Consider the following 56,379-nt stretch of genomic DNA (forward strand, 5'->3'; position numbering starts at 1 on the left):
GCGTCGAGTTCGCCGTTGCGCAGTTTGTCGCGCAGCACGTGGGTGAAATTTTCTTCGATGTACAACGGCATCTGCGGGGCGACCCGGTGCAGTTGCGGAATCAGGTGCGGGAACAGGTACGGCCCGACGGTGTAGATCGCGCCGACTTTCAGCGGGGCGGTCAGCTGGTTCTTGCCGGCCTGGGCCAGTTCACGGATGCCTTGGGCCTGCTCCAGGACTTTCTGCGCCTGGGCGACGATGCCTTCGCCGACCGGGGTCAGGCGCACGGCGCTTTTGCTGCGCTCGAAAATCAGCACACCGAGTTCGTCTTCAAGTTTTTTCACGCCCACCGACAGGGTCGGCTGGCTGACGTGGCAACGCTCGGCGGCGTGGCCGAAGTGCTGCTCTTGGGCGAGGGTAACGATGTAGCGTAATTCTGTGAGAGTCATAGCAAGCGTCCATGAAGTTGCGGGCCAAGCATAACGGCTGCAATCGATAGACGCACGTTATCAGACTGAGTGAGGAATGCGACACCGGGCAATGTGAGTTTGGCGTTGCCAGATATGCAAAAGGCACCTTTCGGTGCCTTCTCGATCCCACTGTCGATACATAACCCCTGTGGGAGCGGGCTTGCTCGCGAATGCGGTGTGTCAGAACCATTGATGTCGACTGACACGACGCTTTCGCGAGCAAGCCCGCTCCCACATTGGATCAGCGGCGTCTCTCGAGGGAGTAAACAAACGGCGCGACAATTTCGATCGAGCCGTTGGTCAACATGTCCGCCGGTGGCTTGGGCAGCGGTTGGGCGCGGCGGATCATTTCCAGGGTGGCCCGGTCCAGATCAGCATTGCCGGAGCGGCCCACCAGTTCGAACGACAGCACATTACCTTCGGCATCCACCACGAAACGCAGACGGTTCAGGCCTTCCTTGCCCCGTGCCTGTGCGCTTTGCGGGTACTTTTTGTACTTGGCCAAGTGCGCGAGCAGGGTGCCTTGCCAACTGGCCTTGGCGGCCAATTGTGCGGGCGACGGGCCCGGTGCCGGCTGGGCGGATTTCTCCGTCGGTGCCTGGGTCGGTTGCGTGTCGGCCGGTTTTTCCTCGGAAGGTTTTTCCTTCACGGGTTCCGGTTTTTTCTCGACCGGTTTGGGTGGCTGCGGTTTCGGCTTTGGCTTGGGTTTCGGCTTCGGTACGGCAATCTCGGCCTTGGGTGCTTCAGCCAGTTTCGGAATCGGCAGCTCTTCAACCGGAGCCGGTGGCTGCGGCGGTGTGACGACTTTCGGCGGAGCAGGCGGTGGCGGGGCCGGAACCGGTGCCAGCTCGACCACCATTGCCTGCGGCGGCAGTTCGATGGGCGGGCGGGCGGTCCAGTTCAGCGCCAGCGCGATGGCCAGCGCGTGAACGCCCAGCACCACGGCCAGGCTACCGCTGTAACGCGTCAGCTTATGGCGCGTCGTGATCATTTCTTGGCTGCGCTCTCGAGGCCCACCAGACCGACCTTCAGGTAACCGGCCGAGCGCAACTTATCCATCACGCTCATCAGGTCGCCGTAGTCCACGCCCTTGTCGGCCTGGAAGAAGATGGTGGTGTCTTTCTTGCCCTGGGTCTTGGCGTCGAGGACGGCACCAAGGGTTTCGGCGCTGACTTCGTCGTCACCAATGTACAGACGCTGATCAGCTTTTACGCTGAGGAACACCGGTTTCTCCGGGCGCGGCGCCGGTTTGGCGGTCGAGGCCGGCAGGTCGACTTTGATGTCCACGGTGGCCAGCGGCGCGGCCACCATGAAGATGATCAGCAGCACCAGCATCACGTCGATGAACGGCGTGACGTTGATTTCGTGGTTCTCGGCCAGATCGTCGTCTGCGCCTTCTTTCAAATGCAGGCCCATGGCCGATTACCCCACTTTCACCATGTGCGGTTGCGAGCTGCTGCGCTCAGGCTGGTGGTCGAGGTCACGGCTGACCAGCAGCAGAACCTGCGCCGAAGCGTCGGACACCTGCGCCTTGTAGCCGGCGATGGAGCGGGCGAACACGTTGTAGATCACCACCGCAGGAATCGCAGCAACCAGACCCAGCGCGGTGGCCAGCAGCGCTTCGGCAATGCCCGGCGCCACGACGGCGAGGTTGGTGGTCTGGGTCTTGGCGATGCCGATGAAGCTGTTCATGATGCCCCACACGGTACCGAACAGGCCGACGAACGGCGCGGTGGAACCGATGGTGGCGAGGACGCCGGTGCCGCTGCTCATGTTACGGCCACAGGCAGCGACCAGACGCTCAAGACGGAAGCTGACGCGCTCCTTGATGCCCTCTTTCTCGCGGCTGTTGACCGACAGGCGCATCTCTTCGAGCGCGTCGTGCACCAGCAGGTTGGCCAGGGTGCCTTCCTTCGCTGCAGTGGCGCTGGCTTCCTTGAGGGTGGCGGCTTTTTTCAGGGCGGCGATTTCACCTCGCAGACGACGCTTGGCGCCCATCAGCTCGAAGCCTTTGGCGATCCAGATGGTCCAGGTGATGATGGAAGCAATGGCCAGACCGATCATCACGATTTTCACGATGATGTCGGCGTTCTGGTACATGCCCCATGGCGACAGGTCGTGCGCCATGCCCAGGGTGTTGTCAGGTTCGAGCACTTCAGGCGCGTCTGCTGCGCTGGCGTCTACAGCCTGTACCGGGTCGGTGGCGGCTGGCGCGGCGGCAGCAGGGGCGTGCTGTTCGGTGGCAGCCGGAGCGGCTGGCGCTTGTGCGTCAGCGAAAGCAGCGGTCGGTGCCAGCATCAGGCTGAGCAGCAGGGCCGCCACCGCGCTGAAGGCGCGAGGTCGTTTGGTTGGCGAAGCGGGGATTTGATTACGTGTCATGCTGGCCGGACCTGAGGTAGAAAAACGGTGATGCTCTTCCAGGCCTCGTGAGGCCGAGAACAAAAGTGGGGTGCATTATTGCAAGTAATTCTTGTTAACAAAAGTAATAGAGTTTCTTTTTTTCCTTCATTGCTAGCCGTTCGTCCTTTGCGAGGGCTAGTCTGTTCCTTTCGTTTGGGAGTTTTTTGATGTCTGCGCCTTCTGTTTTGATTGCCGGTTGTGGTGACGTCGGCAGTCGTCTGGCTACGCAATTGTTGGCCGCCGGCTGGGAGGTGCATGGTCTGCGCCGTGATGTTTCGCGTTTGCCGGACGGCGTCATCGGCGTGGCCGGTGACTTGTTCAAGGAAGATTGCCCAGAGACCTGGCCGGTCGGGGCGGTGGATTACCTGGTGTATTGCGCAGCGGCAACCGATCACGATGAGGCCGGTTATCGTGCGGCTTACGTGCAGGGTTTGCAGAACGTGCTGAGCTGGCTGGACGACTATGGGCAGACCCCTGAGCGGCTGCTGTTCGTTTCCAGCAGCAGTGTGTACGGGCAGCAGGAAGGGGAGTGGGTCGACGAGAACTCAGAGACTGTCGCCAGCGGATACTCCGGGCGACTGATGCTTGAGGCCGAGCAAGTGGCGCTGAACAGCGGCATCCCGGCGAGCATCGTGCGCCTGACCGGTATTTACGGCCCGGGTCGTGAGTGGCTGCTGACCCAGGTGCGTCGCGGATATCGGGTGGCGGTCGAGCCGCCGCTGTACGGCAATCGCATTCACGCCGATGACGCGGCAGGTCTGATGGCGTTTCTGCTGCAGGTGGCTCATCAGGGCAAGTCATTGCAGGATATCTATATCGGTGTGGACGATGCGCCCGCACCCTTGGCCGAAGTGGTTGCCTGGCTGCGCGAATATCTGGGGGTTACCGAGTGGGCGGAAGACGCCAGCGTACGCCGCACCGGCAGCAAGCGCTGCAGCAATGCCCGGGCGAAGGCGCTGGGCTGGACGCCGATGTATCCGAGTTACCGCGAAGGCTATGCGGCGATTCTTGAAGGCAAATGCTGACCTTCTAACGCCACAAACCACTGTGGGAGCGGGCTTGCTCGCGAAGAGGGTGTGTCAGGCAACATTGATGTCGACTGACACACCCCCTTCGCGAGCAAGCCCGCTCCCACAGGGTTACGTGTTGCTCTCAGGCGCGGTTACTGCTTCTCAAGCAACCACTTGCGTTCACCCGGGGTGAACTGCGGCATTTCATCCGCCAGTGCGCTGTTCACTGCCTGGAAAATCTCCAGCGCCTTGCCCTTGCGGGCAAAGATCCAGTTGTTGCCTTGGCCGTTGAGTTGCAGCCACATGCTGTCGTGGTCGCTGTTCATCGAGGCACAGTCGCCTGCCAGGCACAGGGCATAGCGGTCGGCGCCGGGCAGACCGGACACCTGGCCGTCGGCCTGGAACTGCACGGTGCCGCCTTCGCCGTCGCCGCTGGCAATCTTCCAGCTGCCGCCCAGGTAGGCCGAATACAGTGCGCGCTCGAAGCTGGCGCCGATTGGCGCACCTTCCGGCACGGGGATTTGTGCGCGGTCGAACAACTGGTCGGGTTCGTTCTCGGTGGCGGCTTGTTTCATCCGGCCGCCGTCACGTTTCAGCTCACTGCCGGAGCTGCCATAGAAGTCGACTTTCCAGGCGCCGGACTGTTCGCCCTGCAGCCGTCCTTCGACGTTCTCGAAGCCGTTGGTGTAGCGGGCCTGACCGGCCTTGGTGTTGACGTCCCACTCCAGGTTCGGGCCATAGGCCTGAAGCGCTTCGCGCAGGGGGCCGCCCTTGGCAGCAGCATCGATCGCCACCTGGTTGATCCAGGTGCCGCTGATGTCACGGTCGGCGGGGTCGCTGGCACAGCCGCCGAGGAAAATGGCGAGCAGCGAGAGAGCAAGCGCTTTGCGCATGGTGGAATCCTTTCAAAACCTTTTCTTTACCGCAGAGCAGTCGGCGCAGCATTTGAAGGCTGCGCCGTGTGCATTACTCGATGACCAGGATGGCATCCATTTCGACTTGCGAACCCTTCGGCAGGGCAGCAACGCCGATGGCGGCGCGGGCCGGATACGGCTGGTCGAAGTACTTGCCCATGATCTCGTTGACCTTGGCGAAGTGGCTCAGGTCGGTGAGGAAGATGTTCAGCTTGACGATGTCCTTGAACGAACCACCAGCGGCTTCAGCCACAGCTTTGAGGTTCTCGAACACCTGGACGGTCTGGGCTTCGAAGCCTTCAACCAGTTCCATGGTTTTTGGGTCCAGAGGAATCTGGCCCGACATGTAGACAGTGTTGCCGGCCTTGATCGCCTGGGAGTAGGTACCGATGGCGGCTGGGGCCTTGTCGCTGGTGATAACAGTCTTGGTCATGTATGACTCCTTGTTAGGTGTGAGTTAGGCACGCATGCGGGTGATGCGGATGACCCCGGTCAGGGCGCGCAGTTTCTTGATCACGCGGGCCAGGTGCACACGGTCGTGGACGCTGACCACCAGCTGGACGACGCTGATGCGGCCATCGCGCTCGTCCATGCTGATTTTCTCGATATTGCCGTCGGCCGCGTTGACGCTGCTGGCCAGCAGGGCGATCAGGCCGCGTTGGTGTTCCAGTTCGACGCGCAGCTCGACGTTGAATTCGCCGGTTACATCCTTGGCCCACGAGAGCTGGATGCATTTTTCCGGGTTGTGCCGGATTTCGCTGATGTTGCGGCAGTTGTCCAAGTGCACGACCATGCCTTTGCCCGCCGACAGATGGCCGACAATCGGGTCACCCGGGATCGGCGTGCAGCACTTGGCGTAACTGAGCACCAGACCTTCGGTGCCGCGAATCGCCAGCGGACCTTCCGGACTTGGCAACTGTTCACCTTCGCCGAGCAGACGGCGCGCCACGACATAGGCCATGCGATTGCCGAGGCCGATGTCTTCGAGCAAATCTTCGATCAGTTCGAGGCGGTACTCGGTAAGCATGGCCGTGACGCGCTCGGCCGGGATCTTCTCCAGCGAGCTGTCGAAACCGTTGAGCACCTTGTTCAGCAGGCGTTCGCCGAGGCTGATGGACTCGGAGCGGCGTTGCAGTTTCAGCGCGTGGCGGATGTGCGTGCGTGCCTTGCCGGTGACCACGAAGTTGAGCCACGCCGGATTCGGCCGCGCGCCTGGCGCGCTGACGATCTCGACCGTGGAGCCGCTTTGCAGCGGTTCGGACAGCGGTGCGAGACGGCGGTTGATCCGGCAGGCGATGCAGCTGTTGCCGACGTCGGTGTGCACCGCATAGGCAAAGTCGACCGCCGTGGAGCCTTTGGGCAGCTCCATGATCCGGCCTTTGGGCGTGAACACGTAGACCTCGTCCGGGAACAGGTCGATCTTCACGCTCTCGATGAATTCCAGCGAGTTGCCGGCACGTTGCTGCATTTCCAGCACACCTTTGACCCACTGACGGGCGCGGGCGTGAGTGCCTTTCGGTTGCTCGTCACCGCTGGATTTGTACAGCCAATGGGCGGCGATGCCGTTATTGGCCATCTCTTCCATTTCGCGGGTGCGGATCTGGATCTCGATCGGTACGCCGTGCATGCCGAACAGTGTGGTGTGCAGCGACTGATAGCCGTTGGCCTTGGGGATCGCGATGTAATCCTTGAAGCGCCCCGGCAACGGTTTGTACAAATTATGCACAGCACCCAGCACGCGGTAGCAGGTATCGACCTTGTCGACGATGATCCGGAACGCATAGACGTCCATGATCTCGTTGAAGGCCCGACGCTTGCCGCGCATTTTCTTGTAGATGCCGTAGAGGTGTTTCTGGCGCCCGCTGACTTCGCCCTGAATGCCGTCGATCGCGAGGCAGTGGCCGAGGGACTCTTCGATCTTGTTGACGATTTCCTTGCGGTTGCCCCGGGCGCGCTTGACCGCCTGGTAGATCCGCGCGGAACGCATCGGGTGCATCGCCTTGAAGCCGAGGTCTTCAAATTCGATACGAATCGCGTGCATGCCCAGCCGGTTGGCGATGGGCGCGTAGATTTCGAGGGTTTCCTTGGCGATCCGGCGGCGTTTTTCCCCGGACAGCACTTCCAGCGTGCGCATGTTGTGCAGGCGATCGGCGAGTTTGACCAGGATCACGCGAATGTCGCGCGCCATGGCCATGGCCATTTTCTGGAAGTTTTCGGCCTGGGCTTCGGCCTTGGTCTCGAAGTTCATCTGGGTCAGTTTGCTGACCCCGTCGACCAGTTCGGCCACGGTTTCACCGAACTGCGCTTGCAGCGCCTCTTTGGCGATACCGGTGTCTTCGATCACGTCATGCAGCATCGCGGCCATCAGGCTCTGATGGTCCATGTGCATGTCGGCAAGAATATTCGCCACCGCAAGAGGATGCGTGACGTACGCCTCGCCGCTGCGACGGCGCTGACCGTCATGGGCTTGTTCGGCGTAGAAATACGCTCGGCGGACCAGGTTGACCTGGTCGTTGCCGAGGTAGGTCGATAAGCGATCGGCGAGGGCGTCTATGCTCGGCATGATGACTCCTGCCGTAGGCTGTGTTCCCGCGCCGTGCTACGTCGACCAGGCATAGGCTTAGACGGCCTCGTTGGACTCGTCCTCGAACGCAGCGAAGACCGGGTCTTCATGGACAATTTCCTGCTCGGCGATGAACTCGTAGCTCATCAGGCCTTCAGCGATTTCACGCAGGGCGACAACGGTAGGCTTGTCGTTTTCCCACTGGACCAGTGGCTCTTTGCCGCCGGTGGCCAGTTGACGGGCACGCTTGGTAGAGAGCATGACCAGCTCAAAGCGGTTTTCCACGTGTTCTAGGCAGTCTTCAACGGTTACGCGGGCCATGGTATTCCTCGGAGCGAATGCAATATGCGCGCTGCCCGGTTGGGCGAGCGGACTGAGCAGTTTAAAAAATCACCAGCGATTAGGGAAGCGCTGATTTTTTGACCAGACCCTTCAACGCGCTGCAAGCGCCAATGTAAAGCGCTTGCAGCGGTTTTGGGAAGTGCTGATTAACCCAGCAGTTCGGCCAGCAATTTGCCAAAACGTACCTGCTGGCGTTTCTGTTGCAGCTGGTTGGCGCGGAAAATCGCCTTCAGATCGTCCAGTGCATGGGCGAAATCGTCGTTGATGATCAGGTAGTCGTACTCGACATAGTGGCTCATCTCGCTGACCGCTTCGCGCATCCGGCCGTCGATGATCTCGTCGCTGTCCTGACCGCGGTTGGTCAGGCGCTGGTGCAGGGCCTGAAGCGACGGCGGCAGGATGAAAATCGAGCGTGCCTGCGGCATCAGCTTGCGCACTTGTTCGGCGCCTTGCCAGTCGATTTCCAGAATCAGGTCGTGACCTTCGTCGAGCGTCTGCTGCAAGCGGCTTTGCGAGGTGCCGTAGAAGTTGCCGAAGACTTCGGCGCGTTCGAGGAAGTCGCCGTGCTCGCCCATCTTCACGAACTCTTCGCGGGTCACGAAGTGATAGTTCACGCCGTCCACTTCACCCGGACGCATGGCACGGGTGGTGTGGGAGATCGAGACGCGGATCTCCGGATTGGCATCGGTCAAAGCCTTGACCAGGCTGCTCTTGCCCGCACCCGATGGGGCGGAAATGATGTACAGGGTGCCGGTGCTGTGGGTCATGTCTGTTGCCTTACTCAATATTCTGCACTTGTTCGCGCATCTGCTCGATCAACACCTTGAGGTTGACGGCGGCCTGGGTGCTGCGCGGGTCGAAGGCCTTGGAGCCCAGTGTGTTGGCTTCGCGGTTGAGTTCCTGCATCAGGAAGTCCAGGCGCCGGCCGGCGGCACCGCCGGACTTGAGCACCCGGCGAACTTCGATGATGTGCGTGCTCAGGCGATCCAGTTCTTCGGCCACATCGCTCTTTTGCGCGAGGATGACCATTTCCTGTTCCAGACGCTGCGGATCCAGTTCGGCCTTCATGTCGGTGAAGCGGTCGAGGACTTTCTGGCGCTGGGTCGCGAGCATGTGCGGCACCAGTTCGCGCAAGGTCACGACGTCCTCTTCAATTGAAGTCAGGCGCTCGTTGATCAGGCGTGCCAGCTCCGCGCCTTCGCGCTCGCGGCCGGCCTTGAGTTCTTTCAGGCCTTGATTGAACAGGGCCAGCGCCTCGGCGTTCAGGGTTTGCGGATCGGTCGCGTCGGCCACCAGCACGCCAGGCCAGGCCAGCACTTCCAGCGGGTTCAGCGCCGCCGGGTTCTTGATCAGGCCGGCAACGGTTTCGGCGGCGGCGACCAGTTGCGCGGCGCGCTCGCGGTCGACCTGCAACGGTTTGCCGGTGCTTTCTTCGGTGAAGCGCAGGGTGCATTCCAGTTTGCCCCGCGACAGGCCCTGACGCAGGGCTTCACGTACCGCGCCTTCAAGGTCGCGGAACGACTCCGGCAGGCGCAGATGCGGTTCGAGATAGCGGCTGTTGACCGAGCGCAGCTCCCAGCTCAGGGTGCCCTGGACGCCGGCTTTTTCGACGCGGGCGAAGGCGGTCATGCTGTGCACCATGGCGGTGACCTCGCAATGCAGATCGGCGCAGAAGGGATGTTCCGCAGGCTCGATATCAATGAATTTAAGCCGACTGGCAGCAAAGGCGCAGGATTGTAGCGCAGTGCGGCGGATGCGCCCAAACACACGGTGTGACAAAGGGCTGCAGGCCGTCGGTTATGCGCGTTTCAGGCCTCTGGGTCGACGGTCGGAATTTTTAACCCGTGCCCAGGCGCGGTGCAGCGCTCTATAATGCTCGGCAGTTTTCCGTCCCCAGTACAGGTATTCCCTATGAAACGTCCAAGTGGTCGCGCTGCCGATCAGCTTCGCTCGATCCGCATTACCCGCAACTACACCAAACACGCCGAGGGATCCGTACTGGTCGAATTCGGTGATACCAAGGTCATCTGCACCGTCAGCGTCGAAAACGGCGTGCCGCGCTTCCTCAAAGGGCAAGGCCAGGGCTGGTTGACCGCCGAGTACGGCATGCTGCCGCGCGCCACTGGCGAGCGTAATCAGCGTGAAGCGAGCCGTGGCAAGCAGGGCGGCCGCACTCTGGAAATCCAGCGTCTGATCGGTCGTTCCCTGCGCGCTGCGCTGGACATGTCCAAGCTGGGCGACGTCACCCTGTACGTCGACTGCGACGTGATCCAGGCTGACGGCGGCACCCGCACCGCGTCCATCACCGGCGCGATGGTGGCACTGGTCGATGCGTTGAAAGTGATCAAGAAGCGCGGCGGCCTGAAAGGCGGCGACCCGCTCAAGCAAATGATCGGCGCCGTGTCGGTCGGTATGTATCAGGGCGAGCCGGTGCTGGATCTGGACTATCTTGAAGATTCCGCCGCCGAGACCGACCTCAACGTGGTGATGACCAGCACTGGTGGCTTCATCGAAGTCCAGGGCACCGCCGAAGGCGCGCCGTTCCAGCCGGAAGAGCTGAACGCCATGCTGGAACTGGCCAAGAAAGGCATGAACGAAATCTTCGAACTGCAAAAGGCTGCCCTGGCCGACTGAGCAGGTTCGTAACCCGCAAGGAGGACGCGATGAGTGATGAGCAAGAGTTGCTGCCCAAGCCGAGCCAGGAGGTTCGCCAATGGGCGATGTTTTGTCACTTGTCCGCCTTGCTGGGGATCTGGATTCCGTTCGGCAACCTGATCGGGCCGCTGATCCTGTGGCAGATGAAGCGCGAAACCGATCCGTTCATCGACGCTCAGGGCAAGGAAGCGCTGAATTTTCAGATCACCGTGGCGATTGCTGCCGCGATCTGCCTGCTGCTGATGGTGTTGATCATCGGCTTCTTCTTGCTGGGCCTGCTGGCCATTGGCGCGTTGGTGCTGACGATCATTGCCGGGGTGAAGGCGAACGAAGGCTTTCCCTACCGTTATCCATTCACCTGGCGACTGATCAAATAGCGATCAGTACAAAGCTTGCGTAACTCGCAAAGTTTTAATGTAAATGCCCTGACTTGTCAGGGCATTTTTGTTTTTGCAACTCGAATAATTACTCTTGCGTGTAGGAGTAGTTCTTTCTGCGACAAGCGGTAGTCGATTTTTTTACATATTTAACTCTTACACTTTTAGTCACAACTGCAATGCTTCAGCGCGATCTCAGTACTTGGCAATAGGACTTGGCGATTGTTAAGGTTACTCCGCGTAACGTTACTTCAGAAATATTTCGATATATTCAAGCCATCGAAGGTCCTTGAATTCCAAATCAATCAGTGTTGAGACAGTCAGCCGATTCAATAGGCGTGCGCGGGTAAAAAGTGCGCCTGATGAATATATAGCCAAGAATAATCCCAATGATCCAGCTCGATTTTTATGGAACGCTCGTGGCCGCCTCTCTAGTGCTTTTACTGGGGCGGGGACTTATTGCACGAGTCGATTTTCTGCGTAATTACAATATCCCTGAACCCGTCGCCGGTGGACTGGTGGTTGCGCTGGTTTTATTGATGTTGCGAACTTTTGATATAGAAATCAGATTCGATACTTCACTACAGACCCCGTTGATGTTGGCGTTCTTTGCCACAATCGGTTTGAGCGCAGACTTTGCCAGCCTGAAAAAGGGTGGTCGCGTAGTCGGCATATTTCTACTGGCGGTTACCGGGCTTTTGCTGGTTCAGAACGCGTTGGGCATCGGCCTTGCCACAACGCTGGGTCTTGATCCGTTGATGGGGCTCCTGACGGGTTCAATCACGCTTGCGGGCGGTCACGGTACGGGGGCGGCGTGGGGCACGGTATTCAGTGAAAAGTACGGCCTCGCTTCGGCCTCCGAGCTTGCAATCGCCTCGGCAACCTTCGGTCTGGTCCTGGGCGGTTTGATTGGTGGGCCGGTGGCTCGCCTGCTCATCAAGCGTGTTGAGGTGCCCGGTTGCCAGCCTCAACAAACGCCACGGATGCCAAAGGGTTTTGAGCAGCCGAACAAAGAGCGTTCGATTACGCCCTTTTCTTTTATCGAGACACTGGCATTGATTGCGGTCAGTTTATTGGCTGGCAATCTGCTGAATGGCTTTCTGCACGGAACCCCATTCGAGTTGCCGACGTTTGTCTGCGTTTTGTTCGTGGGAGTGGTGCTACGTAATGGGCTGTCGGCGCTGGGCCTGTATCAGGTATTCGAGCGTGAAGTGTCGGTGCTGGGTAATGTCAGCCTGTCGCTGTTTCTGGCAATTGCCTTGATGTCTCTCAAGCTCTGGGATCTGGCAGCGTTGGCACTGCCGATATTCATCATCCTGGCTGCGCAAACGTTGGTCATGGCGCTGTTTGCGATTTTCGTGACATTCAGAGTGATGGGCAGTAACTACGACGCGGCGGTTCTGGCGGCGGGGCATTGCGGTTTTGGCCTGGGCGCAACGCCAACGGCCATTGCCAACATGCAGGCGGTGACGCAGCGTTTCGGGCCTTCGCAGATTGCGTTTCTGGTGGTGCCGATGGTCGGTGCATTCTTCATCGACATCATCAACGTGATCGTCATCAAGCTTTACCTGGCCTTACCGTTTTTTGTCGCCGTCTGAGGTCTGGACTGCTTCAGGCGCAGCATAAAAAATGCCCGTATCTCGCGATACGGGCATTTTTTAACGACGGATCGACGCTTAGATGGTCAGCGTCCAGTCGTAGTCGACGATCAGCGGCGCGTGCTGCGAGAACCGTGGCTGACGCGGCAAGCGTGCGCTGCGTACGAAGCGGCGCAGGCCCGGGGTCAGCAGCTGGTAGTCGAAGCGCCAGCCCAGATTCAGCATCTCGGCCTGTTCGTTGTCCGGCCACCAGCTGTACTGGTCGCCTTCGCGGCTGACTTCGCGCAGGGCATCGACGTAGCCCATGTTGCCGACAATCTCGTCCATCCAGGCGCGTTCTGGCGCCAGGAAGCCCGGGGATTGCTGGCTGTCGCGCCAGTTCTTGATGTCGAGCTTCTGCTGCGCCACGTACAGCGAGCCACAATAAATGTACTCGCGACGTTTACGCCGCTGCTTGTCCAGGTACTTGCCGAAGTCGTCCATGAGCTTGAACTTCTGGTTCAAGTCCTCATCGCCGTTCATCCCCGAAGGAAGCAGCAAGGTGGCAATACTGACTTTGTCGAAATCTGCTTGCAGGTAGCGCCCGTAGCGGTCGGCCGTCTCGAAACCGAGACCGCTGATGACAGCCTTCGGTTGCAACCGCGAATACAAAGCCACGCCGCCTTGGGCAGGGACTTCAGCATCGCAGGCATAAAGGAAGTAGCCATCCAGTTGGAAGGCTGGGTCATCCAGTTCAAAGGCGGAGGCACGGGTGTCCTGCAGGCAGATGACGTCGGCATTCTGTGCCTGCAGCCAACTGAGCAAACCACGCTCGACTGCAGCCTGAATACCATTGACGTTCACACTGATGATCCGCATAAATGGCCCCAAAAATCGCGTGCGTGTATGATACACGGCGTCAAGCTAATTAGCTAAATCCGTGGTATTTGGGGTTTTTTTCATGCAAGCGTATCAGCGCGATTTCATTCGTTTTGCCATCGATCGCGGCGTTTTGCGCTTCGGTGAGTTCACCCTGAAGTCCGGGCGCACCAGTCCCTACTTCTTCAATGCCGGCCTGTTCAACTCGGGTTCGGCCCTGGCGCAGCTGGGGCGTTTCTACGCTGCAGCCATCGCCGAAAGCGGCATTCCTTTCGACGTATTGTTTGGCCCGGCCTACAAAGGCATCCCGCTGGCAGCCACCACCGCTGTCGCGCTGGCCGAACACCACAACCGTGACCTGCCATGGTGCTTCAACCGCAAGGAAGCCAAGGCCCACGGCGAAGGCGGCAGCCTGGTCGGCGCCCCGCTGACCGGTGATGTGCTGATCATCGACGACGTGATCACCGCCGGCACCGCGATCCGCGAAGTGATGCAGATCATTGCTTCCCAGGACGGCGCCAAAGCGGCCGGCGTGCTGATCGCCCTGAACCGTCAGGAGCGAGGCAACGGTGAATTGTCGGCGATCCAGGAAGTCGAGCGTGACTTCGGTATTCCGGTGATCAGCATCGTTTCGCTGAACCAGGTGCTGGAATTCCTCGCCGACGACCCGCAGCTCAAGCAGCATCTGCCCGCCGTGGAAGCGTACCGCGCCCAGTTCGGCGTCTGAACTGTGGAATGAGCTTTTGTGGCGAGGGAGCTTGCTCCCGCTGGGCTGCGTAGCAGACCCGAAAAGCTTGTGAGCGCTGCGCACTCAAGCGGGAGCAAGCTCCCTCGCCACAATAGATGGAAGGCCGCAGGCAAAAAAAGACCCCGCTCAGCCAGGCTGAGCGGGGTCTTTTTGTTTGCGCGACGCCTTACGGACGCTTGCGATTGCTGATCAGCGTGCCCACACCGGTATCGGTGAAGATTTCCAGCAGGATCGCGTTCGGTACGCGACCGTCGATGATCAGCGAGCTGCCAACGCCACCCTGAACCGCTTCCAGTGCGCAACGGATCTTCGGCAGCATGCCGCCGTAGATGGTGCCGTCGGCGATCAGGTCGTCGACCTGCTGGGTGCTCAGGCCGGTCAACACGGTGCCCGACTTGTCCATCAGGCCGGCGATGTTGGTCAGCAGCATCAGCTTCTCGGCTTTCAGCGCCTCGGCGACTTTACCGGCCACCAGGTCGGCGTTGATGTTGTACGACTCACCGTTCTCACCGACGCCGATCGGCGCGATCACCGGGATGAAGTTGCCTTTGACCAGCAGGTTCAGCAGCTCGGTGTTGATCCCGACCACTTCACCGACCTGACCGATGTCGATGATTTCCGGCTGGGTCATCTCCGGGGTCTGGCGGGTGACGGTCAGTTTCTTCGCACGAATCAGCCCGGCGTCTTTACCGGTCAGGCCGATGGCACTGCCGCCGTGACGGTTGATCAGGTTGACGATGCTTTTGTTGACCTGACCGCCGAGGACCATTTCCACCACGTCCATGGTCGCGGCGTCGGTGACGCGCATGCCATCGACGAAGTGGCTTTCGATCGACAGACGCTTGAGCAGATCACCGATCTGCGGGCCGCCGCCGTGAACCACGACCGGGTTGATGCCCACGGCTTTCATCAAGACGATGTCGCGGGCGAAGCCGGTTTTCAGCTCCTCGCTTTCCATCGCGTTGCCGCCGTATTTGATCACCAGGGTCTTGCCGACATAACGTCGGATGTAAGGCAACGCTTCGGACAGAACCTGGGCGGTGTGGGCGGCGGCTTCGCGTTCGAGGGTCATTCAGGGCTCCGGGTGAATCAGAACGGTAGTTGGAGATCAGGTGCAACGCGTTTCAATTGGGCGTGGAACACATCCTTGATGCGCTGCAATTCAGCCTCGTCATCGGCCTCGAAGCGCAGCACCAGCACCGGTGTGGTGTTGGAGGCGCGCACCAGGCCCCAGCCTTTGGCGTAATCGACCCGCACGCCGTCGATGGTGGTCAGGTCAGCGCCTGGGCCCCACTGTGCGTCGTGCAGTGCATCAATGATGCTGAATTTGCTCTCCTCGGTCACATGGATATTGATTTCCGGCGTAGAAATATCGTTCGGGAAGGTCGCAAACAGTTCTTCCGCGGTGGATTTTTCCTTGCTGAGGATCTCCAGCAGCCGTGCGGCGCTGTAGATGCCGTCGTCGAAACCGAACCAGCGCTCCTTGAAGAAGATGTGGCCGCTCATCTCACCGGCCAATAGAGCACCGGATTGTTTCATTTTCTTTTTGATCAACGAGTGACCGGTCTTCCACATTAGCGGGCGACCGCCGTATTCCTTGATCAGCGGCACCAGGCGGCGGGTGCATTTGACGTCGAAGATGATTTCCGCGTCCGGGTTGCGCGCCACCACGTCGCGGGCGAACAGCATCAGCAGGCGATCCGGGTAGACGATGCTGCCGGTATTGGTCACCACGCCGACGCGGTCGCCGTCACCGTCGAAGGCCAGACCGAGGTCGGCGTTGGTTTCCTTGACCTTGGCGATCAGGTCGACGAGGTTCTCAGGCTTGCCCGGATCCGGGTGGTGGTTGGGGAAGTTGCCGTCGACTTCGCAGAATAGCGGGATGACTTCGCAATTCAGCGCTTCGATCAGTTGCGGGGCGATCACGCCGGCCGCGCCGTTGCCGCAGTCGACCACGACTTTCATGCGTCGGGCCAGTTTGACGTCCCGGACGATTTCGGTGGTGTAGCGGTCAAGGATTTCGACCTGGGTCACGCTGCCCTGGCCGCTGCTCAGATCGTTGGTCTTGATGCGCTCGTGCAGCACCTGGATCTGCTCGTTGGCGAGGGTGTCGCCGGCGATCACGATCTTGAAGCCGTTGTAGTTCGACGGGTTGTGGCTGCCGGTGAGCATCACCCCGGATTTACCCGCGAGTACGTTGGCCGCGTAGTACAGCGCCGGGGTCGGGACCAGGCCGACATCGCTGACATGGCAGCCGCTTTCGGCGATGCCGCGGATCAGCTCGGCAACCAGCTCCGGGCCGGACAGGCGACCGTCACGGCCGACAGAAACGTTCGGCTCGCCCTGCGCCAGGCTCTGCGAGCCGATGGCGCGGCCGATCCAGTAAGCGGTTTCGGCATTGAGGAATTCCGGCACGGTGCCGCGAATGTCATAGGCGCGGAAGATGCTGTCGGGAAGCTTCGGGGCGATCTTGGCGGGGGTGCTCATCTGCACAAATGCTCCATCTCGAAAGTGGCGGGACACACCGACGATTCACTCGGCGGCAGGCTCAAACTGAAGGGTATGACGGCGTTTTCCACAGAGAGTTCGTGGTGTGAAAGGGCCATGACGCCTTGTCTGGCGTGGCCTGCGGCCGGCAAAACCTTGATTTTCGGTGCTAAAACCTGCAGCGGATGTAGCGCATTTTTTGTGGCGAGGGAGCTTGCTCCCGCTGGGCTGCGAAGCAGCCCTAAAGATCTTGTGGGCGCTGCGCACCCAAGCGGGAGCAAGCTCCCTCGCCACAGTAACGGGTTATCGGTTATTTAGTGCCGGTATGGCCAAAACCGCCCGCGCCGCGTTCGGTTTCGACGAACTCTTCAACCATTTCGAAGTGCGCCTGCACCACGGGTACCAGCACCAGCTGCGCCAGACGTTCGCCGACAGTCATGGTGAAGTCGCTCTGGCCACGGTTCCAGCAGGACACCATCAGCGGGCCCTGATAATCCGAGTCGATCAGGCCGACGAGGTTGCCCAGCACGATGCCGTGCTTATGGCCCATGCCCGAGCGCGGCAGGATCAGTGCGGCGAGGTTCGGGTCGCCGATGTAGACCGACAGACCGGTAGGAATCAGCACGGTTTCACCCGGCTTGATCACGATGTCCTGTTCCAGCATGGCGCGCAGGTCGAGGCCGGCGGAGCCCGGGGTGGCGTATTGCGGCAGCGGGAATTCGGTACCGATGCGTGGGTCGAGGATCTTGGCTTGCAAAGCGTGCATGTAAATTAAACCTGGTTCAGACGTTCGGCGATAAAAGTGACCAGTTGGCGAGCGATCTTGCTCTTGCTGGTCTGGGCGAAAACAGTGGCATGAAGCTCACGGTCGATCACGCTGCAGGCGTTTTCTTCGCTGTTGAATCCGATGCTCGGGTTGGCGACGTCGTTGGCGACGATCAAATCGAGATTCTTGTCTTTCAGCTTGCGTGCAGCGTAGTCGAGCAGGTGTTCGGTCTCGGCGGCGAAGCCGACACTGAACGGACGGTCGGGACGGGTCGCGATGGTGGCCAGGATGTCCGGGTTACGCACCATTTGCAGGACGAAGCCGTCGCCGCTTGTAGGGTCTTTCTTGAGTTTTTGCGGGGCAACGACTTCCGGACGGTAGTCCGCCACCGCAGCCGAGGCGATGAACACATCACACGGGATGGCCGATTCGCACGCGGCGAGCATGTCGCGGGCGCTGACCACGTCGATGCGCGTGACGCGATCCGGCGTAGGCAGGTGTACCGGGCCGCTGATCAGGGTCACGCGGGCGCCGGCTTCCACCGCGGCTTCGGCCAGAGCGAAGCCCATTTTCCCGGAGCTGTGGTTGGTGATGTAGCGCACCGGGTCGATGTTTTCCTGAGTCGGGCCGGCGGTGATCACCACGTGCTTGCCGGTCAGTGACTGACGCTGGAAACAATCCGCCGCGCACTGCGCCAGATCGGTGGCCTCCATCATCCGGCCCATGCCGACGTCGCCGCAGGCCTGGCTGCCGGAGGCCGGGCCGAAGGTCTTCAGGCCACGGCTTTCAAGGAGTTGCAGGTTGGCCTGGGTCGCCGGGTCGCGCCACATCGCCTGGTTCATGGCTGGCGCGACGGCCACTACGGCATCGGTAGCAAGAACCAAAGTGGTCAGCAAATCGTTGGCGATGCCTTGGGCCAGACGCGCAATCAGATCGGCGGTGGCCGGGGCGATCAACACCAGATCGGCCCACTTGGCCAGCTCGATGTGGCCCATCGCCGCTTCGGCGGCCGGGTCGAGCAAGTCGAGGTGAACCGGGTGCCCGGACAGGGCCTGCATGGTCAGCGGGGTGATGAACTCGGCGCCGCCATGGGTCATGACCACGCGCACTTCGGCGCCCTGGTCGATCAGGCGACGAACCAGATCGGCGCTCTTGTAGGCCGCAATGCCGCCGCCGACGCCCAGAACGATGCGTTTCCGATACAGCCGCTGCATAGGTCTGCCTTTCATTTCGTGGGTGACATACGTGGCGAAACCCCCTCCCCAGGGTGAATTCGCCCGCAAAAAAGATGGGCTACGATATCACAGCGACCGCTACGGAACAGCGGCGCCCACAGACAAGGAAGGTGTATGAGTATTCGCGATTGGCCAGCGGCGGAGCGGCCGCGGGAGAAGCTACTTGAACAGGGCGCGGGAAGCCTTTCCGATGCCGAATTACTGGCGATTTTTCTTCGTACCGGGGTCACGGGAAAAAGCGCGGTGGATCTGGCGCGACACCTGTTGACTCAATTCGGCAGCCTGCGCGCATTGCTGGAGGCCGATCTTGCGGCGTTCAGCGTGCAGTTGGGATTGGGGCCTGCGAAGTTCGCACAGTTGCAGGCGGTGCTGGAAATGGGGCGGCGGCATCTGGCCGAGCGCATGCGTAAAAAACCGGCGCTGGAGAATCCGCAGGCAGTTCGGGATTACTTGAAGTCCATGCTGCGCCATGAGCCGCACGAGGTGTTCGGTTGCCTGTTTCTCGATTCCAAGCATCAAGTGCTGACGTTCGAGGCGCTGTTTCGCGGCTCGATCGACAACACCAGTGTGCATCCCCGGGAAGTGGTGAAACGCTCATTGGCCAACAACGCGGCGGCGGTGATTCTTTGCCACAACCACCCGTCGGGGAACAGCGATCCGAGCCAGGCGGATCGGCAACTGACCAAGCGCTTGCAGAAGGCTTTGGATCTGATTGATGTGCGGGTGCTCGATCACTTTATCGTTGGCGACGGCGAGCCGTTGTCGATGGCGGAGTGTGGCTGGATGTAGCTTTCAACAACAAACGCCAACCCCTGTGGGAGCGGGCTTGCTCGCGAAGGCGATGTTTCAGTCAATAAAAGTTTGGCTGATCCGACGCCTTCGCGAGCAAGCCCGCTCCCACAGGGGAATTGTGTTGTGGCGGGTTATTTCAGGGTGACCTTCGAATAGTCCTGCCGCCCGAACGGGCTGACGGAATAACCCTGCACATCCTTGCGCGTCAGCGCATAGGCAGTCGGGTGCGCCAGCGGCAACCACAGCGCCTGCTGCTGAATCTGCGCCTGGGCCTGTTCATACAGCTTGGTGCGCACGCCTTGCTCGCTGGTGGTTTTACCGGCGCTGATCAGCTTGTCCAGATCGGCATTGCAGTAGCGGGCGAAGTTGGTGCCGGACTTGACCGCCGCGCAGGAAAACTGCGGCGTGAGGAAGTTGTCCGGGTCGCCGTTGTCGCCGGCCCAGCCCATGAACAGCAGGTCATGTTCGCCAGCCTTGGCGCGGCGGATCAATTCGCCCCACTCGATCACGCGGATTTCCGCCTGAATGCCGATTTCCGCCAGATCCGATTGCAGCAACTGCGCCCCCAGACTCGGATTGGGGTTGAGCAGGCTGCCGGACGGACGGGTCCAGATGGTGGTCTGGAAGCCGTCCTTGAGTCCGGCCTTGGCCAGCAACGCCTTGGCTTTGGCCACGTCGTGCGGATAGCCCGGCAGGTTCTTCGCGTAGCTCCAGGTGTTCGGCGGGTAAGGGCCGTTGGCGGGTTCGGCGGTGTCTTCGAACACGGCTTTGACGTAGTTGGCCTTGTCGAAGGCGAGGTTGATCGCCTGGCGCACCTCCGGCTTGTCCAGCGGTGGGTGCTGGCTGTTGATGCCGACGAAAGCCGTCATGAACGCGTCAGTCTTTTCCACTTTCAGGGTCGGCTCTTCCTGCGCCGCTTTCACGTCCAGCGGTTTTGGCGACAGGGCGATCTGACACTCGTTGCGCCGCAGCTTTTGCAGGCGCACGTTGGCGTCAGGGGTGATGGCGAAGATCAGCGGATCGACCGCCGGCTTGCCGCCGAAGTAGTCCGGGTTGGCCTTGTAGCGCACCGAAGCGTCTTTCTGGAAGCGCGTGAACACAAACGGGCCGGTGCCGATCGGCTGGCTGTTGAGCTTGTCGGTCGCGTCGGCCTTGAGCAGCTTGTCCGCATATTCGGCGGAATAGATCGAGGCGAAACCCATGCTCAGGGTCGCGAGGAACGTCGAATCCGGGTGGTCGAGGGTAAAGCGCACGGTCAGCGGATCGAGTGCGTCGATTTTCTTGATCAGCGCCGGCAACTGCATGGATTGGGCGTGCGGGAAACCGCTTTGCGCCACTTTGTGCCATGGGTTGGCCGGGTCGAGCATGCGGTCGAAGCTGAATTTGACGTCTTCGGCGCTCAGCGTACGGCTCGGCTTGAAATAGTCGGTGCTGTGAAATTTCACCTGCGGGTGCAGCTTGAACACATAAGTCAGGCCGTCGGTGCTGACTTCCCAACTGTCGGCCAGGCTCGGCACGACTTTGCCGCTGGCGGTGTCGAAGTCGACCAGGCGGTTCATCAGCACGTCGGCCGAGGCATTGGTGGTGGTCAGCGAGTTGTATTGCACCACGTCGAACCCTTCAGGGCTGGCCTCGGTGCAGACGCTCAGGGCGGCGGCCTGGGCCAGAGGGCTCAGCAGAAGCGGGGCGAGCAACAGGGGTAGGGCAGCGAGGCGCATGGTCGGCTTCCTTTACAGATCGAAGGCCATCTGCAGGTGCAGTCTGGAAAAGGGTTACCCTAGAGGGCTGGATTGCAAATGACTATCCCCTTTTGTATTTTTCGGGGCCGGGCACTGGCGTTTTTCAGACCGCGGTGCGCCCAGAAAAGTCGGAAACCTCTGTCAGAGCGGTTTTCTGCGACGAGTGGTCAAAACTCGCGCCAGCCTTTATCCAAAGCGTCCGCAGCCGGAAAATGCGCTTTTTTAGCGGTTGATTGCACATCGATTGTTGTTGCACCCCGGTCTTTCTGGTATAAAGCAGCGCTCTTTTCTAGGGGCCCGGTTCCTTCACTGTAGGTGTAGCCGGTAAGACCTCTAAAGAAACGCGGCGCCTGGCGCCAAATGACTGAGAGATTAAGCGGCCAACCCATGCCGGGTTGGGCATGTGGTTTTAGAGGGCTGAGGCATGTCGAGAGTATGTCAAGTTACCGGTAAGGGTCCGGTAACCGGGAATAACATTTCCCACGCAAACAACAAAACCCGTCGTCGTTTCCTGCCGAACCTGCAGCATCACCGCTTCTGGGTTGAAGAAGAGAAACGTTTTGTGCGTCTGCGCGTATCTGCCAAAGGCATGCGCATCATCGACAAGCGTGGCATCAGTGTCGTGCTCGCCGAACTTCGCCGCGATGGCAAGATTTAAGGGAGCTAATCATGCGTGAATTGATTCGTTTGATCTCGAGCGCCGGTACTGGTCACTTCTACACTACCGACAAGAACAAGCGCACTACTCCGGACAAAATCGAGATCAAGAAATATGATCCGGTTGTTCGTAAGCACGTGATCTACAAGGAAGGCAAAATCAAGTAATTGATTTTTCCCGACTTACAAAAAAGGCCCGTATCTCACGATACGGGCCTTTTTTGTTGTCTCTGTCGCGTCCTGAATAAGGTTTACACCTTCTGACCAATCTTCAGGAGGATTCAATGGATACCGGAAAAAGGCGGAGCCAGCGCGATTACACGCTAGCTTTTAAATTGTCAGTCGTAGATCAAGTCGAAAAAGGCGAGTTGAGTTATAAAGAGGCTCAACGGCGCTTTGGCATTCAAGGCCGGTCCACGGTACTGGTTTGGTTACGCAAGCATGGCCGACAGGACTGGAGCCAAGGCGCCTCAATCCGAGCGCCGCGGAGCAGGCCGATGACCGACCCCAACCTACCGCTGACACCCGAACAGCGGATCAAAGAGCTTGAAGAACAGTTGGCGCTGAGCAATCAGAAGGCCCAGTTCTTTGAAGCTGTCGTGAACGTCTTGAAAAATGATTACGGTGTGTCCATCGTAAAAAAGCGACCCGGCAAGTCCTCTCGCAAGGGCAAATCCAAGACCTGAGCATTACCAGGGCTTGCCTGTTTATGGGCATTTCGCGCCAAGCGTATTACAAGCGCAACCGAGCCTTTGACGCGAGAGTTTGCCAAGACCAGCAGGTAGTGGAATTCGTTCTGGAAAAGCGTCGGCGCCAGCCGAGGCTTGGGACGCGCAAACTGCACCACCTGATGCTAATTGAAGCTGCAGCGACGCTACGTGTCGGTCGAGACCGCCTGTTTTCTATCTTGCGAGAGGCGCGAGAGCTGGTTCCTCGCAAACGTGCTTATCATAAAACCACGCATAGCCATCATCGCTTCCGCCGTCACCCCAACCTACTCAAAGCTGGCCCGGAACAAGTTGTAGCCAGCAGACCTGAGCAGGTTTGGGTCGCAGACATTACCTATCTCCCAACGCGGGAAAGTGTCGCTTACGTTAGCCTGATAACAGACGCGTACTCACGCAAAATCGTGGGTCATCATGTGCACAGCAGCCTGCATACGGAGTCGGTGGTCAGGGCGCTGCAGAAGGCTGTTAGTCAGCGAAAATCCGATCAACCGCTCATTCATCATTCAGATCGCGGAGCCCAGTATTGCTCCGACTTATACCAACGGATGCATACCCGGCATGGAATCAGGTGCTCAATGACTGACGGTTATGATTGCTATCAGAACGCTATGGCGGAGAGGGTAAATGGGATTTTGAAGACTGAGTTTTTGCTGCATCGCCCCAAAGACCTGGCGGATGCAGTGAAAATGGTGGATGAATCGGTGCAAATCTACAACCGGGAGCGGCCGCACTTAGCCCTGAAATACAAAACGCCCGATGCGGTGCATCGGGCGTTTGAGACTGAAACAGGTGTAAACCTATTTCAGGACTAGACACTCGGATTTCTGTGGTGTCTGGCCGGGCCTCATCGCGAGCAGGCTCACTCCTACATTGGAATGCGGTTCCCTGTAGGAGTGAGCCTGCTCGCGATAGGGCCGGATCAGTCAGCGAAAATCCTCAAGCCTTCTGCTCAAAGATCACATAGATCTTGCGGCAAGCCTCCAGCACTTCCCAGGTACCACGGAAACCGGCCGGAATCACAAAACGGTCGCCAACACGCAAGGTCTTGGCATTGCCGTCGCTGTCGCGCAGCACCGAAACCCCCTGCAGGATTTCGCAGTATTCGTGCTCGGTGTAGTTCACCGTCCACTGCCCGACCGCGCCTTCCCACACGCCGACGCCCATCTGCCCACAAGGGCTGTCGTACTGATTGAACACCGCTTGCTCGGGATCGCCCTTGAGCACTTTGGCCGGGTCCGGGCGATAGCGTTCGGCTGTGCTGGTGGTCAGGCTGATATCGACGACGTTCTGGATGTTCATTGTTGTTTTCTCCCGTGATGACGGCGCGGTGGCTTGAAAGGGCCAAAGTCTATGTTTATTAAAATGAACACCGCAAGGCCGTATGGCGCGCTTATGTCAAATATATTGAAACAACCCCGGCCGCTGGTTTAGGGTGGCGGGTGCCTTGGGCCGAAAAAGCAGGCCGGCCGGGCAGCATTCCTGAAGACGTCCGCGAAGAACGCGGCGCTCGTATTCAACAAGAGGAGGACACTCGAATGACCACCCTGACTCGTGCCGATTGGGAACAACGTGCTCGCGACCTGAAGATCGAAGGCCGCGCCTACCTCAACGGCGAATACACCGACGCCGTCTCCGGCGAGACTTTCGAGTGCATCAGCCCGGTTGATGGCCGTCTGCTGGGCAAGATCGCCAGCTGTGACGCCGCCGACGCCCAGCGCGCCGTGGAAAACGCCCGTGCCACGTTCAATTCCGGCGTCTGGTCGCGCCTGGCGCCGACCAAACGCAAAGCCACCATGATTCGTTTCGCCAGCCTGCTCAAGCAGCACGCTGAAGAACTGGCACTGCTCGAAACCCTCGACATGGGCAAGCCGATCAGCGATTCGCTGTACATCGACGTCCCGGGCGCGGCGCAAGCGCTGAGCTGGAGCGGTGAGGCGATCGACAAGATCTACGACGAAGTCGCCGCCACGCCGCACGATCAACTGGGTCTGGTGACCCGCGAGCCGGTGGGCGTGGTCGGTGCCATCGTGCCGTGGAACTTCCCGCTGATGATGGCCTGCTGGAAACTCGGCCCGGCGCTGTCGACCGGTAACTCGGTGATCCTCAAACCGTCGGAAAAATCCCCGCTGACCGCCATCCGCATCGCTGCGCTGGCCGTTGAGGCCGGCATTCCGAAAGGCGTGCTCAACGTGTTGCCGGGCTACGGCCACACCGTCGGCAAGGCGCTGGCGCTGCACAATGACGTCGACACGCTGGTGTTCACCGGTTCGACCAAAATCGCCAAGCAACTGATGATCTACGCCGGCGAATCGAATATGAAGCGTGTGTGGCTGGAAGCCGGCGGCAAGAGCCCGAACATCGTCTTCGCCGATGCGCCGGACCTGCAAGCCGCTGCCGAATCTGCCGCCAGTGCCATCGCCTTCAACCAGGGCGAAGTCTGCACCGCCGGTTCGCGCCTGCTGGTCGAGCGCTCGATCAAGGACAAATTCCTGCCGATGGTGATCGAGGCGCTGAAAGCCTGGAAACCGGGCAATCCGCTGGATCCGGCAACCAACGTCGGTGCGCTGGTCGATACCCAGCAGATGAACACCGTGCTGTCGTACATCGAGTCCGGTCACAGCGACGGCGCCAAACTGGTCGCGGGCGGCAAGCGCATCCTTCAGGAAACCGGTGGTACTTACGTCGAGCCGACGATTTTCGACGGCGTGAGCAACGCGATGAAGATCGCCCAGGAAGAGATTTTCGGCCCGGTGCTGTCGGTCATCGCCTTCGACACCGCCGAAGAAGCGATCCAGATCGCCAACGACACGCCGTATGGTCTGGCCGCAGCGGTATGGACTCAGGACATTTCCAAGGCGCACCTGACCGCCAAGGCGCTGCGTGCCGGTAGCGTGTGGGTCAACCAGTACGACGGCGGCGACATGACCGCACCGTTCGGCGGCTTCAAGCAGTCGGGCAACGGTCGCGACAAGTCGCTGCACGCATTCGACAAGTACACCGAGCTGAAGGCGACGTGGATCAAGTTGTAAGCCGTTAGCGGGAGCCCGGTCACTCCGGGCTCCATGACGAAACAGAGATCCCCTGTGGGAGCGGGCTTGCTCGCGAAAGCGGTGTATCAGTCAGCACATCTGCTGAATGTGAAACCGTTTTCGCGAGCAAGCCCGCTCCCACAGTGGTTTTGTAGTGAACATAAAAATATCCACAGGAGCGTGGAACATGCGTTGGGCGACGTATTTCGCCGTGTTGGCGTCTGTCTTGAGTGTTGGCCTGGCCCTGGGGGTCAGCATGCCGTTGGTGTCGTTGCGTCTGGAAGGCTGGGGTTATGGCTCCTTTGCCATTGGCGTGATGGCGGCGATGCCGGCGATTGGCGTGCTGCTGGGGGCGAAGATTTCCAGTCACTTGGCGGCGCGTTTCGGCACGGCGAACCTGATGCGACTGTGCCTGTGGGCGGGTGCGTTGTCGATCGGCTTGCTGGCGTTGTTACCCAGCTATCCGATCTGGCTGGTGCTGCGCCTGATGATCGGGGTGATCCTGACCATCGTGTTCATCCTTGGCGAGAGCTGGATCAATCAACTGGTCGTCGAACACTGGCGCGGTCGGCTGGTGGCGCTGTATGGCAGCAGCTATGCGCTGAGCCAACTGTCTGGTCCGCTGCTGCTGGGTGCGCTCGGCACTGAGCACGATTACGGGTTCTGGGTCGGCGTCGGACTGCTGACGGTCTCACCTTTGCTGTTGATGGGCCGCAGCGGTGCGCCGAGCAGTGAAGCCAGCAGTGTGACGTTCAGCGATTTGTGGGGTTTTGCCCGTGAGCTGCCGGCGATTGCCTGGGCGGTGTCACTGTTCGCCGCGTTCGAGGCGATGATCCTCACGTTGTTGCCGGTGTATTGCCTGCAACAGGGCTTTACTGCCGAGATCGCGTTGGCGATGGTCAGCACGGTGGTGGTCGGCGATGCGCTGCTGCAACTGCCGATTGGTGCGCTGGCGGACTACCTGTCGCGACGTACCTTGTTCACCGGCTGCGCGGTGGTGTTGATGCTGTCGAGCCTGGCGATTCCGCTGTTGATCGACACGCTGCTGATCTGGCCGTTGTGGGTGTTGTTCGGGGCCAGTGCCGGTGGGCTGTTCACCTTGTCACTGATCCTGATCGGCGAGCGTTATCGCGACGACGCGCTGGTGCGCGCCAATGCGCACATTGCGCAGCTGTGGGGTGTCGGTTGTCTGATCGGGCCGTTGATGGCGGGGGCGGGCAGCCAGTGGATCAGCGGGCATGCGTTGCCGCTGTTGATGGCGGTCGGGGCGTTCGGGTTGGTGATTCTGCTGATGCGCCAAGGTGCGTTCGGCACGGTGGCCGAGCCGGCCTGATTCGATTGATTACCTGTGGCGAGGGAGCTTGCTCCCGCTTGAGTGCGTAGCACTCACAAAATTCCGGGGCCGCTGCGCAGCCCAGCGGAACGGTGCGACGAGTCGACAAGCTCCCTCGCCACAATTGACTACAGCATCCGCTCCAGACCGACAGTGGTGCTGAACCACGCATTGAACCGCCGCCACCAGCTCCCGGGTTCCTTGGTCAGCGTGTGCATCTGGCCGTTGTCCTCGGTCACCCAGACGATCTTGCCATCCTGCAGTTTCGCCTCATAACTCAGTGCCGGTGCCATGCCTTGCAAGGCCAGTTCGCGTGCGCGTTCGGCCAGTTCCGGGCTGTCCACCAAGACCCCGACCTCGGTGTTCCACAGCACCGAGCGCGGGTCGAAGTTGAACGAGCCGATGAACGCTTTCTGCCGGTCGAAAATCATCGCCTTGCTGTGCAGGCTGGAATCCGAACCCCGGAATGACTTGCTGTAGAACAGGTGTGGGCCGCTGCCATAGTTATCCCCAGGCTGGCGGCGCAGTTCATACAGCTTCACGCCGTGCTCCAGCAGCGCCTTGCGATACGGCGCATAACCGCCGTGCACCGCCGGTACATCGGTGGCCTCCAGCGAGTTGGTCAGCAGGCTCACCGAGACCCCGGCGTCGGCACGCCCGGTCAGGTACACCAGCCCCGGCTGGCCGGGAACGAAGTACGCCGAGATCATGATCAGTTCTTTGCTGACGCCGCGCAGCTCCGGCGCCAGTTGTGTGGTCAGCAGCAGTTGCGGGTCCGGCTCGTCCTTGGCCAGCACCTTGCTCGGCGCATCCCACAGCGCCTGGTTCCAGGCCCAGATCAGTTCCTTGCGCCAGATGTCCATGCGCGGCGCGGTCTTGAACGTCATCAGCTGTTGATACAGCGCATGGTTCTGTTTGCGGGTTTCATCCAGCGATTCTTCGAGGCGCGTGCGGGTGTTCTGCAGGTCTTTGGCGCTCGGTTTGCTCGAGAGGAATTCGTCGATCGGCTTGCTCAGCGCGCTGTTCCAGTACTGATCGAAACTGTGTCCGAGCTGCTCGGCCACCGGGCCGACGCTGAGCATGTCGATGTCGGTGAAATTCAGGTTTGGCTCGGCATCGAAATACTCGTCGCCCAGATTGCGCCCGCCGACGATGGCCACGCTGTTGTCCGCCAGCCACAGCTTGTTGTGCATGCGCCGATGTTGCAGCGACAGGTTGAACAGGCGGCCGGCGGCGCGGGTCACGCCCGTGCTGCGGCCCAGGTGCAGTGGATTGAACAGGCGGATCTGGATCTGTGGATGCGCCGCCAGCGTGGCGATGATCGTGTCGAGACCGTCGCTGGTGGTGTCGTCGAGCAGGATGCGTACGCGCACGCCGCGGTCGGCGGCCTTGAGCAGTTCTTCCACGAGCATCCGTGTACTGACGCCGTCGTGGACGATGTAGTACTGCAAGTCGAGGCTGGTTTGCGCATTGCGGATCAGTTCGGCGCGAGCGGTGAAGGCCTCAGTACTGTTGGACAGCAGGCGGAACCCGGAGCGGCCCTGATAGGGCGCCGCCTGTGCCTGAATCGAGCGACCGAATGCGGAGCCGGCAGACGGCAACGCCTGGCTGGGTTCACGCGCTACATCGAGATTGGCGCAACCACTGGCCAACGAACACAGGACAAAGGCAGCGAGCAATTTTTTTCCGGGTCGCACGTTGCTTTCTCGGCTGGGGGCTGGGGGTGACGGAGTATGGCATGCAGAGGATTTCAACGACCGCTTCCAGGCGGATCCTCGCCACACTGTGTAAACAATTAGTCGTTCGAAAGTAGGAATGAGTTCGCATGTGTTTTTGGACTATTTGCCATGTCGTTTTTTCCGCTCTTGGTTGGTGCCTATTCCTACATACGGATCCTGCAAAAAAGGAAATCATCGCCCCCGGTATTCACGGCCCCGGTGAAAGCGATGCCCTGAATACCTGCCATTTATAAATAGCCGAACAAGTAGGGACTGATGAAAAAAACAACATGGATGGCGGCCATCGCGGCCGCGGTATTGCCGACGCTGGCCGCTGCCGAGAGCGTGGATCTGAACGTGATCGGAACCATTATTCCGACCTCGTGCATCCCGGCATTTGCCGGTGGTGGCACCGTCGATCTGCGCAAGATTTCGGCGGCCACACTGAACAAGACCACGCAAACGCTGCTGTCGACTCACGATATTTCGCTGCACATCAATTGCGATGCGCCGGCGCCGGTGGAGGTGTCGGTCAGAGACAATCGTGCGGCAACCAAATTGCCGGGCATCAACGATGGCGCCGGTAACAGCGATCCGGCCTTGTTTTACGGGCTAGGCGAAATCGGCGGCATCCGTATCGGCGGCTTCGCTCTGCGCCACGGGCGTCCGGAAGCCGACGGTATCCAGCAGACCCTGATGACCCGCACCCTGGCGGCGCCGGCGTGGCAATTGCCTTCCTCGCCGCTGGTCAGCAATGCCCCGGCGCTGTACTCCTGGGGTACCGTGGCAGCCGGCCCGGTCGCGGCGCGCCATCACGGGTTTCCGATGAGCCTGTTGCCGATCATTGGCCCGAGTAACGCGCTGCCGATCGCCAGCGAGATCCCGCTCGATGGCTCGGTCACCTTCGACATGTACTACCTCTGATCGACAGAGCCCGGCCGTTGCCGGGTTCTTTCAGGTTCATTCGGCGCGTCCTTAGACGGGGGCGCTGAAACTTTCCAGCGGAACAATCCCGATGCCGATTTCAATGTGCCGTCCTGGCTTCAGGGCGCTGCCACTGTGCCTGCTCGCCGTGATTTTGATGCCCAGCGCCCACGCTGCCGGAATGGTGCCGCAAACACCTGTGCTGGTGGTGGATGAAGGTCTCGGTGAGGCGACGATGAATGTCCGAAATACCGAGGCACGTCCGGCCCTGCTGCACACCACGGTGGTAAACATCGAGCCGCATGATCAAACGCAGTTGCTGTTCAGCCCGTCGGTTACCCGTGTCGAGGCCGGGGCGGTGCAGCAAGTGCGGTTCATTTTGCAGAGCGCCGAACCGTTGCAGACCGAGCGTCTGAAGCGGGTGATTTTTGAAGGGATCAATCCTGTGGCAAGTGCTGACGGCGCCCGGGTCAATCTGGGCGTGCGGCAAAACCTGCCGGTGATCCTGCGCCCCGCCGGCCTGCCGGTGGAGCGCGAGCCATGGCATCGCCTGAGCTGGTCGGCCACTGCTGAAGGCTTGCTGGTCAGTAATCCCAGTCCTTACGTCGTTCGGCTGGCGAAGGCGATTGTTCCGCTGCCGGGCACACAGGCGGTGGATCTGCCGCGCACCTGGATCCTGCCTGGCGAGCGCCTGTCTGTCGCGTTGCCCTTGAGTTCGACGGTGCGGACCATGGGAGTGCGAATTTTTCCGGCCACCACCTATGGCTTTGCGGTCGATCACTTCGATGCTCCGGTAACGCACTGATGCGCAGGCCTGCCCGTCGGGGACTGGCACTGGTGATGGTTCAGGGCGCAGGCGCAGCGCTGGCCGGCGAGGTGGTGGAGTTCGATGCGCAGCTGCTTCGCGAGCGTGGACTCGACCCCGCACTGGCTGCGTACTTTCGCCAGGCACCGCGTTTCTCCCAGGGCACGCGCCTGGTAGCACTGGAGGTCAATGGACAGCCTCGCGGCCGCGTGTTCGTGACGTTCGATGCCGAGGGCGAGCCGTGCCTGCAGCCGGCCATGCTCAAGGCTGCCGGCGTGCGCTCGCAAACCTCTGCGGCGTCGGCAGACCGACAGCCGTGCCTGACACTGCGCGAAGGTCTGCCCTCGGCCATCATTGAGTTGCATCCCGGCCAGGAACAGATCGACCTGCTGTTGCCGACCGACCTGCTGGCGTTGCCGGAGTTTCAATCGCGCAGCTTCGCCAATGGTGGTGTGGGCGGTGTGTTTAACTACGATGCGTTGCTGATGGGCAGCCGGCACGAGGGACAGCGCAGCGACTTTCGCAGCCTGGGCTCGGAGATTGGCTTGAATGCCGGCGACTGGATCCTGCGTAGCCGGCAGTCCTACACGCAACTTCCGGACAGTACGCGTTTCGAGCATCTGTATGCCTATGGCATGCACACCCTGGAAGACGACGAAGCCAGCGTGCAGATCGGCCAGTTGAATCTGCAGTCGCCCCTGTTTGCCGGCGAATCGTTCAGCGGCGTGCAGATCCTGCCGGAAGACGCCTTCGCGCAAATGCGTGCGGCACAACAGGGTGCGCGTGGTGAGGTCGAGGGCATCGCCTGGTCGCCATCGCGGATCGAAGTCCGGCAGAACGGCGTGCCGATCTACACCACGCGAGTTCCTGCCGGGCCGTTCACCCTGCGCGCGCTGCCGTTGTTGAGCAATCAGCTCGACCTTGAGGTGAGCGTGCACGAGCAAGAAGGGCAGGTGCGGCGCTTTCGCGTCCCGGCCGCCAGCCTTCAGGATGCCCGGTTCGAGCGGGCCGACACGTTCAATCTGGCGCTGGGCACTGTGCGACGCCAGGGCTCGGATGATCGTCGGGCGCCGTCGTTCGCCACCCTTGGCAAGGAATGGAGCCTGTCGCGAGCGCTGCGCATGAGTGGCGGTGTACTCGGTGGTTCGGACTACCTGTCGGCGGGGTGGGGGCTGCAGCAGCAATGGCCGGGTAATCTGACTACCGGTGTGCGCCAGCTGCTGTCCAGCGACCGGGCTACAGGCGTTGCGGGTCATCAGGTGCAAATGACCGTCAATGCCGTGCTGGCGCCGAACCTGTCCACCAGTGTGGTCGCTGTGCGCCGTGGCCAGGGCTTTCGTACGCTGTCGGACACTGGCTGGAACTCGCAGCAGGGCCGGGCCGAATCGCCCGGGCGCGAGCACTGGACGTTTGCCCTCAACGGTTCCGTCGAACGCTGGGGCGCGTTCGGCATGACCTGGTCACGTTACACCCGCGTGGATCAGCCGCCGCATATGCGCCTGGGCCTGTCGTGGTCGCAGACGCTGCCCGCGCGGATCAGTCTGTCGTTGAGCCTGGAACGGGGGATCGGCGATGCCGACGCGGGGCGCCGGGGCACCTCGGCTTACCTGACGGCGGGGATGCCATTGGTCGAGCAGCGCCGGGTTCGCAGCTACCTGCGCAGCGACCCACGATCCGGGGTGCGCAGTGGCGTGTCGATGAGCGAAGTGCTCAGTGAAACCCTGGCCTACAGCGCCAGTGCCGAACACCGTGAAGACGCGGCGCCGTCGCTGGGATTGCGGGTCAACGCTCTGGCGCGCTACACCCGTCTGGACCTCGGTATGAGCCAGCGGGACGAAGCGCGCGAATTCGATGTGGGCCTGCGTGGCGGCATGGCACTGCATCGCGATGGCGTCACGCTGTCGCCCTATCCGCTGCGCGAGACCTTTGGCGTGCTCAAGGCCGGCGACCGTGCGGGTCTGAAGTTGTCCACGCCGCAAGGTCCGGTGTGGACGGACGGAGCGGGCCGGGCGGTGGTGGCGAGTTTGCCGGCGTATTCGACCGCCCGGCTGGAAGTCGACCCGTTGAGCCTGCCGCGCAACGTCGAGGTGCTCGACGGTTATCAAGAAGTGGAAGCCGGGCGCGGGTCGGTGCAGCACCTGGAGTTCTCCATCACCCGCGTGCGGCGCGTGCTGTTGAAGGCCAGGACGGTTGATCGGCAATGGCTGCCCAGTGGTCTGGCCGTACAGGACGGGCAAGGTGAATACGTGACCACGGTGCTTGAGGCCGGGACGATCTTTGTGCCGGACATCAAGCCTGGGCAACCGTTGCGGGTGCAGCTATCGGACACCACGCACTGCGAGCTGCAATTCACCCTGGCCGAATCGCCTGACGAGCACGCATTGATCGAGCCTGTCGAAGCGCTCTGTCAGCCTTTGAGCAATACATGACTGAGGTTTTTCCCATGCAACGATGGATTATCCAGATCATGCTGGCATGGCTGTTGTCCGCATCCGCCATGGCCAGTGCGAGCTGCCAGATGACGCTGTCGCCGGGCGCTGTGGACTATGGCGTCTCGACGAGGGCGCAACTGCTGGCGCGGCCATCGAGTGGCGACGACGGCAGCTTCGGGGTGCGCAGGGTTCATCTGCGGATTCAATGTCCGGATGTGCGCTCGATCAGTTGGTCCTTTGCTGCCCCGAGCAGCGATGCGCTGCGTTATCGCTGGGCACCGGGACGGTTGCAGGTACGCATAGTGACGGTGCGTCTGGACGGCGCGCCGGTGCAGTGGCAGCGCGAGGGAGAGCGGGCGGGCGCGGCGGATTTGCTGCAGCCTGGCGATCGCATCGTGAGCTGGCGCGCGGGCAGCATCGCCACCGGTCGTCATCTCGACGTGGAGCTGGACATCGAGGCCCGCGTCAGCGATGCCTCAAGCCGTGTCGCCGACCTTCGTCGCTTCGACGGGCACGGTACGTTTCGGCTCGAATGACTCGGTTTCGGCCAGCAGTCTGCTCGCCGCTGCGCCAACCTTGCGCACCGCTTCTTCGATCTGCGGTGTCGGTTTGGCCGCGTAGTTCATTCGCAGGCAATTGCGGTACTTGCCCGAGGCGGAAAAGATGCTGCCGACGGCAATCTGTACGCCTTGATCGAGCAGCGCACGGTTGAGTTTCAGCGTATCGAAACCCTCGGGCAATTCGACCCAGAGCATGAAGCTGCCCTGCGGGCGACTGGCGCGGGTGCCGGCAGGAAAGTAGCGAGTGACCCAGTCGATCATCGCGTCGCGATTGCGCTGGTATTGCGTGCGCATCCGCCGCAAGTGCGGTTCGAAATGGCCGCCCTTGAGAAATTCGGCGATGGCGATCTGCGGCTGCGGTGCGGTGGAACCGGTGCTGATGTATTTCATGTGCAGCACCCGTTCCAGATAACGACCCGGTGCCACCCAACCGATGCGCAGCCCTGGCGCCAGGGTTTTGGAAAACGAACTGCAGAGCAATACGCGGCCGTCTTCGTCGAAGGACTTGATCGTGCGCGGGCGCGGGTAGGTGTAGGCCAGCTCGCCATACACATCGTCCTCGATGATCGCCACGTCGAAACGCTGTGCCAGGTTGAGCAGGGCGCGCTTGCGCGACTCCGGCATGATGTAGCCCAGCGGGTTATTGCAGTTGGGGGTGATCTGGATGACCTTGATCGGCCACTGCTCCAGCGCCAGTTCCAGCGCTTCGAGACTGATGCCGGTGAGCGGATCGGTGGGGATTTCCAGGGCTTTCATGCCCAGGCCTTTGAGCGTTTGCATGGCGCCGTGAAAGCTCGGCGAATCCACCGCGACGATGTCGCCCGGCTCGCAGATTGCGTGGATGCTGGTGGACAGCGCTTCGTGGCAACCGGTGGTGATCACCAGGTCGCTGGCGCTCAACTGGCAACCGGAGTCGAGCATCAATCGAGCGATCTGTTCGCGCAGTTCGAGGGTGCCGTGAATGTTGTCGTAATACAGACCGGGCATGTCCTGGCGGCGGCTGATCCGCGCCAGTCCGCGCAGCAGCGGTTTCATGGTGGGCGTGGTCACGTCGGGCATGCCGCGCCCCAGTTGCACCACGTCCTTGCGTGGCACCGCACGAATCAGCTCCAGCACCTGATCCCACTGCGAAATCTCCACCGGCCGCTGTGCCGGCCGCCCGACCGCAGGCAGCTCCGGCAGCTCGCGACCCACCGGCACGAAGTAGCCGGACTTGGGTTTCGGTGTGGCCAGGCCGCTGTCTTCGAGCATGCGATAGGCCTGCTGCACCGTGCTGAGGCTGACCCCATGTTCTACGCTCAAGGCGCGCACCGAAGGCAGGCGATCGCCAGGACGGTAGAAGCCTTGTTCGATGCGGGTGCCGAGCAGCTCGGCGAGGTTCACATACAGGGTCATGGCACTGCCTCGATGCAGGTGATTCGTTAAACCAGTACAGATGCGGCAAAAATCGGTGATTCAGTCTCAGGAATGGCAAATCTGTATGGAGTTAATACAGAAGTGTTGAATCTGTAATGCTTTTGCCGACCCGCGCATCATGGAATCTCTGGCTACCCAAGTAAACAGGAGCGACAAAAATGAACGGCTTGAGCGATGTGCGGCTGACGTTACACAGTCAGGAACTGGAGGCAGGGCAGGAGGACAGTGCATGGAATACCGCCATGCGCAACGCGCCGTCCGGCCTGAGTCGCTGGGGCCTGTTCTGGCATCGTCTGCACACGCGCAAGGCGCTGTTGAACCTGACGCCGGAGCAGCTCAAGGATGTCGGGTTGACCCGGGAGCAGGCGCATGAAGAGGGGTTGAAGCCGTTCTGGCGGATCTGAAGGATGTGGTGCTGTTTCTGACCCCATCGCGAGCAGGCTCACTCCTACAGGGGAATATGCTCCCACTGTAGGAGTGAGCCTGCTCGCGATGAGGGCATTAAGGCTGGTGCAAAAATATCAGACCAGCTCTTTGAGCCGATGCCACAACATCCCCAGCGCCAGCAACGGCGAACGCAAGTGCCTGCCGCCGGGGAAGGTGATGTGCGGCACCTTGGCAAACAGGTCGAAGCCACCGCTGTGCTGCCCGCTGATCGCCTCGGCGAGCAACTTGCCCGCCAGGTGCGTGGCATTCACCCCGTGCCCGGAATAGGCCTGGGCGTAATACACGTTCGGCTGATCATTGAGCCGGCCGATCTGTGGCAGTCGATTGGCACCGATGCCGATCATGCCGCCCCATTGATAGGCGATCTTCACGCCTGCCAGTTGCGGGAACACTTCGAGCATCTTCGGCTGCATGTATGCGCCGATGTCTTTCGGATCGCGCCCGGAATAATGGCAGGCGCCGCCGAACAACAAGCGTCGATCCGCCGAGAGCCGGTAGTAATCCAGCGCCACGCGCTGGTCGCAGACCGCCATGTTTTGCGGCAGCAGGCTGTGCGCCAGTTCTGCGGAAAGCGGTTCGGTCGCGATGATGTAACTGCCGGCGGGCAGTACTTTGCCGCTGAGTTGTGGATTGAGGTCGTTGAGATAAGCGTTGCAGCCCAGCACCAGGGTTTTCGCCCGCACTGAACCTTGAGCGGTGTGTACGCGAACCTCGGGGCCGTAGTCGATGCGGGTGACGGCCGACTGTTCAAACAGTTTGACGCCCATTTGTTGCGCAGCAGCGGCTTCGCCCAGCGCCAGATTCAGCGGATGCAAGTGCCCGGAACCCATGTCGATCAAGCCGCCGACGTAGCGTTTGGAACCGACCACGGTGTGCATCTCATGGGCTTGCAGCAGACGGGTCTCGTAGCGATAGCCGAGGCTGCGCAGCTCTTCGGCGTCTTCGGCAAAGCCTTCGAGGTCGGCAGGCTTGTTGGCAAGGTCGCAGTAGCCCCAGGTCAGGTCGCACGGGATCTGGAAACGTTCGACGCGCTGGCGGACGATTTCCACCGCTTCCAGGCCCATCAGTTTCATCTGACGTACGCCGTCGGCGCCGATGACGTTAGTGAACTGGTCGAGACCGTGGCCGACCCCGCGAATCAACTGCCCACCGTTGCGACCACTGGCGCCCCAACCGATCCGATGCGCTTCCAGCAACACCACGCTGAGGCCGCGTTCGGCCAGTTCCAGCGCGGTGTTCAACCCCGAGAAGCCACCGCCGACCACGCACACATCGGCAATCACTTCGCCTTGCAGCACCGGATGGTCAGGCTGCGGCAGGCTGCTGGCGGCGTAGTAAGAGGCAACGTGGGGTTGGCTCGCGAAGGTTCGGGCGCGGGCATTCATGGGCATCATCCAACGGCTGGGTGTCGAGAAAATTTGACGGAGCATAAGCCGCACGGCCGAAGACGGGCAACACTGGTCGGCCGTTGCTGTCTGGATCACGGCTTTTGCGGCACAATTGCCGCCTATTTCATGTGGGTTACTGTTTCGATGAGCTGCAACAGTCAGAAAATCCGCACCCTGCGTCAGCAGATCCCCTCGTTCGAGTGCGTGCCCGGTTGCCACGATTGCTGCGGGCCAGTGACCACTTCACCGGAAGAAATGGCCCGCCTGCCGCGCAAGACCCGCGCCGAGCAGGATGCGGCGATGGACGAGCTGAATTGTGTGCACCTGGGGCCGAATGGTTGCACGGTGTATGAGGAACGGCCGCTGATTTGCCGGTTGTTCGGGACGACGAAGACGTTGCCGTGCCCGAACGGGCGGGGGCCGGTGGAGTTGATTCATCCGCGGGTTGAAAAGCAGATCTTCGAATACATGGCGGCGAATCGGCAGGTGCTGGTTTAACCGGTTCACTCGCAACCGAGCTGACGCCTTCGCGAGCAGGCTCGCTCCCACATTTGAAATGCATTCCCCAGTGGGAGCGAGCCTGCTCGCGAATGGAGCTACGCCAATCTTCAGTCCGGTATCGGCAGGCTCAGGCTCTCTTTCACCTCTTCCATCACGATATAGCTTTTGGACTCACGCACATGCGGCAACTTCAACAGAATGTCGCCCAGCAGTTTGCGGTACGAGGCCATCTCGGAAATCCGCGCCTTCACCAGATAGTCGAAATCCCCTGACACCAAATGGCACTCCAGCACGTGCGGCAATTTCAGCACCGCGCGGCGGAACTCTTCGAACGTGTCGCCGGATTTGTAGTCGAGGCTGATCTCGACGAACACCAGCAGGCTACCCTTCAAGTGCTGCGGATTCAGGCGGGCGTTGTAGCCCATGATGATCCCCTCGCGCTCCAGCCGCCGCACCCGCTCGGTACACGGCGTGGTGGACAGCCCGACCTTTTCCCCGAGTTCGGTAAACGATATGCGCCCGTCCGCCTGCAGGATCCGCAAGATGTTGCGGTCGATCTTGTCCAGCTCACGTTTGGTCTGAGTGTTGGTACGCATAGGGGATGCGCCTCCGTGAAAAGGGTTTTTGCCGAGAATTGTCGCCAAATATAGGCGCTTATATAGTGAAATGCACTGGCCATTCTTTTTTACACTGCGCGCATCATTGCTCTAACAACAGACGTACGCGGCCCTGCCGCGATGAGGGATACAAAAATGCGCGTAATGGTCTTGGGTAGCGGCGTCATCGGTACCGCCAGTGCTTACTATCTGGCCCGTGCCGGGTTTGAAGTGGTGGTGGTCGACCGGCAGCCAGCCGTGGCCATGGAGACCAGTTTCGCCAACGCCGGCCAGGTGTCGCCGGGTTATGCCTCGCCGTGGGCCGCGCCGGGCGTGCCGCTCAAGGCCATCAAGTGGCTGCTGCAGCGCCACGCGCCGCTGGCGATCAAGGCCACTGCCGACATCGATCAGTACCTGTGGATGGCGCAGATGCTGCGCAACTGCACCGCCAACCGTTACGCGGTGAACAAGGAGCGCATGGTGCGTCTGTCCGAGTACAGCCGCGACTGCCTCGACGAACTGCGCGCCGAAACCGGCATCGCCTACGAAGGCCGCAGCCTCGGCACCACCCAGCTGTTCCGCACTCAGGCACAGCTCGATGGCGCCGCCAAGGACATCGCCGTCCTGAAAGAATCCGGCGTGCCGTTTGAAGTCCTCGACCGCGCCGGCATTGCCCGCGTCGAGCCGGCACTGGCCAACGTTACCGACATCCTCGCCGGCGCCCTGCGTCTGCCGAACGACCAGACCGGCGACTGCCAGATGTTCACCACGCGCCTGGCGGAAATGGCGGTGAAACTCGGTGTGGAATTCCGCTTCGGCCAGGACATCCAGCGCCTCGACTACGCCGGTGACCGCATCAACGGCGTGTGGATCGACGGCAAGCTGGAAACCGCCGACCGCTACGTGCTGGCCCTCGGCAGCTACTCGCCGCAATTGCTCAAGCCGCTGGGCATCAAGGCGCCGGTGTATCCGCTCAAGGGTTACTCCCTGACCGTGCCGATCACCAACCCGGCCATGGCTCCGACCTCGACCATTCTCGACGAGACCTACAAGGTCGCGATCACCCGTTTCGATAACCGCATCCGCGTCGGCGGCATGGCGGAAATCGCCGGTTTTGACCTGTCGCTGAACCCGCGTCGGCGCGAAACCCTGGAGATGATCGTCAACGACCTTTATCCTCAGGGCGGCAATCTGGCCGAGGCGAGCTTCTGGACCGGTCTGCGTCCGACCACCCCGGACGGTACGCCGATCGTTGGCGCCACGCCGTTCAAGAACCTGTTCCTCAACACCGGTCACGGCACCCTGGGTTGGACCATGGCGTGCGGTTCCGGTCGTTTGCTGGCCGATCTGATGGCGAAGAAAAAACCGCAGATCAGCGCCGAAGGCCTCGATATTTCCCGTTACGGCAACAAGCCTCAGGAGTCCGCAAAACATGGCAATCCAGCGCCAGCTCACCAATGAGCGCATGAGTCAGATCGTCAGCCACAACGGTACGGTGTATCTGGCCGGACAGGTCGGCGACGACTTCAACGCCGGGATTGAACAACAAACCCGCGAAGTTCTGGCCAATATCGAGCGCCTTCTCGATCTGGCCGGGACTGACAAGCAGCATCTGCTGTCGGCGACGATCTACCTGAACGACATCGAGGCGCACTTTGCCGGGATGAATTCGGTGTGGGATCAGTGGTTGCCCAAAGGTGCTGCTCCGGCCCGTGCCACCGTCGAAGCGAAGATGGCCAAGCCGAGCATCCTGGTCGAGATTTCCATCGTCGCCGCGTTGCCGTAACCGTTTCAAAGATCCCTCTCCCGGCGCTGTTGGCGGTTCACGCCGTCAGCCAGCGCCGGTTTTTCTTCCCATGACCGCCAAGAAGTCTGCTGCCATGCGTCCTGCCCGTGCCCTGATCGACCTTCAAGCCCTGCGTCACAACTACCGAATTGCCCGCGAAGTCACCGGCGCCAAGGCGCTGGCGGTGATCAAGGCGGATGCCTACGGTCACGGCGCAGTGCGTTGCGCCCAGGCCCTGGAAGCCGAGGCCGACGGGTTTGCCGTGGCCTGCATCGAAGAGGCGCTGGAGTTGCGCGCGGCCGGTATCAAGGCCCCGGTGTTGTTGCTCGAAGGGATCTTTGAGGCCGATGAACTGGCGCTCATCGTCGAGCATGATTTCTGGACCGTGGTGCATTCGCTATGGCAGCTCGAAGCCATCGAGCAGGCGGCATTGAGCAAACCGATCACCGTGTGGCTGAAGCTCGATTCGGGCATGCACCGTGTGGGTCTGCATCCGAAGGATTACGCGGCCGCCTATCAGCGCCTGCTGGCCAGCGGCAAAGTGGCGAAGATCGTGCTGATGAGCCACTTCGCCCGCGCCGATGAGCTGCACGAGCAGAGCAGCGCCGATCAGGTCGCGGTGTTCGAGGCTGCCCGTCAGGGCCTGACCGCCGAAGTCAGTCTGCGCAACTCGCCGGCCGTGCTCGGTTGGCCGCAGATTCACAGCGACTGGGTGCGCCCGGGGATCATGCTCTACGGCGCCACGCCGTTCGAAGAAGCCAACGCCATGGCCGAGCGCCTGCAACCGGTGATGACCCTGGAATCGAAAGTCATCTGCGTGCGCGAACTGCCCGCCGGCGAGCCGATCGGCTACGGCGCCAAATTCATCACCGACAAACCGATGCGCATCGGCGTGGTTGCCATGGGCTATGCCGATGGCTACCCGCGTCAGGCGCCGACGGGCACTCCGGTGCTGGTGGCCGGCAAACGCAGCCGGATTCTTGGCCGGGTGTCGATGGATATGCTGTGCATCGACCTTACCGATGTGCCGGAAGCCGACCTCGGTTCGACCGTCGAGCTGTGGGGCAAAAACATCCTCGCCAGCGAAGTGGCGCAGTGGGCGGACACCATTCCGTACCAGATCTTCTGCAACCTGCGTCGCGTGCCAAGGCTCTATTCCGAGGGTTGACGCCGCTGCGGGGGCCAAGTGTTGTAAATACTGAACGCTGTCGCCATGATAACGCTCAATATTCTTACAACATCAGGAGGCTCCCGCCTTGGACGTCGGTGAACGACTGCAATCGATCCGCAAGCTCAAAGGGCTTTCCCAGCGTGAACTCGCCAAGCGCGCGGGCGTCACCAACAGCACCATTTCGATGATCGAAAAGAACAGCGTCAGCCCTTCGATCAGTTCGCTGAGGAAGGTTCTGGGCGGGATTCCCATGTCCATGGTCGAGTTCTTTTCCGAAGAAATCCTGCAGGAAAAACCGACCCAGATCGTCTACAAGGCCAACGAGCTGATCGACATTTCCGACGGCGCCGTGACCATGAAACTGGTCGGCCGCGCACACCCGAGCCGGGCCATCGCGTTCCTCAACGAAATCTACCCGCCGGGCGCCGATACCGGCGAAGAAATGCTCACCCATGAAGGCGAGGAAACCGGGATTCTGGTGGAAGGTCGTCTGGAATTGGTGGTGGGCCTGGAAACTTTTATTCTCGAAGCCGGCGACAGCTACTATTTTGAAAGTACCAAGCCGCATCGCTTCCGGAATCCGTTCGACGCGCCTGCGCGACTAATCAGCGCAGCCACGCCGGCAAATTTTTAACGATAGAGGCGCCAAGCCATGACGGCGAAGGCATCCGCAGAGTTTTTCCACCGCGCGGTATAACCCCTTCGACTATGGGGTTGTTTCAGTGTGGCGGGCTACCCGCTATACTTGCGCCCGCCTGCGAACCGTGGCCGCAGGCGTGAATAGCCACCATTGAGGGTGAACGCGTGAATCTAATTATGAAAATGCTGGCCGCACCAGCAACCGTACTGGCCCTCTGGGCTGTCAGCGCTCAAGCTGCGACGAATGACGACATTGCAAAGCGCCTCGAGCCGGTCGGCCAGGTGTGCGTTCAGGGGCAGGAATGCAAAGGAATGGAAGTCGCTGCCTCCGCTGGCGGCGGCGGTGGTGCGAAGACGCCGGACGAAGTGATTGCAAAACATTGCAACGCTTGCCACGGTACCGGCCTGCTGGGTTCGCCGAAAATCGGTGATGCCGCAGACTGGGGCAAACGTGCCAAAGAGCAAGGCGGGATTGACGGTTTGTTGGCCAAAGCCATCACCGGGATCAATTCCATGCCGCCAAAAGGCACCTGCGCCGATTGCTCGGACGACGAGTTGAAAGGCGCGATCGAGAAAATGTCCGGCCTGAAATAAGCCGCGCCTCTGACGAAAAAAACCGTCTTCGGACGGTTTTTTTGTGCCTGCGATTCACGGCTTTCGCTGTCCTTTGCAGCAAAGTCGAGGCAAGCTCGGTCTACCCCTATTCACGGAACGGGCAGGAGGCTTCAGATGGTGCAGTTGTGTTCGATCGAACAGGCAGTGGACGATGTGCTTGCACGCTTGCCGGCGCACATCCACATGGGCATGCCGCTGGGGCTGGGCAAGCCCAATCACTTCGTCAACGCGCTGTACCGGCGGATCAAGGACTTGCCCGAGCGGCAACTGACGATCTATACCGCGCTGTGCCTCGGTCGGCCGACGCTGGGTGACGGTCTGCAGAAGCGCTTTATCGAACCCTTCGTCGAGCGCGTCTTCGGCGACTACCCCGAATTCGATTTCCTTGCCGACCTGCACCGCGACAGCCTGCCCGGCAATATCCGCATCGAACAGTTTTTCATGCAGCCCGGCAGCCTGCTCAACAGCCCGCCGGCCCAGCAGGATTACGTCAGCAGCAACTACAGCCATGCCGCCCGCGACATCAATGCTGCCGGCCTCAATCTGGTGGCGCAATTGCTCGCCAGCAGCAGCGAACATCCCGATCGCCTGAGCCTGAGTTGCAACCCGGACATCACCCTCGACCTGTTGCCGATGATCGCCAAGCGCCGCGACGCCGGGGAGACCATTCTGCTGGTCGGCCAGGTACACACCGATCTGCCGTACATGCCCGGTGATGCCGAAGTCGATATTGACACTTTCGACCTGCTGATCGACGCGAAGGACAGCAGCACGCTGTTTTCCACGCCGAACATGCCGGTGGGCTTTCAGGATCATTTCATCGGCCTGCACGCCAGCACCCTGGTGCGCGATGGCGGCACCTTGCAGATCGGCATCGGCTCGATGGGCGATGCGCTCACCGCCGCATTGCTCGCGCGGCAAGCGGACAACGCCGGTTATCAGGCGGTACTGGCTGATCTCAATCTCAGCCAGTGGGCACAGTTGATCGAGCGCGAGGGCGGTACCGCGCCATTCGCCAAAGGCCTGTATGGCTGCAGCGAAATGTTCGTCAACGGCCTGCTGGTGCTGGCCGATGCCGGGATCATCCGGCGCAAGGTCTACCCCGACGTGCAGACGCAGCAACAGGCCAACGCCGGCACCCTCGATGAAGCGGTGCAGACCGATGGCATCTCGGTGCACGGCGGCTTCTTCCTCGGCCCACGCAGCTTCTACGAGCGCCTGCGCGAACTGCCGTTGAGCAAGCGCCTCGAATTCAACATGACCCGCATCAGCTACATCAACGAGCTGTACGGGCAGGAAGAATTGAAGCGCTTGCAACGGCTTGATGCACGGTTCATCAACACCGTGTTCACCATGACGCTGATGGGCGCGGGCGTGGCTGATCAACTGGAAGACGGGCGAGTACTCAGCGGCGTCGGCGGGCAATACAACTTCGTCGCCCAGGGCCATGCGCTGCACGATGCGCGTTCGATTCTGATCCTGCGCAGCTGGCGCGAGTCCGGCGGCGAGGTCAGTTCGAACATCGTCTGGGAATACGGGCACTGCACGATTCCACGGCACCTGCGCGACATCGTGGTCACCGAGTACGGCATCGCCGATCTGCGCGGCAAGACTGACGCGGTGGTGATCGAGTCGTTGCTGAACATCAGCGATTCACGCTTCCAGCCAGAACTGATCGAGCAGGCGCAGAAGGTCGGCAAGCTGCCGCAGGATTTCCGTCTCGATCCGCGTTTCGCCGATAACACCCCGCAACGCTTGCAGGCGATTGCCGCGAAGCATCCGAACCTGTTTCCGGAGTATCCGCTGGGCTGTGATTTCACCGCCATCGAGCGGGATTTGCTGCGGGCGCTGAACTGGCTGAAGAGCAAGTTCAAGCTGAGCGAGATATTGGAGCTGGGCAAGGCCGCGCTGGATGCGCCGGAGGCTTCGACGTTTCCCGAACACCTTGAACGTATGCAACTGGCCCACCCGGAAGGCCTGAAAGAAGACCTGTTCCAGCGCCTGCTGCTCACCGGCCTCAAAGCCACCGCGAACTAACGGCCTGGCGCAAAACCAACTGTGGGAGCGGGCTTGCTCGCGAAGGCGTCGTGTCAGTCAAAGAATAGCTCGACTGACACGACGCCTTCGCGAGCAAGCCCGCTCCCACAGGGGGTAATGCGGCGTGGATTATTCGATGAAGGTAACGACGCCATCCTTCAGCGATTTCACGCGAGCCAGCGATTCAACGCGGTAGCCCTGCGAATCCAGTTCGGCCCGGCCGCCCTGGAACGACTTCTCGATCACGATGCCCAGACCGGCAACGGTGGCGCCAGCCTGCTTGATGATCGAGATCAACGCCTGCGAGGCCTTACCGTTGGCCAGGAAGTCGTCGATGATCAGCACGCGGTCGCTGCTGGTCAGGTGCCGTGGCGAGATGGCCACCGTGCTTTCGGTCTTTTTGGTGAACGAATAAACGGTCGCCGACAGCAGGTTTTCTGTCAGGGTCAGGGACTGTTGCTTGCGGGCGAAGATCACCGGCACGCCCAGGTTCAGACCGGTCATGATCGCCGGGGCAATGCCCGAGGCTTCGATGGTGACGATCTTGGTGATGCCCGAATCCTTGAACAGCGTGGCGAATTCGTCGCCGATCAGCTTCATCAGGGCCGGGTCGATCTGATGGTTCAGAAAGGCGTCGACTTTCAGGACCTGGTCGGAAAGCACGATGCCTTGTTCGCGGATTTTCTGGTGCAATGCTTCCATGAAGCTGTCCTCGTTCAGCGCCTGTGCGCCCTAAGCTTTAAAAAAGTGGTCAATTCTAGCGCTTTAACATCGCGCGTATATCAGCCAATGCGCTATTGCCGCGCACGGCTTTGACTTCGGTCGGTGTGTCGTCGTTGCCTTCCCACGCCAGGTCGTCCGGCGGCAGCTCATCGAGGAAGCGGCTTGGCGCGCAGTCGATGATCTCGCCGTACTGTTTGCGCTTGGCGGCGAAGGTGAACGCCAGGGTCTGACGCGCGCGGGTAATGCCCACGTAGGCCAGGCGGCGTTCCTCTTCGATGGTGTCGGCTTCGATGCTGGAGCGGTGCGGGAGGATTTCCTCTTCCATGCCCATGATGAACACGTAAGGGAATTCCAGGCCCTTGGACGCATGCAGGGTCATCATCTGCACGCCTTCGGCGCCGTCCTCTTCTTCCTGCTGACGCTCGAGCATGTCGCGCAGGACCAGTTTGCCGATGGCGTCCTCGACGGTCATCTCGCCGTCTTCGTCTTTTTCCAGGGTGTTCTTCAAGGCTTCGATCAGGAACCAGACGTTGCTCATCCGGTAGTCCGCAGCCTTGTCGCTGGAACTGTTGGTGCGCAGCCAGTTCTCGTAGTCGATGTCCATGACCATGCTGCGCAGCGCCGAGATCGGATCTTCGCCGGCACACTGCTCACGGACCTTGTCCATGAAGCGCTTGAAGCGCGACAGGCGATCGGTGAAGCGGCTGTCCAGATGCTCGCCCAGACCGATTTCATCGGTGGCGGCGTACATCGAGATCTTGCGTTCGGTGGCGTAGTTGCCGAGTTTTTCCAGGGTGGTCGAGCCGATTTCCCGGCGCGGCACGTTGATCACCCGCAGGAAGGCGTTGTCGTCGTCCGGGTTCACGATCAGGCGGAAGTAGGCCATCAGGTCCTTCACTTCCTGACGGCCAAAGAAGCTGTTGCCGCCGCTCAGGCGGTACGGCACCTGGTGGTGCTGCAACTTCAGTTCGATCAGCTTGGCCTGGTAGTTGCCGCGATAGAGGATCGCGAAATCGCTGTACGGGCGGTCGGTGCGCAAGTGCAGGCTGAGGATTTCCATGGCCACGCGCTCGGCTTCGGCGTCCTCGTTGCGGCAGCGGATCACGCGGATCTCGTCGCCGTGGCCCATCTCACTCCACAGCTGTTTTTCGAATTCGTGCGGGTTGTTCGAAATCAGCACGTTGGCGCAGCGCAGGATGCGGCTGGTGGAGCGGTAGTTCTGCTCGAGCATCACCACTTTCAGGGACGGGTAGTCATCCTTGAGCAGCATCAGGTTTTCCGGCCGTGCACCACGCCAGGCATAGATCGACTGGTCGTCGTCGCCCACCACGGTGAACTGGTTACGCTTGCCGATCAGCATCTTCACCAGCAGGTACTGGCTGGCGTTGGTGTCCTGGTATTCGTCGACCAGCAGGTAACGCACCTTGTTCTGCCACTTTTCGAGGATGTCGGCGTGCTCTTCGAAGAGTTTCACCGGCAGCAGGATCAGGTCGTCGAAGTCCACCGCGTTGAACGCCTTGAGCGTGCGCTGATAGTGGGTGTAGACGATGGCGGCAGTCTGTTCTTTCGGATTGCGCGCGTTTTCCAGCGCCTGGGCCGGCAGGATCAGGTCGTTTTTCCAGGCGCCGATCATGTTCTTGATCTCGTCGACGCCGTCGTCGCCTGCGTATTCCTTCTGCATGATGTCGGTCATCAGGGCTTTGACGTCGGTCTCGTCGAAGATCGAGAAACCGGGTTTGTAGCCCAGCCGCGCATGCTCCTTGCGGATGATGTTCAGGCCCAGGTTGTGGAAGGTGCAGACCGTCAGGCCGCGACCTTCGCCGGCACGCAGCAGGGTGCCGACCCGCTCCTTCATCTCGCGCGCGGCCTTGTTGGTAAAGGTCATGGCGACGATGTACTGGGCGCGGATGCCACAGTTCTGGATCAGGTGCGCGATCTTGCGGGTGATCACGCTGGTCTTGCCGGAGCCAGCGCCGGCGAGCACCAATAGAGGGCCGCCGACGTAGTTCACGGCTTCTTGCTGCCGGGGATTGAGTCGGGACATACGAAAATTCGGGAGTCGTTGACGAAATGGGCCGGCATTTTAACAGGCTCAGCGATTTGTGCTGCTCTGTCCGACTTGTGACGCACCACGCGATTCAAATTTGCCGGTTTTGTTACTTTCACGCAGGATGCGCGGTGATTTTGCGGCTAATGTACTCATTCATGACACAAAATAACGGTTTGATAACCGTTGTCATTTGGTCATTGATCATCGCAACGGCATAATGCCCCGCCCACATCATTGCAGAGTCTAGGGAGCTAGCTTGTCTACGCCTGTCGAACCCTTGCGTTTGCTGCTACTGGCCGAAGAGCCAGCGTGGACAGCGTTATTGCGCGAGTGTCTGGCTCCGATGGGGAGCGCGGCGGTGCTGATCAGCGCGCCGAGCTGGGAGTCGGTCAGCAGTCTGTTCGAAGACAACCGTCATGCGGTGTTGTTGACCGTTCCCGCGTTGCAGCCGGCCCCGGGCCGTTGCAGCCTGCCGACCGTGTTGCTGCTGGAACACGAACCGGCCACCGCGCCCGTTGGCGTCAGCGACTGGCTGGTGTTCGACGCCCTCGATGCGGGCATGCTGCGCCGTTGCCTGCGGCATGTGCGAGAGCGCGGCGTTCTCGAAAACACTCTGCAACGCCTCGCTGAACAGGATCCGCTGACCGGCATCGCCAATCGCCAGGGCTTTCAGACCCTGCTCACCGCGCGGCTGGCAGAAAACGACGGGCGCGGTCTGGCCCTCGGACATCTCGATCTCGACAACTTTCGTCATGCCAACGACGCCCTCGGGCATCAGGCCGGCGACCGTCTGATCCTGCAAGTCGTCGCACGGCTGAAAAGTCAGCTGGAGGCCGGTGATCAACTGGCGCGTCTGGGCAGCGACGAATTTGCCCTGCTGATCGACACCCGCCGCGCGCCGCAACGCGCCGAGTGGATGGCCGAACGCATTACCGAAGCCTTGTCCGAACCCTATTGGGTCGACGGCGAAAGCCTGTTGATCGGTTCCAGTCTCGGTATCGCCCATGCCCGCGCACAAGGTGGCGCCGACCCGCTGATGTGGCACGCGCACATCGCCATGCAGCAGGCCAAGAGCACGCAGGGCTGCACCTTTCATATCTTCAACGAACGCATCAATCGCAACGCCCGGAGCATGGCCGACCTCGAAAGCGAGCTGCGTCGGGCGTTGCGTCGCGATGAGCTGGAGCTGCATTACCAGCCGCGACTGAATCTTGCAGACGGGCAGATCGTCGGCCTCGAAGCCTTGGTGCGTTGGCGTCATGGCGAGCGCGGTTTGCTGCCACCGAGCGAATTCGTGCCGCTGGCCGAGCAGAGTGGTTTGATCGTGCCGTTGGGCTACTGGGTGATTTCCCGCGCGTTGCGCGACATGCAGGCACTGCGCGAGCGCGGGCTGCCGGCGCTGCACATGGCGATCAACCTGTCGTTCCGCCAGTTTCAGGACAGCCAGTTGCTGCCGACGCTCAGCCGGCTGATTGCCGAGCGCGGGGTCGAGGCGCAATGGCTCGAATTTGAACTCACCGAAACCGCCGTGATGCGCCGCAGCGACCTGGTCAAGCAGACCATGGACGCCCTCGGCCGCCTCGGCGTGCGTTTCTCGCTGGATGACTTCGGTACCGGGTTCTCCTCGTTCGTACACCTCAACAGCCTGCCGATCACGCTGCTGAAGATCGACAAAAGCTTCGTCGGCGGCATGGAGCAACGCGAAGAGAACCGCAAACTGGTGCATGCGATGATCAACCTCGCGCACAACCTGCATCTGGAAGTGGTGGCCGAGGGGGTGGAGACGCCGGAGCAGCTGGATCTGCTGCGCGGGTTTGGCTGTGATCAGGTGCAGGGTTATCTGATCAGCCGGCCGTTGCCGTTGGCGGAGTTGGTTGAGTACCTGACGTTTGGGGCCAGCCAGCAGTCATCACTGGAATTTGTGAGCTGAACACCATTTCCGGGTGAATGCATGACCCCTGTGGGAGCGGGCTTGCTCGCGAAAGCGCCGTGTCAGTCCAGGCATGTGCTGTCTGACCCAGCGCTTTCGCGAGCAAGCCCGCCCCCACAAGGGAATCTCAGTCTGCCTGAGCGATTGTGTACTGATCTGCTGATGCAGGCTCCAACCGAATCATCCGCTTCATCTTCCATTCAAACGCCAGGGTCAGGCTCACTGCCGCACAGGCCAGGCCCAGCGCCAGACCCCACCACACGCCCGTCGGCCCCCAGTTCAGGTGGAACGCCATCCACCACGCCGCCGGTGCGCCAATCAGCCAATAGCAACCTAGCCCGACCAGGAACGTGGTTTTTGCGTCCTTGAGCCCACGGATACAGCCCATGGCAATCGTCTGCGTGCCGTCGAACAGCTCGAACCACGCCGCCACCGCCAACAGACTCACCGCCAGGCGAATCACCTCGGCAAACGCCGGATTGTTGTGATCGAGGAACAACCCGACCAGTTGATTCGGCAGCAGCCAGAACACCATGGCAAAACCCAGCATCACCACCGCACCGAAAACAATGCCGACCCGCCCGGACATTCGCGCATCGCTCAGTTCCCCGGCGCCATAATGCTGGCCGACGCGCATGGTGATCGCGTAGGACATCCCCGCCGGCACCATGAACGCCACCGAAACAATCTGCAGGGCGATTTGATGGGCGCCCAGTTGCGTGCTGCCCATGGTACCCATGCACAGCGCGGCGAAGGCGAACAAGCCGACTTCCACGGCATAGGTGCCGCCAATCGGCAGGCCGAGACGCCACAGCTCTTGCAGATATTGACGATTGGGTTGCGACAGACCGGCGCGCAACGGGTAGGCGTCGTAGGCCGGATGCCGGCGGATGTGCCAGGCCAGCGCCAGCGCCATGCAGTTGGCCACGATTGCCGTGACCAGACCGATGCCGGTCAGCCCCAGTTTCGGCAGGCCGAACATCCCGGTGATCAGTGCGTAATTGAGCAGGAAGTTGGCGACGGTGCCGCCGAGGCTGATGACCATCACCGGGGTCGCCCGGCCAATCGCACTGGTGAAGCCGCGCAGGGCCATGAAGCTCAGGTAGCCGGGCAGGGCGAAGGGCAGGGCAATGAGGAATTGCCCGGCGGCATGGACGTTGGTTTCGGTCTGGCCGAACAGCAGCAACACCGGTTTCAGGTTCCACAGCAGCAATGCGGCGCCGAGCGCCATCAGCCATGCCAGCCACAACCCGGCCTGGGTCAGGCGGGCCGCGCCGATGATGTCGCCCGCGCCCTTACGGATCGCCACCAGGGTACCGACCGCCGCGATCACGCCGATGCAGAAAATCGACACGAACGAATAGCTCGCCGCGCCAAGACCGCCACCGGCCAGCGCTTCGGGACTGAGGCGCGCCATCATCAAGGTGTCGGTCAGCACCATCAGCATGTGCGCCAACTGCGAGGCAATCAGCGGCCCGGCCAGCCGCAGGATGGCCCAGAGTTCAGTACGCACGGGATGCTGCATGGTCATCACCAGTCATTCAAAGAGGGAACAGAGAGCCGACGATTCTCGGCGCTTGGCAGGGTTTGCACAAAGGGATAAAAAGGATGGGTGGCATGATTAAAACTCATCATGAGAAGATTCTGCCGGGTTGGCCGTAACCCGCTATAGGAGCCCTACGAATGTCCCGTCGTCTTCCTCCGTTGTATGCCCTGCGCGCATTCGAAGCGGCGGCGCGGCACAGCTCGTTCACCCGCGCGGCCGAGGAGTTGTCGATCACCCAGAGTGCAGTCAGCCGGCACATCAAGACGCTGGAAGAGCATTTCGCCTGCAAGCTGTTTCACCGCAGCGGCCGTAACCTGCAACTCACCGAATCGGCGCGGATGCTGTTGCCTGGAATCCGCGACGGCTTCGCGGCCCTTGAGCGCGCCTGCAACACCTTGCGCGCCGAAGACGACATCCTGCGCATGAAAGCGCCGTCTACCCTGACCATGCGCTGGCTGCTGGCGCGCCTCAGCCGCTTCCGCCATCTGCAACCGGGTAACGAGGTGCAACTGACCAGCGCCTGGATGGACGTGGATTCGGTGGACTTCAACAACGAGCCGTTCGACTGCGCTGTGCTGCTCAGTGATGGGCATTTCCCGCCCGACTGGGAAGCCAGCCTGCTATTCCCGGAGGAGCTGATACCGGTGGGCGCGCCCAATCTGCTGAACGACCAGCCGTGGGATGTTGCGCGTCTGGCGTCCACTGAACTGTTGCACCCGACTCCGGATCGGCGCGACTGGCGCAGTTGGCTGGAGCACATGGGCCTGTCCGATCAGGTCTCGCTCAAGGGCGGACAGGTGTTCGATACCCTGGAACTGGGGATGATCGCCGCAGCCCGAGGCTACGGGGTGTCGATGGGCGATTTGCTGATGGTCGCCGAAGATGTGGCGCAAGGCAGACTGAGCCTGCCATGGCCGACCGCGGTCGCCAGCGGACTGCATTATTACCTGGTGTGGCCGAAAACCCGTCCGGGAGGTGAACGTTTGCGCCGCCTCAGCGACTTCCTGCAAGGCGAAGTACGCGCCATGGCGTTGCCGCTGGTCAAGCGCTTGAGCTGAAACGTTCGAGCCCGCACAATGCCGGCCTTGCGCCATAACCCCGCTATTTACTCAAGTATTCGGTTTCACCGCCGAAAATGAGCATGTGGAACCGTCGTGCCGGTCGCCACGATTTCACCCCCATTATTAGAATTTTCCGAGCAAGTGCTGCGATCAAGGAGGATCCGGTGGCTCGGCCAGGAGCTGTCCATGTCTCAACCTCGCGCCCGGATCGCCTCGCAGCTGGGCCTTGCGCTCGCTGTGATACTGGCGATTGTCATCAGCGGCAGTACGGTGTTTGCCCTGCGTTCGCTGGATACCGCCAACCTCGCCACCCGTGAAGAGCACCTCGCCAGTGAGGCGCGGCTGCTGGCCGACCAACTGAGCACCTTCCACGGCACGCTGCGCGAAAGCACCCAGCGCCTGAGCGGGCTGTTCGAGAAGCGCTTCAGCGCGGGCCTGAGCATTCACCCGGATGAGCCGGTGACGGTTGCAGGCACTCAAACCCCGGGCCTGCACCTGGGCAGCGAAGTGTTGAACAACAACTTCAAGGAAGTTGACGAGTTCAAGCAGATGACCGCTGGGGTCGCCACGCTGTTCGTGCGTAGCGGTGAAGACTTCGTCCGCGTCAGCACATCCTTAACCAAACAGGACGGCACGCGCGCTATCGGCACCTTGCTCGATCACGCGCATCCGGCCTACGCGAAGTTGATGGCCGGTCAGGGTTACGTCGGTCGCGCCTTGCTGTTCGATCGCTCCTACATGACTCAGTACACGCCGGTGCGCGATGGCAGCGGCAAGGTGATTGCGGTGTTGTTCGTCGGTTTCGACTACACCGATGCGCAGAACGCCCAGTTCGCCAATCTCAAGCGCTTCCGTATCGGTCAGAACGGTTCGCTGGCGTTGCTGGATGAGCAAAACAAATGGCTGGTGGCGCCGGCGGGGGTGCAGGCGCTGGATCAAGCGGTGCCGGTGATCAACGGCTTGGCCAAGACGCCGGGCAAGGGCCAGTTCTGGAGCGACAGCGGCGAAGATTTCTACAGCATTGCCGTGCCGTTCGAGGGCGGCCCGTGGTCGGTGGTGGCGAGCATGCCGAAGTCCGAGATTCGCGCGGTGACCTGGAGTGTCGGCACCCAACTGGCCATCGGCAGTCTGCTGGCGATGCTGATCGCGGTGGGCGCGGCGATGTGGCTGCTGCGCAGCAAACTGCAGCCGCTGGGCGATCTGGTACGTCAGGCCGAAGCGCTGGGCGCCGGTGATCTAAGCGTGCGCCTGAATGTGTCGAGCAACGACGAGATCGGCCAGTTGTCCCGTGCGTTCAACCAGATGAGCCAAGCACTGTCGACCATGGTCGAGCACATCCGCCGCTCCTCGGAAGAGGTCAACAGCCGTGCCCAGGCGTTGTCCGGTTTGTCCGGCGGTGCGTACGAAGGCATGGAGCAGCAGTCCGGCGAAATCACCAGCATGGCCGGTGCGGTGGAAGAGTTCAGCGCCACCTCGTTGAACATCGCCGACAACATGGGCAACACCCAGCGTCTGGCCCAGGAAAATGCCCAGCAGACCCAGATCGGTCGCACGTCGATGCAAGAGGCGTCGTCCTCGCTGGAGCAAATTGCCGGCGCGCTGAACACCACGGCCACAGTGATCAACACCCTCGGTCAGCGCTCCCAGGAAATCGGCGGCATCGTCAGCGTCATCACCTCGATTGCCGAACAGACCAATCTGCTGGCGCTCAACGCGGCCATCGAAGCTGCGCGTGCCGGTGAACAGGGCCGTGGCTTTGCCGTGGTGGCCGATGAGGTGCGCAACCTGGCGTCGCGCACCCGTCAGGCCACCGACGAAATTTCCGGGATGATTCACAGCATCCAGCAGGAAACCGGCAACGCCATCAGCACCATGGAACAGGGCAACCTGTTGATGCAGGAAGGCCTGTCGCGCAACGCCAACGTGGCATCGGCGCTGGCGCGGATCGATGAGCAGAGTCGTTCTGCCGGCCAGCAGTTCGCGGCGATTACCACCGCGACGCAGGAGCAGAGCAGCACGGCGACATTGCTCAGCAGCAATCTGCAGAGTATTGCCTTGGCTAACAGTGAACAGCGTGAGGTGGTGTCGAACCTCGCGGTCACCGCCAAGGAGCTGGAGAAACTGGCGGCGGATCTGCGTTCCGAGGTTGATCGCTTCCGTTGATGTACAGCTGAAACAGCTATCGCGAGCAGGCTCACTCCTACAGGTATATCGGTTGGTCGCAATGTTTGTGATCACTGAAGATCCCTGTAGGAGTGAGCCTGCTCGCGATCTCTTGCTCTTTCACACTTGCTGAAACGTTTCCGCAGCGCTATAAAAATGGCACAACTCCAATAAAGGCTGCTGCCATGACCCCGTTCAAACTCGCCGTTGCACTCGGCGCACTCTCTGCTGCTTCCCATGCCATGGCTTGGGATTACGTACTCCTCGATACCAACAAACCCGCGCAAAACTGGAGCATCACCAGTGAGCAGCTCGGGGTGAAAACCGACAAACCCTTTTCCGTGAGTCTGCGTACCCTGCACGGCGGGCGACAGGAAGGTGTCAGCATCGTCGATATCGATAACGGCACGATGAAACTCTCGGTGGTGCCGACCCGCGGCATGAATGTCCTGCAAGCCTCTGTTGGTAGTGTGCGCATGGGCTGGGATTCGCCGGTCAAGGAAGTGGTCAACCCGGCGTTCATCGAACTCAACGGACGCGGTGGCTTGGGCTGGCTGGAAGGCTTCAACGAGCTGGTGACCCGCTGCGGTTACGAATGGGTTGGCCATCCCGGCATGGACAATGGCGAGTTGCTGACTCTGCACGGGCGCGCCGCCAACATTCCGGCTAGCAGCGTTACCCTGCACATTGACGAGAAGCCGCCGTATGCCATCAGTCTGCGCGGCGAACTGAAAGAGCAGGCGTTCAAGAAAGTCGACTTCTCGGTCGTCACCGAACTGGTCACCGAGCCCGGTAGCGTGCGTTTCGCCCTCAACGATACGCTGACCAACAACGGCGATTATCCGAAGGAATACCAGGCGCTGTACCACAGCAATTTCAGTACGCCATTCCTTGAGCAGGGCGCACGTTTTGCGGCTCCGGTAAAACAGGTTTCGCCTTTTAACGACAAGGCCAAGGGAGATCTGCCCGACTGGCAGACCTACCGCGCGCCGACCAAGGACTACGACGAAACCGTCTACAACGTCGTGCCGTATGCGGACGCCAAAGGCGAAACCCTGGCCGTGCTGCACAACAAGGCCGGCAGTCTTGGCGTTTCTGTTGGCTTCAATACGCAGCAGCTGCCGGTTTTTTCCCTGTGGAAAAACACCGATACCCAAGGGCAGGGCTATGTCACGGGCCTTGAGCCGGGCACCAGTTTTTCCTACAACCGCCGCTATCAGCGTCCGTTGAATCTGGTGCCGACCATTGCGCCAAAGGCCAGCCAACAGTTTCAGATCAGCTACAGCCTGCTGGCAGACAAAGGCGCGGTGGATAATGCGTTGAAGCGCGTGACCGAAATTCAGGCCGGGCGTGAAACCGAAGTGCGGCAGGCGCCGCTGGTTGATCTGACCGAGCATTAAGGCGTCGCCGGTCGATACTGCAGCGCTTCGGCCAAATGCTCACGGCGGATTGCATCGACTTGCTCAAGGTCTGCCAGGGTTCTGGCGACTTTGAGCAAACGATGGGCTGAGCGTAGTGACAGGGTCAGCCGTTCGCAGGCCGATTCCAGCCAGGTTTCATCGGCTGTGGATAACTTGCAGTGGCGTTTCAGTCCCGGCAGATCGAGAAAGGCATTGGCACAAAGCTGACGCTTTTGCTGGCGTTCGCGTGCCTCGGCCACCACGGCTGCCGCACTGGCGCTGTCCTCGCCTGGCTTCACTGCCGGATTCAACGCCGTCGCTTCCCGCGCCACCGTCAGGTGCAGATCAATCCGATCCAGCAACGGCCCCGATAGCTTGTTGCGGTAGCGCTGCACCATGTCCGGTGTACACGAGCACTTGCCGCTCGGCTCGCCAAGATATCCACAGGGGCAAGGATTCATGGCCGCCACCAACTGGAAACGCGCAGGAAAGCGTACGCGATCCTTGGCTCGGGCGATCACGATATGTCCGGACTCCATCGGCTCGCGCAGAACCTCCAGCACCTTGCGATCAAACTCCGGCAATTCATCGAGAAACAGCACACCGTGATGCGCGAGGGTGATCTCGCCGGGTTGCGGTTTTGAGCTGCCTCCGACCAGCGCCGGACCGGATGCCGAGTGGTGCGGCTGGCGAAACGGTCGCTGCGGCCAGTGGGTCAGCGGCACGCCGCTGGCGACCGATTGAATCGCCGCCACTTCCAGTGCTTCGCATTCAGACAGCGGCGGCAGCAGCCCCGGCAAGCGACTCGCCAGCAATGTTTTGCCGGTCCCTGGTGGGCCACTGAACAGCAAATTGTGCGCGCCCGCTGCGGCAATCAGCAACGCCCGTTTCGCGGCCATCTGACCTTGCACTTCATTGAGGTCGGGATAGGGTTTCGCTGCATGAATCAGCCCGTCCGACACATAAGGCTCGACCGGTGTATGCCCGTTGAAATGCGCCACCGCCTCCAGCAGATGGTCCACCGCAAACACCTTCAGGCCCGAAGCCAGGCACGCCTCCTCGGCATTCGCCCGCGGTACCACCAGTGCCCGCCCGGCCTTGCGCGCCGCCAGTGCCGCCGGCAACACCCCGCGCACCGGCCTTACCGCGCCGGACAACGCCAGCTCACCGAGGCATTCCACCTCATCCAGTGTGAGACACGGCACCTGCACACTCGCCGATAGAATCCCCAAGGCAATCGCCAGATCAAACCGTCCGCCATCCTTGGGCAAATCCGCCGGCGCCAGATTCAAGGTGATCCGCCGCGCCGGAAACTGCAGCCCGGAATTGATGATCGCGCTGCGCACCCGGTCCTTGCTCTCCTTCACCGCCGCTTCCGGCAGGCCGACCATGGTCAGCGAGGGCAGACCGTTGGCGAGATGGACTTCGACGGTGACGGCGGGGGCTTCCACGCCAACCTGGGCGCGACTGTGGACGATGGAGAGGGACATGGTCGTTCCTTGAGCTGAATCGGGGACCGCTTCCTGCGGGTTTTTGAAGGGTAGTTGGGGAAGGGCGATCAGGCGGGGGGCGAACTTTCACTGGATGTTGCAGGAAAGTGGTCAACCAATCTCGAGGCGAAAAAAAACCGCCTTGAGGAGACGGTTTTCAGTTTGCAGGCTTCGGTGAGGCCAAGGCCTGCGTATCCTTTGCGGACACACTCACGTGAAATCAGGTTATGCATGTTTGCTCATTGGCGCAAGTATCAAAAGGGCTTGAACGGGCGCAACGGTAATGTTGTCAGCACTTGCC

The 56,379-nt window shown here is 61.0% G+C and carries 51 protein-coding genes and 1 pseudogene (1 of these 52 running past the window's edge); 27 read left to right on the top strand and 25 right to left on the bottom strand.

Features of this window, described 5'->3' with window-relative positions; translation table 11 throughout:
• The 4 genes from JFU48_RS07860 to exbB form a co-directional block, all read right to left on the bottom strand.
• A protein-coding gene (locus JFU48_RS07860) for a hydrogen peroxide-inducible genes activator (protein ID WP_027610401.1) crosses the window boundary here: on the bottom strand, window positions 1-428 show its 5' portion. The gene continues 502 nt to the left of window position 1, outside the view; the window shows 428 of its 930 coding nt (coding positions 1-428); it begins with the start codon at window positions 426-428; its stop codon lies off the left edge, out of view.
• Window positions 429-690: 262 nt separating this feature from the next.
• A complete protein-coding gene (locus JFU48_RS07865; RefSeq protein WP_103483728.1) occupies window positions 691-1,440 on the bottom strand; it encodes an energy transducer TonB family protein in 750 nt (249 codons plus the stop codon).
• Window positions 1,437-1,865: a TonB system transport protein ExbD gene (gene exbD / locus JFU48_RS07870; protein ID WP_201136238.1), complete on the bottom strand. Its 429-nt coding sequence runs from the start codon at window positions 1,863-1,865 to the stop codon at window positions 1,437-1,439. Before exbD ends, JFU48_RS07865 begins: the two co-directional genes overlap by 4 nt.
• A gap of 6 nt (window positions 1,866-1,871) precedes the next feature.
• Window positions 1,872-2,828: a tonB-system energizer ExbB gene (gene exbB, locus JFU48_RS07875; protein WP_201136239.1), complete on the bottom strand. Its 957-nt coding sequence runs from the start codon at window positions 2,826-2,828 to the stop codon at window positions 1,872-1,874.
• Between the two features lie 188 nt (window positions 2,829-3,016).
• On the opposite strand from exbB, the gene JFU48_RS07880 reads away from it, so the two are divergent.
• A complete protein-coding gene (locus JFU48_RS07880; protein WP_201136240.1) occupies window positions 3,017-3,874 on the top strand; it encodes an SDR family oxidoreductase in 858 nt (285 codons plus the stop codon).
• A 137-nt stretch (window positions 3,875-4,011) separates the two neighbouring features.
• Here JFU48_RS07880 and JFU48_RS07885 read toward each other — a convergent pair whose 3' ends face one another.
• The 6 genes from JFU48_RS07885 to JFU48_RS07910 all read right to left on the bottom strand — a co-directional run bounded on the left by JFU48_RS07885 (window position 4,012) and on the right by JFU48_RS07910 (window position 9,319).
• A complete protein-coding gene (locus JFU48_RS07885; protein ID WP_103483724.1) occupies window positions 4,012-4,752 on the bottom strand; it encodes a hypothetical protein in 741 nt (246 codons plus the stop codon).
• Window positions 4,753-4,825: 73 nt separating this feature from the next.
• Window positions 4,826-5,206 carry a RidA family protein gene (locus JFU48_RS07890; RefSeq protein ID WP_003229509.1) on the bottom strand — a complete coding sequence of 127 codons (381 nt, stop codon included), beginning with the start codon at window positions 5,204-5,206 and terminating at the stop codon, window positions 4,826-4,828.
• Window positions 5,207-5,230: 24 nt separating this feature from the next.
• The gene (spoT, locus tag JFU48_RS07895) at window positions 5,231-7,336 is read right to left on the bottom strand and encodes a bifunctional GTP diphosphokinase/guanosine-3',5'-bis pyrophosphate 3'-pyrophosphohydrolase (RefSeq protein ID WP_003229505.1); all 2,106 of its coding nucleotides are present in this window, start codon (window positions 7,334-7,336) and stop codon (window positions 5,231-5,233) included.
• Between the two features lie 57 nt (window positions 7,337-7,393).
• Window positions 7,394-7,657 carry a DNA-directed RNA polymerase subunit omega gene (rpoZ, locus tag JFU48_RS07900; protein ID WP_003229503.1) on the bottom strand — a complete coding sequence of 88 codons (264 nt, stop codon included), beginning with the start codon at window positions 7,655-7,657 and terminating at the stop codon, window positions 7,394-7,396.
• Window positions 7,658-7,824: 167 nt separating this feature from the next.
• Window positions 7,825-8,445, bottom strand: coding sequence for a guanylate kinase (gene gmk, locus JFU48_RS07905; protein WP_003229498.1), 621 nt, complete (start codon window positions 8,443-8,445; stop codon window positions 7,825-7,827).
• A 10-nt stretch (window positions 8,446-8,455) separates the two neighbouring features.
• Window positions 8,456-9,319 carry a YicC/YloC family endoribonuclease gene (locus tag JFU48_RS07910; RefSeq protein WP_201136241.1) on the bottom strand — a complete coding sequence of 288 codons (864 nt, stop codon included), beginning with the start codon at window positions 9,317-9,319 and terminating at the stop codon, window positions 8,456-8,458.
• Between the two features lie 270 nt (window positions 9,320-9,589).
• On the opposite strand from JFU48_RS07910, the gene rph reads away from it, so the two are divergent.
• The 3 genes from rph to gltS all read left to right on the top strand — a co-directional run bounded on the left by rph (window position 9,590) and on the right by gltS (window position 12,308).
• The gene (gene rph, locus JFU48_RS07915) at window positions 9,590-10,312 is read left to right on the top strand and encodes a ribonuclease PH (protein ID WP_003229494.1); all 723 of its coding nucleotides are present in this window, start codon (window positions 9,590-9,592) and stop codon (window positions 10,310-10,312) included.
• A gap of 29 nt (window positions 10,313-10,341) precedes the next feature.
• On the top strand, window positions 10,342-10,710 hold the full coding sequence (locus JFU48_RS07920; protein WP_003229492.1) for a DUF4870 domain-containing protein: 369 nt from the start codon (window positions 10,342-10,344) through the stop codon (window positions 10,708-10,710).
• A 389-nt stretch (window positions 10,711-11,099) separates the two neighbouring features.
• Window positions 11,100-12,308, top strand: a complete 1,209-nt coding sequence (gene gltS, locus JFU48_RS07925) for a sodium/glutamate symporter (protein WP_103483722.1) — start codon at window positions 11,100-11,102, stop codon at window positions 12,306-12,308.
• Between the two features lie 78 nt (window positions 12,309-12,386).
• Here the strand turns inward: gltS and JFU48_RS07930 are convergent, their stop codons facing one another.
• On the bottom strand, window positions 12,387-13,166 hold the full coding sequence (locus JFU48_RS07930; protein ID WP_003229491.1) for an exodeoxyribonuclease III: 780 nt from the start codon (window positions 13,164-13,166) through the stop codon (window positions 12,387-12,389).
• 82 nt (window positions 13,167-13,248) lie between these two features.
• Here JFU48_RS07930 and pyrE point away from each other — a divergent pair, with 82 nt between their 5' ends.
• A complete protein-coding gene (pyrE, locus tag JFU48_RS07935; RefSeq protein ID WP_011336558.1) occupies window positions 13,249-13,893 on the top strand; it encodes an orotate phosphoribosyltransferase in 645 nt (214 codons plus the stop codon).
• Between the two features lie 187 nt (window positions 13,894-14,080).
• Here the strand turns inward: pyrE and argB are convergent, their stop codons facing one another.
• The 4 genes and pseudogenes from argB to coaBC all read right to left on the bottom strand — a co-directional run bounded on the left by argB (window position 14,081) and on the right by coaBC (window position 18,381).
• Window positions 14,081-14,986 (bottom strand): acetylglutamate kinase, encoded by a 906-nt coding sequence (gene argB, locus JFU48_RS07940; protein WP_003229488.1) that lies wholly within the window; start codon window positions 14,984-14,986, stop codon window positions 14,081-14,083.
• Between the two features lie 17 nt (window positions 14,987-15,003).
• Window positions 15,004-16,380, bottom strand: a pseudogene (locus JFU48_RS07945) (phosphomannomutase/phosphoglucomutase); the annotation flags it as partial.
• A gap of 331 nt (window positions 16,381-16,711) precedes the next feature.
• Window positions 16,712-17,167, bottom strand: coding sequence for a dUTP diphosphatase (dut, locus tag JFU48_RS07950; RefSeq protein WP_003229483.1), 456 nt, complete (start codon window positions 17,165-17,167; stop codon window positions 16,712-16,714).
• A 5-nt stretch (window positions 17,168-17,172) separates the two neighbouring features.
• Entirely contained in the window at window positions 17,173-18,381 is a 1,209-nt protein-coding gene (coaBC, locus tag JFU48_RS07955; protein ID WP_201137062.1) for a bifunctional phosphopantothenoylcysteine decarboxylase/phosphopantothenate--cysteine ligase CoaBC, read from the bottom strand.
• Between the two features lie 135 nt (window positions 18,382-18,516).
• On the opposite strand from coaBC, the gene radC reads away from it, so the two are divergent.
• A complete protein-coding gene (gene radC / locus JFU48_RS07960; protein WP_201136242.1) occupies window positions 18,517-19,191 on the top strand; it encodes a RadC family protein in 675 nt (224 codons plus the stop codon).
• 134 nt (window positions 19,192-19,325) lie between these two features.
• Here the strand turns inward: radC and JFU48_RS07965 are convergent, their stop codons facing one another.
• Window positions 19,326-20,912, bottom strand: a complete 1,587-nt coding sequence (locus JFU48_RS07965; RefSeq protein WP_201136243.1) for an ABC transporter substrate-binding protein — start codon at window positions 20,910-20,912, stop codon at window positions 19,326-19,328.
• Window positions 20,913-21,357: 445 nt separating this feature from the next.
• Here JFU48_RS07965 and rpmB point away from each other — a divergent pair, with 445 nt between their 5' ends.
• The 3 genes from rpmB to JFU48_RS07980 all read left to right on the top strand — a co-directional run bounded on the left by rpmB (window position 21,358) and on the right by JFU48_RS07980 (window position 23,130).
• Window positions 21,358-21,591 (top strand): 50S ribosomal protein L28, encoded by a 234-nt coding sequence (gene rpmB, locus JFU48_RS07970; RefSeq protein WP_003229474.1) that lies wholly within the window; start codon window positions 21,358-21,360, stop codon window positions 21,589-21,591.
• Window positions 21,592-21,602: 11 nt separating this feature from the next.
• Window positions 21,603-21,758: a 50S ribosomal protein L33 gene (gene rpmG, locus JFU48_RS07975; RefSeq protein ID WP_003177274.1), complete on the top strand. Its 156-nt coding sequence runs from the start codon at window positions 21,603-21,605 to the stop codon at window positions 21,756-21,758.
• 116 nt (window positions 21,759-21,874) lie between these two features.
• A protein-coding gene (locus JFU48_RS07980; RefSeq protein WP_201135842.1) for an IS3 family transposase occupies window positions 21,875-23,130 on the top strand; the annotation gives its coding sequence in 2 pieces (ribosomal slippage) (window positions 21,875-22,226 and window positions 22,226-23,130; 1,257 coding nt in all).
• 124 nt (window positions 23,131-23,254) lie between these two features.
• On the opposite strand, the gene JFU48_RS07985 is transcribed toward JFU48_RS07980, so the two are convergent.
• On the bottom strand, window positions 23,255-23,617 hold the full coding sequence (locus JFU48_RS07985) for a cupin domain-containing protein (protein WP_003229472.1): 363 nt from the start codon (window positions 23,615-23,617) through the stop codon (window positions 23,255-23,257).
• A 236-nt stretch (window positions 23,618-23,853) separates the two neighbouring features.
• Between JFU48_RS07985 and JFU48_RS07990 the strand changes: the two genes are divergently transcribed.
• Both JFU48_RS07990 and JFU48_RS07995 read left to right on the top strand, forming a co-directional pair.
• Complete coding sequence (locus JFU48_RS07990) at window positions 23,854-25,347, top strand: aldehyde dehydrogenase (RefSeq protein ID WP_201136244.1); 1,494 nt, start codon at window positions 23,854-23,856, stop codon at window positions 25,345-25,347.
• A 187-nt stretch (window positions 25,348-25,534) separates the two neighbouring features.
• Complete coding sequence (locus tag JFU48_RS07995; protein WP_003229469.1) at window positions 25,535-26,680, top strand: MFS transporter; 1,146 nt, start codon at window positions 25,535-25,537, stop codon at window positions 26,678-26,680.
• A 128-nt stretch (window positions 26,681-26,808) separates the two neighbouring features.
• Here the strand turns inward: JFU48_RS07995 and JFU48_RS08000 are convergent, their stop codons facing one another.
• Complete coding sequence (locus JFU48_RS08000) at window positions 26,809-28,359, bottom strand: phospholipase D family protein (RefSeq protein WP_207198970.1); 1,551 nt, start codon at window positions 28,357-28,359, stop codon at window positions 26,809-26,811.
• 315 nt (window positions 28,360-28,674) lie between these two features.
• On the opposite strand from JFU48_RS08000, the gene JFU48_RS08005 reads away from it, so the two are divergent.
• The 4 genes from JFU48_RS08005 (at window position 28,675) to JFU48_RS08020 (ending at window position 33,095) form a co-directional block, all read left to right on the top strand.
• Complete coding sequence (locus JFU48_RS08005; protein ID WP_201136246.1) at window positions 28,675-29,322, top strand: DUF1120 domain-containing protein; 648 nt, start codon at window positions 28,675-28,677, stop codon at window positions 29,320-29,322.
• A 91-nt stretch (window positions 29,323-29,413) separates the two neighbouring features.
• Window positions 29,414-30,127 carry a fimbria/pilus chaperone family protein gene (locus JFU48_RS08010; protein WP_201136247.1) on the top strand — a complete coding sequence of 238 codons (714 nt, stop codon included), beginning with the start codon at window positions 29,414-29,416 and terminating at the stop codon, window positions 30,125-30,127.
• Entirely contained in the window at window positions 30,127-32,556 is a 2,430-nt protein-coding gene (locus tag JFU48_RS08015; RefSeq protein ID WP_201136248.1) for a fimbria/pilus outer membrane usher protein, read from the top strand. The genes JFU48_RS08010 and JFU48_RS08015 overlap by 1 nt, the downstream gene beginning before the upstream one ends.
• 14 nt (window positions 32,557-32,570) lie before the next feature.
• Complete coding sequence (locus JFU48_RS08020) at window positions 32,571-33,095, top strand: hypothetical protein (protein ID WP_201136249.1); 525 nt, start codon at window positions 32,571-32,573, stop codon at window positions 33,093-33,095.
• On the opposite strand, the gene JFU48_RS08025 is transcribed toward JFU48_RS08020, so the two are convergent.
• Window positions 33,036-34,514 carry an aminotransferase-like domain-containing protein gene (locus tag JFU48_RS08025; RefSeq protein WP_003229457.1) on the bottom strand — a complete coding sequence of 493 codons (1,479 nt, stop codon included), beginning with the start codon at window positions 34,512-34,514 and terminating at the stop codon, window positions 33,036-33,038. The genes JFU48_RS08020 and JFU48_RS08025 overlap by 60 nt on opposite strands.
• Before the next feature lie 179 nt (window positions 34,515-34,693).
• Here JFU48_RS08025 and JFU48_RS08030 point away from each other — a divergent pair, with 179 nt between their 5' ends.
• Complete coding sequence (locus JFU48_RS08030) at window positions 34,694-34,939, top strand: DUF1127 domain-containing protein (protein ID WP_003229454.1); 246 nt, start codon at window positions 34,694-34,696, stop codon at window positions 34,937-34,939.
• Window positions 34,940-35,056: 117 nt separating this feature from the next.
• Here the strand turns inward: JFU48_RS08030 and JFU48_RS08035 are convergent, their stop codons facing one another.
• Window positions 35,057-36,367, bottom strand: a complete 1,311-nt coding sequence (locus JFU48_RS08035) for an NAD(P)/FAD-dependent oxidoreductase (RefSeq protein ID WP_201136250.1) — start codon at window positions 36,365-36,367, stop codon at window positions 35,057-35,059.
• 147 nt (window positions 36,368-36,514) lie between these two features.
• Between JFU48_RS08035 and JFU48_RS08040 the strand changes: the two genes are divergently transcribed.
• Window positions 36,515-36,868 carry a YkgJ family cysteine cluster protein gene (locus JFU48_RS08040; protein ID WP_201136251.1) on the top strand — a complete coding sequence of 118 codons (354 nt, stop codon included), beginning with the start codon at window positions 36,515-36,517 and terminating at the stop codon, window positions 36,866-36,868.
• 110 nt (window positions 36,869-36,978) lie between these two features.
• Here the strand turns inward: JFU48_RS08040 and JFU48_RS08045 are convergent, their stop codons facing one another.
• The gene (locus JFU48_RS08045) at window positions 36,979-37,467 is read right to left on the bottom strand and encodes an Lrp/AsnC ligand binding domain-containing protein (protein ID WP_003177284.1); all 489 of its coding nucleotides are present in this window, start codon (window positions 37,465-37,467) and stop codon (window positions 36,979-36,981) included.
• 156 nt (window positions 37,468-37,623) lie between these two features.
• Here JFU48_RS08045 and dadA point away from each other — a divergent pair, with 156 nt between their 5' ends.
• From dadA to JFU48_RS08075, 6 genes are all read left to right on the top strand, one after another.
• Entirely contained in the window at window positions 37,624-38,928 is a 1,305-nt protein-coding gene (gene dadA / locus JFU48_RS08050; protein ID WP_003229452.1) for a D-amino acid dehydrogenase, read from the top strand.
• Entirely contained in the window at window positions 38,900-39,253 is a 354-nt protein-coding gene (locus tag JFU48_RS08055) for a RidA family protein (RefSeq protein ID WP_003229450.1), read from the top strand. Before dadA ends, JFU48_RS08055 begins: the two co-directional genes overlap by 29 nt.
• 94 nt (window positions 39,254-39,347) lie before the next feature.
• A complete protein-coding gene (gene alr, locus JFU48_RS08060; RefSeq protein ID WP_201136252.1) occupies window positions 39,348-40,421 on the top strand; it encodes an alanine racemase in 1,074 nt (357 codons plus the stop codon).
• An 88-nt stretch (window positions 40,422-40,509) separates the two neighbouring features.
• Window positions 40,510-41,058, top strand: a complete 549-nt coding sequence (locus tag JFU48_RS08065) for a cupin domain-containing protein (RefSeq protein WP_003229444.1) — start codon at window positions 40,510-40,512, stop codon at window positions 41,056-41,058.
• A 182-nt stretch (window positions 41,059-41,240) separates the two neighbouring features.
• Window positions 41,241-41,657: a c-type cytochrome gene (locus JFU48_RS08070; RefSeq protein WP_103483707.1), complete on the top strand. Its 417-nt coding sequence runs from the start codon at window positions 41,241-41,243 to the stop codon at window positions 41,655-41,657.
• A 135-nt stretch (window positions 41,658-41,792) separates the two neighbouring features.
• Window positions 41,793-43,715 (top strand): acetyl-CoA hydrolase/transferase family protein, encoded by a 1,923-nt coding sequence (locus JFU48_RS08075; RefSeq protein ID WP_201136253.1) that lies wholly within the window; start codon window positions 41,793-41,795, stop codon window positions 43,713-43,715.
• A gap of 129 nt (window positions 43,716-43,844) precedes the next feature.
• Here the strand turns inward: JFU48_RS08075 and JFU48_RS08080 are convergent, their stop codons facing one another.
• Both JFU48_RS08080 and rep read right to left on the bottom strand, forming a co-directional pair.
• Window positions 43,845-44,417 (bottom strand): xanthine phosphoribosyltransferase, encoded by a 573-nt coding sequence (locus tag JFU48_RS08080; protein WP_003229440.1) that lies wholly within the window; start codon window positions 44,415-44,417, stop codon window positions 43,845-43,847.
• Window positions 44,418-44,472: 55 nt separating this feature from the next.
• The gene (gene rep / locus JFU48_RS08085) at window positions 44,473-46,482 is read right to left on the bottom strand and encodes a DNA helicase Rep (RefSeq protein ID WP_027610430.1); all 2,010 of its coding nucleotides are present in this window, start codon (window positions 46,480-46,482) and stop codon (window positions 44,473-44,475) included.
• 262 nt (window positions 46,483-46,744) lie between these two features.
• Here rep and JFU48_RS08090 point away from each other — a divergent pair, with 262 nt between their 5' ends.
• Window positions 46,745-48,418 carry a putative bifunctional diguanylate cyclase/phosphodiesterase gene (locus tag JFU48_RS08090; RefSeq protein ID WP_003229436.1) on the top strand — a complete coding sequence of 558 codons (1,674 nt, stop codon included), beginning with the start codon at window positions 46,745-46,747 and terminating at the stop codon, window positions 48,416-48,418.
• A gap of 127 nt (window positions 48,419-48,545) precedes the next feature.
• Here the strand turns inward: JFU48_RS08090 and JFU48_RS08095 are convergent, their stop codons facing one another.
• Entirely contained in the window at window positions 48,546-49,943 is a 1,398-nt protein-coding gene (locus JFU48_RS08095) for a NorM family multidrug efflux MATE transporter (RefSeq protein WP_201136254.1), read from the bottom strand.
• A 158-nt stretch (window positions 49,944-50,101) separates the two neighbouring features.
• On the opposite strand from JFU48_RS08095, the gene JFU48_RS08100 reads away from it, so the two are divergent.
• The 3 genes from JFU48_RS08100 (at window position 50,102) to JFU48_RS08110 (ending at window position 54,588) form a co-directional block, all read left to right on the top strand.
• Window positions 50,102-51,022 carry a LysR substrate-binding domain-containing protein gene (locus JFU48_RS08100; protein WP_201136255.1) on the top strand — a complete coding sequence of 307 codons (921 nt, stop codon included), beginning with the start codon at window positions 50,102-50,104 and terminating at the stop codon, window positions 51,020-51,022.
• A gap of 189 nt (window positions 51,023-51,211) precedes the next feature.
• Window positions 51,212-53,188, top strand: a complete 1,977-nt coding sequence (locus tag JFU48_RS08105; RefSeq protein ID WP_103483703.1) for a methyl-accepting chemotaxis protein — start codon at window positions 51,212-51,214, stop codon at window positions 53,186-53,188.
• 185 nt (window positions 53,189-53,373) lie between these two features.
• Entirely contained in the window at window positions 53,374-54,588 is a 1,215-nt protein-coding gene (locus JFU48_RS08110; protein WP_201136256.1) for an aldose 1-epimerase family protein, read from the top strand.
• On the opposite strand, the gene JFU48_RS08115 is transcribed toward JFU48_RS08110, so the two are convergent.
• Complete coding sequence (locus JFU48_RS08115; RefSeq protein WP_201136257.1) at window positions 54,585-56,078, bottom strand: YifB family Mg chelatase-like AAA ATPase; 1,494 nt, start codon at window positions 56,076-56,078, stop codon at window positions 54,585-54,587. The two genes, JFU48_RS08110 and JFU48_RS08115, sit on opposite strands and share 4 nt — an antisense overlap.
• Window positions 56,079-56,379: the final 301 nt, after the last annotated feature.

Source organism: Pseudomonas sp. TH49, from assembly GCF_016650625.1.
Taxonomy (GTDB): domain Bacteria; phylum Pseudomonadota; class Gammaproteobacteria; order Pseudomonadales; family Pseudomonadaceae; genus Aquipseudomonas; species Aquipseudomonas fluorescens_H.

Coding starts and splice junctions, on each gene's coding strand:
- JFU48_RS07865 (WP_103483728.1), bottom strand. CDS start 1,440: ATGATCACGACGCGCCATAAGCTGACGCGTTACAGCGGTAGCCTGGCC.
- exbD (WP_201136238.1), bottom strand. CDS start 1,865: ATGGGCCTGCATTTGAAAGAAGGCGCAGACGACGATCTGGCCGAGAAC.
- exbB (WP_201136239.1), bottom strand. CDS start 2,828: ATGACACGTAATCAAATCCCCGCTTCGCCAACCAAACGACCTCGCGCC.
- JFU48_RS07880 (WP_201136240.1), top strand. CDS start 3,017: ATGTCTGCGCCTTCTGTTTTGATTGCCGGTTGTGGTGACGTCGGCAGT.
- JFU48_RS07885 (WP_103483724.1), bottom strand. CDS start 4,752: ATGCGCAAAGCGCTTGCTCTCTCGCTGCTCGCCATTTTCCTCGGCGGC.
- JFU48_RS07890 (WP_003229509.1), bottom strand. CDS start 5,206: ATGACCAAGACTGTTATCACCAGCGACAAGGCCCCAGCCGCCATCGGT.
- spoT (WP_003229505.1), bottom strand. CDS start 7,336: ATGCCGAGCATAGACGCCCTCGCCGATCGCTTATCGACCTACCTCGGC.
- rpoZ (WP_003229503.1), bottom strand. CDS start 7,657: ATGGCCCGCGTAACCGTTGAAGACTGCCTAGAACACGTGGAAAACCGC.
- gmk (WP_003229498.1), bottom strand. CDS start 8,445: ATGACCCACAGCACCGGCACCCTGTACATCATTTCCGCCCCATCGGGT.
- JFU48_RS07910 (WP_201136241.1), bottom strand. CDS start 9,319: ATGGTGCACAGCATGACCGCCTTCGCCCGCGTCGAAAAAGCCGGCGTC.
- rph (WP_003229494.1), top strand. CDS start 9,590: ATGAAACGTCCAAGTGGTCGCGCTGCCGATCAGCTTCGCTCGATCCGC.
- JFU48_RS07920 (WP_003229492.1), top strand. CDS start 10,342: ATGAGTGATGAGCAAGAGTTGCTGCCCAAGCCGAGCCAGGAGGTTCGC.
- gltS (WP_103483722.1), top strand. CDS start 11,100: ATGATCCAGCTCGATTTTTATGGAACGCTCGTGGCCGCCTCTCTAGTG.
- JFU48_RS07930 (WP_003229491.1), bottom strand. CDS start 13,166: ATGCGGATCATCAGTGTGAACGTCAATGGTATTCAGGCTGCAGTCGAG.
- pyrE (WP_011336558.1), top strand. CDS start 13,249: ATGCAAGCGTATCAGCGCGATTTCATTCGTTTTGCCATCGATCGCGGC.
- argB (WP_003229488.1), bottom strand. CDS start 14,986: ATGACCCTCGAACGCGAAGCCGCCGCCCACACCGCCCAGGTTCTGTCC.
- dut (WP_003229483.1), bottom strand. CDS start 17,167: ATGCACGCTTTGCAAGCCAAGATCCTCGACCCACGCATCGGTACCGAA.
- coaBC (WP_201137062.1), bottom strand. CDS start 18,381: ATGCAGCGGCTGTATCGGAAACGCATCGTTCTGGGCGTCGGCGGCGGC.
- radC (WP_201136242.1), top strand. CDS start 18,517: ATGAGTATTCGCGATTGGCCAGCGGCGGAGCGGCCGCGGGAGAAGCTA.
- JFU48_RS07965 (WP_201136243.1), bottom strand. CDS start 20,912: ATGCGCCTCGCTGCCCTACCCCTGTTGCTCGCCCCGCTTCTGCTGAGC.
- rpmB (WP_003229474.1), top strand. CDS start 21,358: ATGTCGAGAGTATGTCAAGTTACCGGTAAGGGTCCGGTAACCGGGAAT.
- rpmG (WP_003177274.1), top strand. CDS start 21,603: ATGCGTGAATTGATTCGTTTGATCTCGAGCGCCGGTACTGGTCACTTC.
- JFU48_RS07985 (WP_003229472.1), bottom strand. CDS start 23,617: ATGAACATCCAGAACGTCGTCGATATCAGCCTGACCACCAGCACAGCC.
- JFU48_RS07990 (WP_201136244.1), top strand. CDS start 23,854: ATGACCACCCTGACTCGTGCCGATTGGGAACAACGTGCTCGCGACCTG.
- JFU48_RS07995 (WP_003229469.1), top strand. CDS start 25,535: ATGCGTTGGGCGACGTATTTCGCCGTGTTGGCGTCTGTCTTGAGTGTT.
- JFU48_RS08005 (WP_201136246.1), top strand. CDS start 28,675: ATGAAAAAAACAACATGGATGGCGGCCATCGCGGCCGCGGTATTGCCG.
- JFU48_RS08010 (WP_201136247.1), top strand. CDS start 29,414: ATGCCGATTTCAATGTGCCGTCCTGGCTTCAGGGCGCTGCCACTGTGC.
- JFU48_RS08015 (WP_201136248.1), top strand. CDS start 30,127: ATGCGCAGGCCTGCCCGTCGGGGACTGGCACTGGTGATGGTTCAGGGC.
- JFU48_RS08020 (WP_201136249.1), top strand. CDS start 32,571: ATGCAACGATGGATTATCCAGATCATGCTGGCATGGCTGTTGTCCGCA.
- JFU48_RS08025 (WP_003229457.1), bottom strand. CDS start 34,514: ATGACCCTGTATGTGAACCTCGCCGAGCTGCTCGGCACCCGCATCGAA.
- JFU48_RS08030 (WP_003229454.1), top strand. CDS start 34,694: ATGAACGGCTTGAGCGATGTGCGGCTGACGTTACACAGTCAGGAACTG.
- JFU48_RS08035 (WP_201136250.1), bottom strand. CDS start 36,367: ATGAATGCCCGCGCCCGAACCTTCGCGAGCCAACCCCACGTTGCCTCT.
- JFU48_RS08040 (WP_201136251.1), top strand. CDS start 36,515: ATGAGCTGCAACAGTCAGAAAATCCGCACCCTGCGTCAGCAGATCCCC.
- JFU48_RS08045 (WP_003177284.1), bottom strand. CDS start 37,467: ATGCGTACCAACACTCAGACCAAACGTGAGCTGGACAAGATCGACCGC.
- dadA (WP_003229452.1), top strand. CDS start 37,624: ATGCGCGTAATGGTCTTGGGTAGCGGCGTCATCGGTACCGCCAGTGCT.
- JFU48_RS08055 (WP_003229450.1), top strand. CDS start 38,900: ATGGCAATCCAGCGCCAGCTCACCAATGAGCGCATGAGTCAGATCGTC.
- alr (WP_201136252.1), top strand. CDS start 39,348: ATGCGTCCTGCCCGTGCCCTGATCGACCTTCAAGCCCTGCGTCACAAC.
- JFU48_RS08070 (WP_103483707.1), top strand. CDS start 41,241: ATGAAAATGCTGGCCGCACCAGCAACCGTACTGGCCCTCTGGGCTGTC.
- JFU48_RS08075 (WP_201136253.1), top strand. CDS start 41,793: ATGGTGCAGTTGTGTTCGATCGAACAGGCAGTGGACGATGTGCTTGCA.
- JFU48_RS08080 (WP_003229440.1), bottom strand. CDS start 44,417: ATGGAAGCATTGCACCAGAAAATCCGCGAACAAGGCATCGTGCTTTCC.
- rep (WP_027610430.1), bottom strand. CDS start 46,482: ATGTCCCGACTCAATCCCCGGCAGCAAGAAGCCGTGAACTACGTCGGC.
- JFU48_RS08095 (WP_201136254.1), bottom strand. CDS start 49,943: ATGCAGCATCCCGTGCGTACTGAACTCTGGGCCATCCTGCGGCTGGCC.
- JFU48_RS08100 (WP_201136255.1), top strand. CDS start 50,102: ATGTCCCGTCGTCTTCCTCCGTTGTATGCCCTGCGCGCATTCGAAGCG.
- JFU48_RS08105 (WP_103483703.1), top strand. CDS start 51,212: ATGTCTCAACCTCGCGCCCGGATCGCCTCGCAGCTGGGCCTTGCGCTC.
- JFU48_RS08110 (WP_201136256.1), top strand. CDS start 53,374: ATGACCCCGTTCAAACTCGCCGTTGCACTCGGCGCACTCTCTGCTGCT.
- JFU48_RS08115 (WP_201136257.1), bottom strand. CDS start 56,078: ATGTCCCTCTCCATCGTCCACAGTCGCGCCCAGGTTGGCGTGGAAGCC.